This is a genomic window from Streptomyces sp. NPDC045695 (assembly GCF_056432025.1).
Genome location: NZ_JBWKJU010000035.1, coordinates 1 through 42,834 on the forward strand (window position 1 = coordinate 1; position 42,834 = coordinate 42,834).

General features: G+C 69.3%; 39 protein-coding genes and 4 pseudogenes. 30 read left to right on the forward strand and 13 right to left on the reverse strand.

Annotated features, from left to right (window positions below):
- Positions 1-387: 387 nt before the first annotated feature.
- The 5 genes from AC07DU_RS32895 (at position 388) to AC07DU_RS32915 (ending at position 7,254) form a co-directional block, all read left to right on the forward strand.
- Positions 388-1,296: a LysR family transcriptional regulator gene (locus AC07DU_RS32895; RefSeq protein WP_360896755.1), complete on the forward strand. Its 909-nt coding sequence runs from the start codon at positions 388-390 to the stop codon at positions 1,294-1,296.
- Between the two features lie 1,056 nt (positions 1,297-2,352).
- Positions 2,353-2,763: an acyl-CoA thioesterase gene (locus AC07DU_RS32900; protein ID WP_453370023.1), complete on the forward strand. Its 411-nt coding sequence runs from the start codon at positions 2,353-2,355 to the stop codon at positions 2,761-2,763.
- Positions 2,764-3,043: 280 nt separating this feature from the next.
- Positions 3,044-3,523 carry a hypothetical protein gene (locus AC07DU_RS32905; RefSeq protein ID WP_479115526.1) on the forward strand — a complete coding sequence of 160 codons (480 nt, stop codon included), beginning with the start codon at positions 3,044-3,046 and terminating at the stop codon, positions 3,521-3,523.
- A 912-nt stretch (positions 3,524-4,435) separates the two neighbouring features.
- Positions 4,436-5,482: a histidinol-phosphate transaminase gene (locus AC07DU_RS32910; RefSeq protein ID WP_479115528.1), complete on the forward strand. Its 1,047-nt coding sequence runs from the start codon at positions 4,436-4,438 to the stop codon at positions 5,480-5,482.
- Positions 5,470-7,254, forward strand: coding sequence for an aldehyde dehydrogenase family protein (locus tag AC07DU_RS32915; RefSeq protein WP_479115578.1), 1,785 nt, complete (start codon positions 5,470-5,472; stop codon positions 7,252-7,254). Before AC07DU_RS32910 ends, AC07DU_RS32915 begins: the two co-directional genes overlap by 13 nt.
- A 12-nt stretch (positions 7,255-7,266) precedes the next feature.
- On the opposite strand, the gene AC07DU_RS32920 is transcribed toward AC07DU_RS32915, so the two are convergent.
- On the reverse strand, positions 7,267-7,737 hold the full coding sequence (locus AC07DU_RS32920) for an Lrp/AsnC family transcriptional regulator (RefSeq protein ID WP_468629621.1): 471 nt from the start codon (positions 7,735-7,737) through the stop codon (positions 7,267-7,269).
- A 150-nt stretch (positions 7,738-7,887) separates the two neighbouring features.
- Between AC07DU_RS32920 and pdhA the strand changes: the two genes are divergently transcribed.
- The 20 genes and pseudogenes from pdhA to AC07DU_RS33020 form a co-directional block, all read left to right on the forward strand.
- On the forward strand, positions 7,888-9,024 hold the full coding sequence (gene pdhA / locus AC07DU_RS32925; protein WP_479115530.1) for a pyruvate dehydrogenase (acetyl-transferring) E1 component subunit alpha: 1,137 nt from the start codon (positions 7,888-7,890) through the stop codon (positions 9,022-9,024).
- Positions 9,025-9,029: 5 nt separating this feature from the next.
- Positions 9,030-10,049, forward strand: a complete 1,020-nt coding sequence (locus AC07DU_RS32930) for an alpha-ketoacid dehydrogenase subunit beta (RefSeq protein WP_360896775.1) — start codon at positions 9,030-9,032, stop codon at positions 10,047-10,049.
- The gene (locus AC07DU_RS32935) at positions 10,046-11,455 is read left to right on the forward strand and encodes a dihydrolipoamide acetyltransferase family protein (RefSeq protein WP_479115532.1); all 1,410 of its coding nucleotides are present in this window, start codon (positions 10,046-10,048) and stop codon (positions 11,453-11,455) included. Before AC07DU_RS32930 ends, AC07DU_RS32935 begins: the two co-directional genes overlap by 4 nt.
- A 77-nt stretch (positions 11,456-11,532) precedes the next feature.
- On the forward strand, positions 11,533-13,239 hold the full coding sequence (gene paaN / locus AC07DU_RS32940) for a phenylacetic acid degradation protein PaaN (RefSeq protein ID WP_479115534.1): 1,707 nt from the start codon (positions 11,533-11,535) through the stop codon (positions 13,237-13,239).
- Positions 13,232-14,413 carry a thiolase family protein gene (locus AC07DU_RS32945; protein ID WP_479115536.1) on the forward strand — a complete coding sequence of 394 codons (1,182 nt, stop codon included), beginning with the start codon at positions 13,232-13,234 and terminating at the stop codon, positions 14,411-14,413. The genes paaN and AC07DU_RS32945 overlap by 8 nt, the downstream gene beginning before the upstream one ends.
- On the forward strand, positions 14,410-15,189 hold the full coding sequence (locus AC07DU_RS32950; protein WP_479115538.1) for an enoyl-CoA hydratase/isomerase family protein: 780 nt from the start codon (positions 14,410-14,412) through the stop codon (positions 15,187-15,189). Before AC07DU_RS32945 ends, AC07DU_RS32950 begins: the two co-directional genes overlap by 4 nt.
- Positions 15,186-16,052, forward strand: coding sequence for a 3-hydroxyacyl-CoA dehydrogenase family protein (locus tag AC07DU_RS32955; protein WP_479115540.1), 867 nt, complete (start codon positions 15,186-15,188; stop codon positions 16,050-16,052). The genes AC07DU_RS32950 and AC07DU_RS32955 overlap by 4 nt, the downstream gene beginning before the upstream one ends.
- Positions 16,043-16,888, forward strand: coding sequence for an enoyl-CoA hydratase/isomerase family protein (locus tag AC07DU_RS32960; RefSeq protein ID WP_479115542.1), 846 nt, complete (start codon positions 16,043-16,045; stop codon positions 16,886-16,888). The genes AC07DU_RS32955 and AC07DU_RS32960 overlap by 10 nt, the downstream gene beginning before the upstream one ends.
- A gap of 35 nt (positions 16,889-16,923) precedes the next feature.
- A complete protein-coding gene (gene paaA, locus AC07DU_RS32965) occupies positions 16,924-17,898 on the forward strand; it encodes a 1,2-phenylacetyl-CoA epoxidase subunit PaaA (RefSeq protein ID WP_479038652.1) in 975 nt (324 codons plus the stop codon).
- Entirely contained in the window at positions 17,895-18,221 is a 327-nt protein-coding gene (gene paaB, locus AC07DU_RS32970) for a 1,2-phenylacetyl-CoA epoxidase subunit PaaB (RefSeq protein WP_360896798.1), read from the forward strand. The genes paaA and paaB overlap by 4 nt, the downstream gene beginning before the upstream one ends.
- 12 nt (positions 18,222-18,233) lie before the next feature.
- Positions 18,234-19,100 carry a 1,2-phenylacetyl-CoA epoxidase subunit PaaC gene (gene paaC / locus AC07DU_RS32975; protein WP_479115545.1) on the forward strand — a complete coding sequence of 289 codons (867 nt, stop codon included), beginning with the start codon at positions 18,234-18,236 and terminating at the stop codon, positions 19,098-19,100.
- Complete coding sequence (gene paaD, locus AC07DU_RS32980; protein WP_468629598.1) at positions 19,094-19,630, forward strand: 1,2-phenylacetyl-CoA epoxidase subunit PaaD; 537 nt, start codon at positions 19,094-19,096, stop codon at positions 19,628-19,630. Before paaC ends, paaD begins: the two co-directional genes overlap by 7 nt.
- Positions 19,630-20,766, forward strand: coding sequence for a 1,2-phenylacetyl-CoA epoxidase subunit PaaE (gene paaE / locus AC07DU_RS32985; RefSeq protein WP_453370006.1), 1,137 nt, complete (start codon positions 19,630-19,632; stop codon positions 20,764-20,766). Before paaD ends, paaE begins: the two co-directional genes overlap by 1 nt.
- A gap of 305 nt (positions 20,767-21,071) precedes the next feature.
- Positions 21,072-22,535: an amino acid permease gene (locus AC07DU_RS32990; protein ID WP_479115548.1), complete on the forward strand. Its 1,464-nt coding sequence runs from the start codon at positions 21,072-21,074 to the stop codon at positions 22,533-22,535.
- Between the two features lie 343 nt (positions 22,536-22,878).
- On the forward strand, positions 22,879-23,784 hold the full coding sequence (locus AC07DU_RS32995) for a LysR substrate-binding domain-containing protein (protein WP_468629592.1): 906 nt from the start codon (positions 22,879-22,881) through the stop codon (positions 23,782-23,784).
- A gap of 260 nt (positions 23,785-24,044) precedes the next feature.
- Entirely contained in the window at positions 24,045-24,908 is an 864-nt protein-coding gene (locus tag AC07DU_RS33000; protein ID WP_479115550.1) for a PhzF family phenazine biosynthesis protein, read from the forward strand.
- A 204-nt stretch (positions 24,909-25,112) separates the two neighbouring features.
- Positions 25,113-25,544, forward strand: coding sequence for a GNAT family N-acetyltransferase (locus tag AC07DU_RS33005; RefSeq protein ID WP_360896818.1), 432 nt, complete (start codon positions 25,113-25,115; stop codon positions 25,542-25,544).
- Positions 25,545-25,810: 266 nt separating this feature from the next.
- Positions 25,811-26,368: a 2'-5' RNA ligase family protein gene (locus tag AC07DU_RS33010; protein WP_479115552.1), complete on the forward strand. Its 558-nt coding sequence runs from the start codon at positions 25,811-25,813 to the stop codon at positions 26,366-26,368.
- A 495-nt stretch (positions 26,369-26,863) separates the two neighbouring features.
- Positions 26,864-27,502: a hypothetical protein gene (locus AC07DU_RS33015; RefSeq protein WP_479115554.1), complete on the forward strand. Its 639-nt coding sequence runs from the start codon at positions 26,864-26,866 to the stop codon at positions 27,500-27,502.
- A 617-nt stretch (positions 27,503-28,119) separates the two neighbouring features.
- A pseudogene (locus AC07DU_RS33020) lies at positions 28,120-28,324 on the forward strand (transposase); the annotation flags it as partial.
- Between the two features lie 697 nt (positions 28,325-29,021).
- Here the strand turns inward: AC07DU_RS33020 and AC07DU_RS33025 are convergent.
- The 3 genes from AC07DU_RS33025 to AC07DU_RS33035 form a co-directional block, all read right to left on the reverse strand.
- Positions 29,022-29,735, reverse strand: a complete 714-nt coding sequence (locus AC07DU_RS33025) for a DUF3060 domain-containing protein (protein ID WP_479115556.1) — start codon at positions 29,733-29,735, stop codon at positions 29,022-29,024.
- Entirely contained in the window at positions 29,732-30,364 is a 633-nt protein-coding gene (locus AC07DU_RS33030) for a hypothetical protein (protein WP_479115558.1), read from the reverse strand. Before AC07DU_RS33030 ends, AC07DU_RS33025 begins: the two co-directional genes overlap by 4 nt.
- A gap of 565 nt (positions 30,365-30,929) precedes the next feature.
- Entirely contained in the window at positions 30,930-31,433 is a 504-nt protein-coding gene (locus tag AC07DU_RS33035; protein WP_479115560.1) for a hypothetical protein, read from the reverse strand.
- A gap of 257 nt (positions 31,434-31,690) precedes the next feature.
- Here AC07DU_RS33035 and AC07DU_RS33040 point away from each other — a divergent pair.
- Positions 31,691-31,940: pseudogene (locus AC07DU_RS33040) on the forward strand (hypothetical protein); the annotation flags it as partial.
- 127 nt (positions 31,941-32,067) lie between these two features.
- Here AC07DU_RS33040 and AC07DU_RS33045 read toward each other — a convergent pair.
- Positions 32,068-32,670: an HAD family hydrolase gene (locus AC07DU_RS33045; RefSeq protein WP_479115562.1), complete on the reverse strand. Its 603-nt coding sequence runs from the start codon at positions 32,668-32,670 to the stop codon at positions 32,068-32,070.
- Between the two features lie 70 nt (positions 32,671-32,740).
- Positions 32,741-33,967 (reverse strand): MFS transporter, encoded by a 1,227-nt coding sequence (locus AC07DU_RS33050; protein WP_479115564.1) that lies wholly within the window; start codon positions 33,965-33,967, stop codon positions 32,741-32,743.
- 171 nt (positions 33,968-34,138) lie between these two features.
- On the opposite strand from AC07DU_RS33050, the gene AC07DU_RS33055 reads away from it, so the two are divergent.
- Positions 34,139-34,906: a DeoR/GlpR family DNA-binding transcription regulator gene (locus AC07DU_RS33055; RefSeq protein WP_479038688.1), complete on the forward strand. Its 768-nt coding sequence runs from the start codon at positions 34,139-34,141 to the stop codon at positions 34,904-34,906.
- Positions 34,907-35,043: 137 nt separating this feature from the next.
- Positions 35,044-35,493 (forward strand): hypothetical protein, encoded by a 450-nt coding sequence (locus tag AC07DU_RS33060; protein ID WP_479115566.1) that lies wholly within the window; start codon positions 35,044-35,046, stop codon positions 35,491-35,493.
- Positions 35,494-35,738: 245 nt separating this feature from the next.
- Here the strand turns inward: AC07DU_RS33060 and AC07DU_RS33065 are convergent, their stop codons facing one another.
- From AC07DU_RS33065 to AC07DU_RS33085, 5 genes are all read right to left on the reverse strand, one after another.
- Positions 35,739-37,028: a hypothetical protein gene (locus tag AC07DU_RS33065; protein WP_479115568.1), complete on the reverse strand. Its 1,290-nt coding sequence runs from the start codon at positions 37,026-37,028 to the stop codon at positions 35,739-35,741.
- 255 nt (positions 37,029-37,283) lie between these two features.
- Complete coding sequence (locus AC07DU_RS33070; RefSeq protein WP_479115570.1) at positions 37,284-37,535, reverse strand: hypothetical protein; 252 nt, start codon at positions 37,533-37,535, stop codon at positions 37,284-37,286.
- On the reverse strand, positions 37,532-37,876 hold the full coding sequence (locus tag AC07DU_RS33075) for a hypothetical protein (RefSeq protein ID WP_479115572.1): 345 nt from the start codon (positions 37,874-37,876) through the stop codon (positions 37,532-37,534). Before AC07DU_RS33075 ends, AC07DU_RS33070 begins: the two co-directional genes overlap by 4 nt.
- Before the next feature lie 529 nt (positions 37,877-38,405).
- Complete coding sequence (locus tag AC07DU_RS33080; RefSeq protein WP_479038703.1) at positions 38,406-39,512, reverse strand: glutamate--cysteine ligase; 1,107 nt, start codon at positions 39,510-39,512, stop codon at positions 38,406-38,408.
- Positions 39,513-39,535: 23 nt separating this feature from the next.
- Positions 39,536-39,862: a hypothetical protein gene (locus AC07DU_RS33085; RefSeq protein WP_479115574.1), complete on the reverse strand. Its 327-nt coding sequence runs from the start codon at positions 39,860-39,862 to the stop codon at positions 39,536-39,538.
- Positions 39,863-39,970: 108 nt separating this feature from the next.
- Here AC07DU_RS33085 and AC07DU_RS33090 point away from each other — a divergent pair.
- Together AC07DU_RS33090 and AC07DU_RS33095 are read left to right on the forward strand one after the other, a co-directional pair.
- Positions 39,971-40,162: pseudogene (locus tag AC07DU_RS33090) on the forward strand (hypothetical protein); the annotation flags it as partial.
- 62 nt (positions 40,163-40,224) lie between these two features.
- Positions 40,225-40,347: a hypothetical protein gene (locus AC07DU_RS33095; RefSeq protein WP_479115580.1), complete on the forward strand. Its 123-nt coding sequence runs from the start codon at positions 40,225-40,227 to the stop codon at positions 40,345-40,347.
- Positions 40,348-41,134: 787 nt separating this feature from the next.
- Here the strand turns inward: AC07DU_RS33095 and AC07DU_RS33100 are convergent.
- Together AC07DU_RS33100 and AC07DU_RS33105 are read right to left on the reverse strand one after the other, a co-directional pair.
- Positions 41,135-41,881 (reverse strand): annotated as a pseudogene (locus AC07DU_RS33100) (PIG-L deacetylase family protein); the annotation flags it as partial.
- 49 nt (positions 41,882-41,930) lie between these two features.
- A complete protein-coding gene (locus AC07DU_RS33105) occupies positions 41,931-42,524 on the reverse strand; it encodes an NUDIX domain-containing protein (RefSeq protein WP_479115576.1) in 594 nt (197 codons plus the stop codon).
- Positions 42,525-42,834 lie beyond the last annotated feature (310 nt).

Below are 42,834 nucleotides of genomic sequence, written 5' to 3' on the forward strand. Positions count from 1 at the left end.
CTACGAGCGCAAGGCTGAACACTTCCTCGCCTTCGTCGGCATAGCCGCAGCCCTCATCTGCCATCGCCGACTCGCCAAATGAAACGGCGTCTAAGTGGCTCGCGCACGCAGCGCCCCTTTCACCTGCAGCAGTCAAATCCAGTCAGATGACTGACCGTCCCTTGAAACCCCGGCCCGGCGACGGTTGCGGGCAACGCTGCACGGTGGGGCGGCAGGGCTCAGTTGCACGGACGGCGGTGCACGGGTGCACCTCGCGGCATGGGTAAGGGGACGGCCAGGGCCGGAGCGAGACGGGTCACGCCCCTTGCCTGGTAGCAGAATCCTGCTGGCGTTCCTCCTTAAGCACAAGAAATGACATCTTTGTGTGAGGTAAGTCAGGCTTAACCCATGCAGATGCCAGATCCCCGCTTGCTCGCCACCTTGGAGTCCGTGGTGCGCCACGGCTCGTTCGCTGCCGCCGCCGGCGAACTCGGTTACAGCGCCCCCGCCGTCTCTCAGCAGATCGCCGAACTCGAACGCCGCGCAGGCCTTCGAGTCTTGGAGCGCCGCCCCGTGCGTCCCACGCCCGCCGGCCAGGTCCTCCTCGATGCCGAACAAGGGGTACGCTCCGCGCTGGCCGCAGCTGCCCTGGAACTCGACGCCCTGCGGGCCGGCACGTCCGGGCGGATCCGGCTCGGCGCTTTCGCCTCGGCCGCCACGAGCATCGTCCCGAAGGCTCTCGCACAGTTGCAAACGTCGTACCCCGACGTCCGGGTCAGCCTCTCGCAGCTGGACCCCGAGGCCGGCTACGGCCGGATCAAACGGGGAGACGCCGACCTTGCCCTGACTTATGACTACGACTTCATTCCCCAGCCGCCGCCGCGCACACTGCGCCGGACCCTGGTTGCACGGGACCCCGTCGTGGCGGTGCTTCCCGCGGGCCACGAGCTGGCCAGCCGGGAGGTCATCGACCTGGCGAGCCTGGCCGGCGAGACGTGGGTCGCCGCGCCCGAGGCCGCGCTGCGGCTGGAGCTGCTCGCCCAGATGGCCAAGACATCAGGCTTCGAGGCCCGACTGGAGTACGAGGGCGACGACTTCAACACCATCTTGGGCTTCGTCGCCGCGGGCCTGTGTGTCGCGGTACTGCCCCGCTTGGCCCTGCCCCGTGGTGTGGCCAATGTCGTCGCGAGACCGCTGGCCAACCCGGAGCTGACACGGTTCATCTACACCGTACGCCTCGACACCCGCCACGCCCCCGAAGCGCTGCTGGCGCTCGAGCGAATGCTGACAACACAGGTCCGGGCAGTCATTGCCTGAGCCCCCGCCCAGCCGTTCGGCGGTGCACTGACACAGTCGGTCATGTGTGAATACATACGTCGTGGCGCCCGTCCCAGGTCGGGTGCTGCCAAACAATCGCCCGCGGGAGGCTCCTGGGGAGCTGACCGCTGTCGTGTAGTGACGTGACGCGGAAACCTCTTTCCGTATGAGCGCTGCCGTGATTCGACGTGGCGACATCGTGGCGCTGACTGATCACCGGTCTCGTGGCCGCGAACATGGCAGCCTGGCGTGGGCATGAGCGTCACCCCCCGACATGGACGCCTCGGCGGTGGAGGAACACCGTCGACAGCCGATCACGCCGGGGGGCGGTCGACCTGGACTGGACGACGTGACCGATCAGGACTGGCGATGGGCACAACGAGACGCCCTCCGGATGAACCGCTCCATTGCAGGTACGACACGTGACGGACACCTCTAGGACCTCTCCGCAGTCGTGCCGAAACACGATCGGCGGACCATCCGGAGTGCGCGGGACACGCCAAGGTCGCGGGCCAGCTCCTGGAATTGCCATCATCCACGGGCGCGAGATCCCGCACTTCGCGTGCGACCGATGGTTTGCCCTGAGCTGCATCGGGCGGCAGCTGCCTCGTGGCGTGATAGCCCTTTCGTCGAGGGCGAGGCCGGCGCCCATGGCGGGGATGCCAATCGTCCTCCCCGCGCCCACGACCAGTCCGCGAATACTGTGCCGCCCGACTCGTGTGGTGATCAAGTGGGAATTTCCGAGTAATACCGTTGGAAAAAAATGACTGTTTATGACCGTGTTATGTTTGCCGGGCTTTAGCGGCTGTGGGCCGCGGGTCGGCACCAGGGGTTCGCCCTTGACGGAGCTGCAGCGGGTGGGTGAGAACCGTGCGCGCGCCTCACTCCACCGCACTGCTGTGGACCGGTACGAAGCAGGCTCCGCGGGGATTTATCCGTCACGGAAACCAGCAAGCGGCACGACCGCCGACTATGCCCCGAGTAGGCCGCTGAGGCAATGTCCGTCGCCCTGCCCAGATTCCGGGCCGGTGATAATGACGAAATGAAATGAGTGGAATGACTCGCCATCAATACCGCTGCTCAGTCCGTTGGTCGGACATGGACGTCTACGGGCACGTCAACAACGCCGTATTCCTCACCTACCTGGAGGAAGCGCGCAGCGACATACTCGGTGGCCAGGCCGCAATAGCCGGTGTGGACACCTTCGCAGCGGGCTGCGTGAGCGCGAAGCACGAGATCGAGTACAAGGCCCCCCTGGAGTGGCGCGAAACTCCAGTCACCGTCGAGGTCTGGGTTACCGGCCTCAGGGCGGTGTCATTCAACCTCGCCTACGAGGTGAAGGACGAAGGGACTCTGTACGCGAGGGCAGCCTCCACGATGGTTCCCTACGACCTGGAGGGCAAGCGCCCGCGGCGCCTCACCGAGGCTGAACGCGCTTACCTCACAGGATTTCTGACGCAGCAGTGACCGCTTGACCGGGCCGGCCCGAGTCACCCCCGCAGGGGCGACGGCCGCTGTCATGGGTGACGACCGTCTACCACGCCCGAGTGGGCCTTTCGCCGTCTCAATCCGTCTCCGCCCGCGGCTCATCGTCGTGTTGCGGGATGAGTAGGTCACAACCTCTGATGAGGCAGGAAGTCTGACCCGCCTCACTCGCATAGGAAAGAAACAAGTGAAGAATCGCTTTGTCCCCTTCTTTGTTGTGTGTCTGTTGAGTCTGAGTGCGTGTTCCGCAAATGGTCAGGGAATGCAACCCACCGAGACGTCGTCGAGCACAACTCAGGCGACGCTGTACCCGAACACGGATGCAGGTTTCCGGAAGCTGATCATGGCTGTACGTTTTGACGAGGATGTGGTGGCTTCACTGGAGCCGAACTCCGCTGACTATGCAGCGGTCTTCGAGCCGGAGTTCGCGGCCAAAGCCGAGAAGATGTACGAAAAGTGGATCTGGTCCAAGCCCCCCGCCTCGCTTGACGTCGCCCCTGAAAAGACCGAAATCGAGGTGGCGAAGGCTACCACGGACGACCTCAGGAATTGGGCGAATCAGCCTAGTGAAGAATTCCCCCTTGGATATGAGAAGGTGGCCCCTTACTTCAAACCCGGAACGACGATCTACCGGTGGGAGTATCTGGAGCCAGGCGAAGTTCTCGGTGACGCGTACGACGGAATGGCCTACGTCAATGGGCGCTGGGTGTGGTTCCCGAAGCTGTGGCGCGTCCTCGACTAGCGCTGACCCAAGACCGTGTTCCCGTGGTGAGGCGGTATTGGCCTCGGGCCTCTCGCGGGGACGTCCTGCGCGCCGGTCAGTGGTTACGCCTGGCGGCCGCCCGGTGCCGCCGGCCTCTGCGATCATCAGTCCGCCCGGGGCGGCTCTGGGCGCCCGATGTCACCTGCGGGGGCGGGAGACGGGTGGTCTACCGCTGCGGGAAGTAAGCATGGCTTATCCCACACAAAGGTGTCTTTACTTGCGCTTACTTCTGTGCGATTGCAGGATTCTGCCGCGAGCAGGAGCGGAATCGTATGTGCCACCTGCCGCAAACCTCTTCGTCGAGCAGCGCACGTGGTTCCCGTGTGTGATGCCTGCTCCCGAGTCCGGATATGCCTCCTCGCAGGCCGAGGTGCGACCGACATCCCGGGCGGGGGGCGGAGCAGACAGAGAGCAGCGGCGGGCGCCCTGCGTGCAAGAAGGGACAACGAGTGCACCCACCACCACGGTCGGCCGTTCCCGTACGGTCGGCCGTCAGCCCGCGGAGGAGTCGCCGCCAGTGACGGCAACTACCGTGGGGGACTGACGACTTGGGCTTGGTTCTCTTCGTCGGAGCGGACCGGTGCAGGCACCTCGTGAGTGCATGGGGACCAGGTCTGACGGACAGTGTCGGCGGCGGGCGTCGGGGCCAGTGAGTCCTGCCTGCAGCCGAGAGCAGTCATCGACGCCTGGTGAGCTGCGCTCCGTCCGTCTCGTGGCGAGGGGCCGAACCGGCAGGCGAGGAGACGGCTTGCCGTGCCGGCTGCCGGATTGATGCGATCTGTCGCCGAATTCTCCAAACAGTTGAGCGTTTGACTTCTGCTGTTCACGCTTTACCTGTCAAGTGCCCGGAGGCACGGCCTCGGGCCCCACCGATTCAGAAGCGAGTCGAGCATGGTGCGTGTCCGTTCATCGTTGGCCCAGTTGCCCGCCTATGTCCCGGGCCGCAAAGTGCCCGGCGCGGTAGTGCTGGCCAGCAACGAATCCCCGTACGGGCTGTTGCCCGGTGTAGCCGCAACGCTTACGGAGCTGACCGGCGGCATTTCGCGCTACCCCGACCTGAGCGCCACCGCACTGGTGCAGGCGATAGCCGGGCACCACGACGTCGAGCCGGAGCGGATCGCGGTGGGCGCCGGATCCTCGGAGGTCTGCGGACAGCTGCTGCACTCGGTAGTCGGCTTCGGCGACGAGGTCGTCTTCGGATGGCGGTCCTTCGAGGCGTACCCGATTCTCACTGCGGTCGCAGGCGGTGTCGCGGTGCGGGTCCCACTGCTCGACCATGTGCTGGACCTCGACGCCATGGCCGCGGCGATCACCGACCGGACCCGGCTGGTCTTCGTCTGCAACCCGAACAACCCCACCTCGACCGCAGTCGGAGAGCGGGCGCTGCTCGACTTCGCGGACCGTGTCCCGGAAGACGTGCTGATCGTCGTCGACGAGGCCTATCGTGAGTACGCGGATCCGGCGCTGGTCCCCGATGCCCTGGCCCTGCTCGGCGACCGTCCGAACGTGGTGGTTCTGCGGACGTTCTCCAAGGCCTACGGGCTGGCGGGACTGCGCGTCGGCTACTGCGTGGCGCCGCCGTGGATCGCCGCTCATGTGCGCAAGACGCAGGTACCGTTCAGCGTCAGCGCCCTCGCCCAGCAGGCCGCCGTCGTCGCCCTCGACGAGCGCGCGGAAGTCGCCCGGCGGGCCGCCCTCACGGTCGTCGAACGGGAGCGCGTGACCCAGACGTTGCACGCGCTGGGTTTCGGAGTCCCCCAATCCCAGGCCAACTTCGTGTGGCTACCGCTCGCGGACGCGAGCGCTGACTTCGCCGTCCACTGCCTTGGCGGGCGCGTCGTGGTCCGCCCGTTTCCCGGGGAGGGCGTCCGGGTGACGATCGGACTGCCGGAGGAGAACGAGGCTTTCCTCGATCTCGCCGCGACCTGGAGAGGCTGAAGGCCGTGCGCCCCAGTCCTTATGAGCGGCATCGCGAACTGCTTCAGCAAGCCGTGCGGGCCCTCGCCGCCGGTGAATTCCGGCGGCCCTTCACGGAGGCGACCGGACAGGATGCCGCCGACGCGGGCATGAGATCGGTCCGAACAGCTGTGAAGGTCTTCGGCTCCCTGCTGGGACGGCCCTTCGAGCTCGACCAGCCCGGCGAGCTCGGCCGGGTGTGCACCGAGTCCTCGCCCTATGGGATCGGCATGGGCATCGGTTACCCGCGATGCGACCCCGCGGCTCTGGTGGCGGCTGCCGCCCAGGCGACGGCCGGGTGGCGCGTCGCCGGCCCCCACCGACGCGCCGGGCTGGCCGTGGAGATACTGCGCCGCCTGAACACCCGCAGCCATGAGCTGGCCCTTGCGGTGCATCACACCACGGGGCAGCCGCCGCAGGCGGCGTTCCGGTCCGCGGGACCGCGCGCCCAGGACCGTGCGCTGGAGGCCGTGGCCCTTGCCTTCGCGGAGTCCGAGCGCGTTCCAGCGGACCTGAACTGGGAGAGCGGTCACGGGACCCAAGGGAGCGGCCAACCGTCGCCGATGCGGGGCACCAGCACCCTGGTGCCCCGCGGAGTGTCGCTGCTCATCGGTTGCCCCGACTATCCGCTCTGGAACGGCTACCCGGGCCTGTTCGCCAGCCTGGTGACCGGCAATCCGGTGATCGTCGCCCCGCATCCGCGTTCCGTGCTGCCGCTGGCCATCACCGTGCGCGTTGCCCGGCAGGTGCTGGCGGAGGCCGGCCACTCACCGGACATCGTGACCCTCGCGGTGGCTGAACCAGCGGAACGGCTGCACGAGAGGCTGGCCACGGACCCGGCGGTGCGAATCGTCGACTTCACCGGATCGGCGCAGTTCGCCGGCTGGCTCAGGGAACACGCCCGCCAAGCCGCCACGTTCGTCGACCGGACGGGCCTGAACACGGTGATCGTCGACTCCACCGGTGACTACCGGGATCTCGTGCGCGGCCTGGCCCACTCCTTGTGCCGGTGCAGCGGCACGGTCCGCACCACACCGCAGAACATCCTCGTGCCGACGACGGGCATCGCGACCGATGAGGGGCGCAAGAGTCTGGGGGACTTCGGGGCCGACCTGGGCGAGGCCGTGGACCGGCTGCTCGGGCATCCCGCACGTGTGGCGAGGCTGCTGGGCGCGATCGCCAGCGATACGGTGCGGGCGGGGCTGGCGGAGGCCACGCGGTACGGCACCGTGCTCCATGCCTCCGGAGCGCTGCGCCATCCGCATCATCCGGCCGCCGATGTGCGCAGTCCCCTGCTCGTCCGGCTGGCGGCGCAGGACGAACGGATCTACGCCAGGGAGTGGCCGGGGCCCGTCTCATTCCTTGTCGGTACCGACTCGACGTCGCACAGTCTGGCTCTCTTCCGCCGCACGGTCGGCCGCCACGGGGCGTCGTACGCCACGGTGCACTCGACCGACCCGCTGGTGCTGGCGGTCGCCGAGACGGCAGCACTGGACGCCGGGGTGCACCTCGTGCAGAACCTCGCAGACGACTTCCCCGCGGACCCCTCCTCGGCAGGCGCGGATTTGCCCTCCGAGGGCGCCCACTTCGTCACCGGGCGGTTCAGGGTGGTGCGGTCTCGGCAGAATGCGGCCAGGACGGCCCCGGCGCCTGCCGTGGAGGGGGCCCCGAGACCGACCCCCATCGGGGCTGCCAAGTCGCCTCGGGCTCCGGCGCCGGACTCGGGTTCCGCTGCCGCGCTGGTCGACGTCTGAGTCACCGCGCAGTCAGGCAGTCCAGTGCGTCCCGCGTCCCCGCACCTCGTCGAAGACCAGCCAGGTGCGGGTCGAGCGCACCCCCGGTACTGCCTGGATGCGCTCCAGCACGACCTGGCGCAGCACGGAGTTGTCCGGAGTGCGTACTAGCACCAGGACGTCGAAGTCACCAGCGACGAGGGTGACGTGCTCGACGTAGGGGATCTCGCGCAGTTCCCGGGAAATATCCCGCCACGCGTTCTGGTCGATCGTCAACGTCACGTACGCACTCGTGCCGAGGCCGGCCCGCTGCGGATTCAGCCGCGTGCTGAAGCCCGTGATGACCTCCTCGGCCATGAGCCTGTTGATGCGCGTGTACGCGTTGGCGCGCGAGATGTGCAGCTTGTCCGCGAGTGCCTTGATCGACACCCGGCCGTCGTCGATGAGCCCCGCCAGGATGTGCCGGTCGGTGTCGTCGAGTCGAACGGCAGTTCGTCCGGTCATCGACTCCGAGGGTGAGTTTTGCTCGGACACTTTGGCCTCCCAGAGCGCTTGGTTCGGCAGTCCGTCGCTGGTTCGCCGGAAACCTTGAACACATATTCAGCATTGGTGACGATACTCGCGTCAAGTGTCCAGAGAAAGTGAGTGCCCTCCATGTCTGTGAAGAGCCTCCGCCAGACGGTCCAGGGCCTCCTGCCGTCCCTCGTGCCGGTGCGGTTCGTGGCCGAGGACGGCACCCCGGTGGCCAAGCCCGCAACCGACTACACCGAGCCTCCGCCCGAGGTTCTCCGCGAGGCGTACCGGCGGATGGTCGTGGGGCGCCGGTTCGACACTCAGGCCACCGCGCTCACCAAGCAGGGGCGGCTCGCGGTCTACCCGTCCAGCCGGGGCCAGGAGGCCTGCCAGATCGGAGCCGTACTCGCGCTGCGGCCGGACGACTGGTTGTTTCCCACCTACCGCGACTCTGTGGCCCTGGTCGCCCGCGGCATCGACCCGCTAGAGGTGCTGACGCTGCTGCGCGGCGACTGGCACTGCGGATACGACCCGGTCGCCACCCGCGTCGCCCCCCAGTGCACCCCGCTGGCCACCCAGGTGCTGCACGCCACCGGCATGGCGGAGTCGTTGCGCCGCACGGGCGGGGACGGTGTGGCGATGGCCCTCGTCGGAGACGGCGCCACCAGTGAGGGGGACTTCCACGAGGCGCTGAACTTCGCGGCTGTGTTCCGCGCGCCGGTCGTTTTCTTCGTCCAGAACAACAAGTACGCGATCTCCGTGCCGCTGGCCCGGCAGTCCGCGGCGCCCGCCCTCGCGTACAAGGGCATCGGACACGGGGTGCGTTCCGAACAGGTCGACGGCAATGATCTGGTCGCCGTGCTGGCCGTCCTGACCGCGGCGGTCGAGCATGCCCGGACCGGGCACGGACCGGTCCTGGTCGAGGCGCACACCTACCGCATGGACGCGCACACCAATGCCGACGACGCGACCCGCTACCGGGACGCGGCGGAGGTCGAACGGTGGAGCGCCGCCGACCCGGTCAGCCGTCTGGAGACGTATCTGAGGGCCTGCGGCGCCCTCACCGACGAGGACGTGGCGGCGGTGCGGGAGGAGGCGGAGACGCTGGCCACCGAGCTGCGCGCGGGCATGAACGTGGAGTCCGAGCCCGATCTGCTGGAGCTTTTCGACCACGTCTACGCCGAGCCGACATCCCAACTGCGCGAACAGCGTGCCCTGCTCGCGGCCGAGCTGGCCGAAGACGCCGCTTCCCCCGCACTCGACACCCAGGAGAACTGACGGCCATGGCCAAGGTCACGATGGCGCAGGCGCTGAACGCCGCACTGCGCGACGCACTGCGCGAGGACGAGCGCGTGCTCGTCTTCGGCGAAGACGTCGGTCCGCTCGGCGGCGTCTTCCGGATCACCGACGGGCTGACCCGCGACTTCGGTGAGCAGCGATGCTTCGACACCCCGCTGGCCGAGGCCGGCATCGTAGGACTGGCCGTCGGCATGGCGATGGGCGGCTTCCGGCCCGTGGTGGAGATGCAGTTCGACGCCTTCGCCTATCCGGCGTTCGAACAGATCGCCTCACACGTCGCCAAGCTCCGCAACCGGACCCGGGGGCGGCTCGCGCTGCCGATGGTGATCCGAATCCCCTACGCGGGCGGCATCGGGGGAGTCGAGCACCACTGCGACTCAAGCGAGGCGTACTACGCGCACACCCCGGGCCTGAAAGTCGTCACCCCGGCGACGCCCGAGGACGCGTACTGGCTGCTGCGGGACTCCATCGCCGACCCCGACCCCGTGGTCTTCCTGGAGCCGAAGAAGCTGTACTGGTCGAAGGAGGAAACCGACCTGGAGCGCCGCGGAGCGCTGCCGTTCGGGCAGGCGGCGATCCGACGGGAGGGCCGCGACGCCACGGTCGTCGCGTACGGGCCCTCGGTTCCGGTGGCCCTGGCCGCAGCCGAAGCGGCGGCAGCCGACGGCATCGACCTGGAGGTCGTGGACCTGCGCACGCTGGTGCCCTTCGACGACGAGACGGTCACCGCATCGGTACGCCGGACCGGACGCTGCCTGGTCGTCCAGGAGGCCCAGGGCTTCGCCGGCGTCGGGGCGGAGATCGCCGCACGTGTGCAGGAGCGCTGTTTCCACTCGCTGGCCGCGCCGGTCTTGAGGGTGGCCGGCTTCGACATCCCGTATCCGCCGCCGAAGCTGGAGCACGCGCATCTGCCGGGCGTCGACCGGATCCTCGACGCCGTCGACCGTCTCCAGCTCGGCGACGAGCCGGACACCCTGCACCTGCTGAAGGGAACGGCCGTATGAGCACCGCAGCGCTTCATGAGCAGCTCTTCCGGCTGCCGGATCTCGGCGAAGGGCTGACCGAGGCCGAGATCATCGAGTGGAAGGTCGCCGTCGGCGACACGGTGACGATCGACCAGATAGTCATCGAGGTCGAGACCGCCAAGGCCGCAGTCGAGGTGCCGGTCCCCTACGCGGGCACCGTGCTGCGACTGCACGCGGAGGCGGGTACGGCGCTGGAGGTGGGGAAGCCGCTGATCACGGTGGGTACGCCGACTTCCGGCCGACCCGACGGCACGGGGGAGGGCCCGGGCGCCCAGCCTTCTGTCGATTCGACGTCGGCCGACCCTGCGGCTGAGCGATACCGGGAGGAGGAGCAGGCCGGGTCCGGCAACGTCCTGATCGGCTACGGCACCGGCCACGGCCCGGCACCGCGTCGCCGCCGCCGACGCGGGGGCGCCGCGACGGGAGGCGGCACTGCTGCCGAGGCGGCGCCGTCCGGAGAGCTGCACGCTCCCCGGGTCATATCCCCCCTCGTACGCAGGATGGCGCGGGAACACGGGATCGACCTCGCCGCGTTGGCGCCATCGGGTCCCGCAGGGGTCGTGCTCAGACGAGATGTCGAGCAGGCCGTTGGGCGGGCCGGCCAGCTGGCGACGGACCCCGATGCCGCACCGGTCACTCCGGATCGTCGGCCCCCGGCGGACCGTGCACCGCACGCCCGGCCGGCGCCGGACGGTCCCGAGCGCATCCCGCTGCGCGGGGTCCGCCGCGCGGTCGCGGACAAGCTCTCCCGCAGCCGCACCGAGATCCCCGACGCCACCACCTGGGTCGACGTGGACGCGACGGCCCTGCTCCAGGCCCGGAAGGCCATGCAGGCCGCAGAGCCCGGCCGCCCCATCGGACTGCTGGCCCTGCTCGCCCGTATCTGCGTCGCCGGACTGCACCGCTTCCCGGAGCTGAACTCCACCGTCGACACCGAACGGCGGGAGATCGTCCGCTTCAGCGAGGTACACCTCGGCTTCGCCGCCCAGACCGAACGCGGTCTGGTGGTCCCCGTCGTCCGCGACGCACAGCGCATGACGACCGCACAACTGGCCGCCGAGCTCGCCCGGTTGACCGGGCTGGCCCGCGACGGGGCCCTGCCGCCCGACCGTCTGACCGGCGGGACCTTCACCCTCAACAACTACGGCGTGTTCGGCGTCGACGGATCCACGCCCATCATCAACCACCCCGAAGCCGCTCTGCTCGGCGCGGGCCGCATCGTGGACAAACCGTGGGTGGTGGACGGCGAACTGGCCGTCCGCAAGGTCATGCAGCTCTCCCTCAGCTTCGACCACCGGGTCTGTGACGGCGGTGTGGCCGGCGGGTTCCTGCGCTTCGTGGCCGACTGCGTGGAACGCCCGGCGATCCTGCTCGCCGACGTCTGAACCACCCCCGCTTCCCCCGCGTCCGCCCAGGCGACTCACACCCATCAACCTACCGAACGTTCGGCCAGGAGCTCTCAGTGACCACCGACCAGCATCCCGACTTCTTCGTCCGCCATACGGCGCTGCTCGACCAGGCGGTGGAGTGTGCCGCCGACCGCACCTACTGGACGCCGTACCCGGAAACCCCCAGTACCTCTGCGTACGGGGCCGAGGCATCCGGGCTGGGCGAGGCCGCCTTCCAAGGCCTCCTCGGCCGCTCCTTCCGCATCGAAGGACATCCGAGCACCGGCACCGTCCCGGCCTCCGAAGTCTCGCCCTACGGCTTCCCGCTGGGCATCAGTTACCCGTACCTGCCGCCCGAGGTGGCCGTCGCGACGGCCAAGTCAGCCGCGGTGACATGGCGCGCCGCGAGCCCGGACACCCGGGCCGGCGTCGCCGCCGAGATCCTCGCCCGGCTGAACGAGGCGAGCTTCGAGATCGCGCACGCCGTCCAGCACACCACCGGCCAGCCCTTCATGATGGCGTTCCAGGCCGGTGGTCCGCACGCCCAGGACCGAGGCCTCGAAGCGGTCGCCCACGCATGGAACGAGCAGACCCGCCATCCGGTCGCGGCCCGCTGGAGCAAGCCGCAGCGCAAGGGCGGCCCACTCGTCATGGACAAGACCTTCACCACCGTGGGACGCGGTGTGGCAGTACTGATCGCCTGCAACACCTTCCCCACCTGGAACGGCTATCCGGGACTGTTCGCGAGTCTGGTCACCGGCAACCCGGTGGTCGTCAAGCCTCATCGACGGGCCGTGCTGCCGCTGGCGATCACCGTGCGGATCGCCCGTGAGGTGCTGGCGGAGGCCGGCTTCGATCCCGATGTGGTACTGCTCGCCGCCGCGAAGCCCGACGAGCGCACCGCTCCCGCCCTGGCCACCCACCCCGACGTGCGCATCGTGGACTTCACCGGCTCCAGCGAGTTCGGTGACTGGCTGGAGACCAACGCCCGCCAGGCCGTCGTCCACACCGAGAAGTCCGGACTCAACACCGTCGTCGTGGACTCCACGGACGACTACGCGGGGCTGCTGCGCAACCTTGCCTTCTCCCTGTCGCTCTACAGCGGCCAGATGTGTACCACCCCGCAGAACTTCCTCGTCCCCCGCGACGGCTTCCCGACCGACCAGGGGTGGCGTACGGCCGACGAGTTCGCCGCCGACCTGGGCGCCGCCGTGGACAGGCTGCTCGGCGACCCGGCCCGTGCGGCCGCCACCCTCGGCGCGATCGTGAACGACGGTGTGCTGAACCGCGTGGCGGAGGCGGAGGAACTCGACCGTGTCGCCCATCCCTCGAGGCGACTCGCCCACCCGGACTTCCCGGATGCGGCCGTCCGTTCCCCGCTGTTGGTCCGGCTCGAGGCCGAGGCCGACGAAGAGACCTACACCAGCGAGTGGTTCGGTCCGGTCTCCTTCGTCATCGGTACCGACTCCACCGCGCACGGCCTGCGTCTCCTGCACGACACCGTACGGCGCCACGGCGCGCTGACCGCCTCCGTGTACGCCACCGACGAGGGTGTGCTGGAGGCGGCACGGGCAACCGCGCTGGAGGCGGGCGTACACCTGTCGGAGAACCTGACCGGCGCGGTCTTCGTCAACCAGTCCGCCGCGTTCAGCGACTTCCACGGCACCGCGGCCAACCCCGCGGCCAATGCCGCCCTCACCGACCCGGCGTTCGTCACCGGACGCTTCTCGGTCGTCCAGTCCCGGCGCCACGCACCCGCAGAGGAGCACCTCGATGCGTGACGAGGTCTATCTGATCGACGGGGCCCGCACTCCCCTCGGTCGCCACCGAGGCGCCCTGGCCTCCGTACGTCCCGACGACCTGGCCGCCCTCGTGGTGGGCGAGGCGGTACGGCGCTCGGGCGTCCGGGCCGACACCGTGGACGAGGTGATCCTCGGCGCCGCGAACCAGGCGGGCGAGGACAACCGGGACGTTGCCCGGATGGCGGTCCTGCTGGCCGGACTGCCGGACACCGTGCCCGGATACACCGTCAACCGGCTGTGCGCGTCCGGGCTGACGGCCGTCGCCTCGGCCGCCCAGGCGATTCGTGCGGGGGAGGCCGACCTGGTCGTCGCGGGCGGAGTGGAGTCCATGACCCGTGCCCCCTGGGTGATGGCCAAGCCCGGCACGCCCTGGGCCCGGCCCGGCGAGTTTCACGACACCTCCCTCGGCTGGCGCTTCACCAACTCGCGCTTCCCCGCCGCGACCACCCTGTCCATGGGCGAGACCGCCGAGGAGGTCGCCGCCCTGGACGGCATCACCCGCATTGAGGCGGACACCTTCGCGCTGCGCAGCCACCGCCGGGCGGAGGCCGCCCAGAGCGCGGGCCGCTTCAAGGAGGAGATCGTCCCCGTTCCGGTGGCGGACGGCGAGGTGACCCAGGACGAGGGGCCTCGGCCGTCCACCTCGCTGGAGAAGCTCGGCGGACTGCGCACATCCTTCCGCAGCGGCGGAATCGTCACCGCGGGTAACTCCTCGCCGCTGTCCGACGGGGCCGCGGCCCTGGTGGTCGCGAGTGGCGCGGCGGTCGAACGATACGGGCTCACTCCCCGGGCCCGCGTCGTCACCGCCGCCTCGGCGGGGGTCGAGCCCCGCCTGATGGGGCTCGGGCCCGTGCCGGCCACCTTGAGGGCGCTGGACCGGGCGGGCTGGCGGGCCGACGACCTGGACGCCGTCGAGGTGAACGAGGCCTTCGCCGCCCAAGCGCTGGCGGTCGTCCGCCGCCTGCAGCTCGACGAGGACCGCGTCAACGCCGACGGCGGCGCCATCGCCCTCGGACACCCACTCGGCTGCTCCGGCGCCCGCATCCTGCTCACCCTGCTCGGACGCATGGAACGCGAGGACGCTCGACGGGGACTGGCGACCATGTGTGTGGGGGTCGGCCAGGGCGTGGCGATGCTCGTGGAGCGCGTATGAGCACGCGAGAGGACACGGCGTACGAGACCCTGCAGGTCGAGGAGCGCGCGGACCGGGTCGTCGTGACCCTGCACCGGCCCGAGGCGCGCAACGCCATCAGCAGCGACATGCTCGCCGAACTGCACCGCGTGTGCGAGGACCTGGAGCGCGAGCCGAGACTGCTGCTGCTCACCGGGCACGGCGGGGTCTTCGCCGGCGGCGCCGACATCGCCGAACTGCGGCGGCGTGGCCGGGAGGAGGCGCTGCAGGGAATCAACAGCCGTCTGTTCGAGCGGGTGCGCAGGCTGCCCATGCCCACCGTGGCCGCGGTGGACGGCTGGGCGCTGGGCGGCGGCGCCGAGCTGGCGTACGCCTGCGACATCCGGATCGCCGGACCGAACGCCGTCTTCGGCAACCCCGAACCGGGCCTGGGCATCCTCGCCGCCGCCGGGGCCTGCTGGCGGCTGCGGGAGCTGCTCGGCGAGTCGGTGGCCAAACAGGTACTGCTCGCCGGGCGGAACCTCGACGCACCTGCCGCGCTCGCCTATGGGCTGGTCATGGACGTCGTACCGGCCGAGCGGCTGATCGCCGAGGCACACACCCTGCTCGACCGTATGGCCCGCTCCTCGGCGCTCGCCCTGCGGCTCACCAAGCTCGTCACGGACGCCCCGGGTGCCCATCCGGTGGCTGACGACCTCGCCCAGGCCGTGCTGTTCGAGGGCCGCGACAAGGAGGAGCGCATGACGCGATTCCTGGAGAAGAACGAGAAGAACGAGAAGAACGGAGGCCGGGAATGACCTCGGCAGCAGCACCGCCCGCCGTCGTGGGGGTGATCGGCGGCGGCCGGATGGGGACCGGTATCGCCCAGTCCTTCGCGGCCGCAGGGTCGTCCGTGGTCGTCGTGGAACACGACGAAGCGGCCGCGACCGTCGCGCTGAACCGCATCGCCGACGGGCTGCGGCGGGCCGCCGAGCGCGGGGGGCCCGGCGGATCCGCCACCGGTCACGTACCCGACCGGGTCACCGCCGTCACCTCGATCGCCGAACTACCGGCCGACGCCGATCTCGTCGTCGAGGCGGTACCGGAGGACGCCGCGCTCAAGGCCCGGCTGCTCGCCGCCGCCGAGCAGGCCGTGGGGGAGCGGTGCGTACTCGCCACCAACACCAGTTCCCTGCCGGTCACCGAACTCGCGGCGGCCCTGAAGCGGCCGGGACGCTTCCTGGGCATGCACTTCTTCAACCCGGTGCCCGTCTCCGCGCTCGTCGAACTGGTCCTCACTCCCGACACCTCCGGGGAGACTCTCACGGCGGCGGTCGGCTGGACACGCGCCCTGGGCAAGCAGAAGGTCGTCGTCCAGGACTCGCCGGGATTCGCCAGCAGCCGTCTCGGCCTGGCCCTCGGTCTGGAGGCTGTCCGCATGGTCGAGGAGGGCGTCGCCGAGCCTGAGGCCATCGACACGGCCATGCGCCTGGGATACCGGCACCCGATGGGGCCGCTGCGCCTCACCGACGTGGTGGGTCTCGACGTACGGCTGGCCATCGCCGACCACCTGCACAGGACGCTCGGCGAGCGGTTCGCCCCGCCGGCATTGCTGCGGGAGAAGGTCGCCCGCGGCGAGCTGGGCCGCAAGACAGGTCAGGGGTTCTACTCATGGCCGTGACCGACGGTACTCCCACCGACGCCCCGGAGCCGGGCCGCCCTGCCCGTCACGGGGTCGCCTACGACGTCACCGACGCCGTGGCCGTCATCGAGCTGCGCGGTCCCGGGAGCGGGAACGCGCTCGACACACACATGCGCAGCGCGCTCCTCATGGCGGCACGCCGCCTGACCACGGACACCGCACGCGGGGTACGGGCGGCCCTGATCACCGCCCGTGGAAGCCACTTCTGCGTCGGCCAGGACCTCAAGGAGCACGCCCGGCTGCTGAACACCACGCCCGAGGCGGCCTTCGCGAACCTTCCCAACGACTACAACCCGCTGATGAAGGAGCTGCATGGGCTGCCGGTCCCGCTCGTCGTGGCCGTCGAGGGCGCGTGCGTCGGGGCCGGGCTCGGCATCGCGCTCTGCGCCGATGTACGTGTCGCCGCCGAAGGAGCCCGCTTCGCGACCGCCTTCACCGGCCTCGGCCTGGCCTCCGACTCGGGGGTCGCCCGCGGCCTCGTCCGCCAGCTCGGCCCTTCGCGGACCGCCGGACTCATGCTCCTCGGAGACCGCTTCTCCGCACAGGACGCCGAACGCTGGGGCCTGGTCCACCGCGTCGTGGCAGACGGCTCGGCCACGGCCGAAGGGCTGGCCGTCGCCCGCTCCCTCGCAGATGGCCCCACCGCCGCCCACCGAGAGATCAAAGCACTGCTGCGGTCCGCGGCCGCCCCCACCCTGCCGGCCGCGCTGGAGCGCGAAGCCGTGATCCAGCGCCGGCTCGGCGCCACCGAGGACCACCGCGAAGCCGTCACGGCCTTCCTCGAACGCCGCAGCCCCGCCTTCCGCGGCCAATGACCCACCCACCGAGTACGACGGGACACGCACACCCCATGAACACCCCCACCCTCACACCATCCGGGCCCCGGGGCCCCGAGGCCATCTTCGAGGACACCATCGCCCGCGACCAGCGCATCGAACCCCGGGACTGGATGCCCGACGGCTACCGCACCACGCTGATCCGGCAGATCGCCCAGCATGCCCACTCCGAGATCATCGGCATGCAGCCGGAGGGCGAGTGGATCACTCGGGCGCCCTCGCTGCGCCGCAAGGCCATCCTCTTCGCCAAGGTGCAGGACGAGGCCGGGCACGGACTGTACCTCTACTCCGCGGCCGAGACCCTCGGGGCGGACCGCACGGACATGACGACGCGTCTGATCGACGGCCGCCAGAAGTACTCGTCCATCTTCAACTACCCGACCCACACCTTCGCCGACGTCGGCGTGATCGGCTGGTTCGTGGACGGCGCGGCGATCTGCAACCAGGTGCCCCTGTGCCGTACGTCGTACGGCCCGTACGGGCGCGCCATGGTCCGCGTGTGCAAGGAGGAGTCCTTCCACCAGCGGCAGGGGTACGAACTCCTGCTGACGATGATGCGCGGCACCGACGAGCAGCGGGAGATGGTGCAGGACGCGGTGAACCGCTGGTGGTGGCCGTCGCTGATGATGTTCGGCCCGCCGGACACCGACTCGCCCAACTCCGCCCGGTCCATGGCCTGGAAGATCAAACGGCACTCCAACGACGAACTGCGACAGCGGTTCGTCGACATGACCGTGCCGCAGGCCCAGAAGCTCGGCGTCACCCTGCCCGACCCCGGTCTGCGGTGGAACGAGGAACGCGGGCACCACGACTTCGGCACCCCCGACTGGGACGAGCTGAAGCGCGTGGTCTCCGGCGACGGGCCCTGCAACGCCGAGCGGATCGCCCGGCGCCGGGCCGCCCACGAAGAGGGCGCCTGGGTACGGGAGGCGGCCTCGGCCCATGCCGCCAAGCAGGCGACCCGGGTGCGGGAAGGAGCGGCGGCATGAGCGGCACCGACCGGAATTCCGCCGGCGGACCCGTCCGCATACGGGACGAGTGGCCGCTGTACGAGGTGTTCGTCCGCGGCAAGCGCGGACTGAACCATGTCCACGTGGGCTCCCTGCGCGCGCCCGACGACGCGATGGCCCTTGTCCACGCCCGCGACCTCTACACCCGGCGCAACGAGGGCGTGAGCATCTGGGCCGTGCGATCCGACTCCATCGCCGCCACCACCCCCGCCGAGAAGGACCCCTTCTTCACGCCCAGCGGCGACAAGGTCTACCGGCACCCCACCTTCTACGACATCCCCCATGACGTACCCCACATCTAGGAGCAGCCGCCCATGAGTGACGAGGACCTGTACGTCGACCACGACAACGCGCAGTGGGCGTTCGGCACCGGTTTCACCGACCCCCTGCACGGCATCGACCAGAGGGTGCCGGACGGCGTCGACGCCGAAGACCTGGCCGCCTGCTGCCTGGCTCTGGGCGACGACGCCCTGGTGTCCGCCCAGCGGCTCGCCGAGTGGTGCACACGCGCCCCGGAACTGGAGGAGGAGCTCGCCCTGGCCAACATCGGCCTCGACCTGCTCGGCCAGGCCCGGCTGCTGTACGCCAGAACGGGACGAGCCGACGGTACGGGCCGCGGCGAGGACGCGTACGCCTACTTCCGTGATCCAGACGACTTCCGCAACCTACGGCTGGCCGAACTGCCCGGCGGAGACTTCGCCTTCACGATCACACGACTGCTCGTGCTGTCCGCCTGGCGGCTGGCCGTCTTCGAGGAGCTCACCAGCGCTCCTGATCCGGTGCTCGCCGCCATCGCCGCCAAGAGCGTGAAGGAGCTCTCCTACCATTGCCACTACGCCGCCGTGTGGACCGTGCGCTTCGGCGACGGGACTCCCGAGTCCCGTGACCGCCTCAGAACGGCCCTGCTCGACATCGCGCCCTGGCTGGCAGAACCACTGACCGACCGGACCGCAGCTGGTCTGGGTGCCGAGTCCGCGGTGGTCGCCGACCGGACACTGCGGCGCCTCGCGGACGTCCTGGTGCGAGCGGGCTTCGACCCCTCCGAGGTCCTGCCTCTCGGCCCGGCGTCCGCCCCCGCCCTACCCGGCTCCGGCCGCGACGGTGACCGTACGGAGCACCTGGCGCCGCTCCTCACCGAACTCCAGAGCATCGCCCGCGCACACCCGCAGGCGCAATGGTGACGCTCGCGGATGCCGGCGAGCGCCGTCAAGAGGCGGCGCACCGCGCCTGGAGCACCGTCCGCGAGATCCCCGATCCCGAACTGCCCATGCTGACCCTCGCCGACCTCGGAGTGCTCCGCGGCGTCGAGGTGGAGCAGGACGGTACGGTCGTCGTGCGGCTCACCCCGACCTACTCCGGCTGTCCCGCCGTGGCCGAGATGCGGGCTGAAGCCGCCAACCGGCTGCAGGCGGCCGGCTTTCCCGCCGTCCGGGTCGTCACCGTGCTCGACCCGCCCTGGACTACCGACTGGATCACCTCCCAGGGCCGCCACAAGCTCGCCGAACACGGCATCGCACCACCGGGGCCTCGGCGCCGCAGCGAATCCGGGCCGGTGTGGCTGTCCCTCGGGCCCGCCCCGTCAGATGTGCCCTGCCCGCGCTGCGCCTCGGCCGACACCGAGGAGATCTCACGGTTCGCCGCAACGGCCTGCCTGGCGCTCCGCCGCTGCGGCACCTGCCTGGAGCCCTTCGAGCACCTCAAGGACCTTTGATGACGACCCCTTCCCGTCCCCCCGGCACAGCGCGGACCCGTCTGCGTCCCGCCTTCCACGCCCTGCGCGTCGCAGCGGTCGAGGGGCTGTGCTCCGACGCCGCCGCGCTCACCCTCGCGGTACCGGAGCGCCTGGCCGAGGAGTTCGCGTTTCTCCCCGGCCAGTGCCTCACCGTGCGCCGGGAGATCGACGGCCGCGACGAGCGCCGCTCCTACTCCATCTGCTCCCCCGTCGGGGAGCCACTGCGCATCGGCATCCGCGTCGTACCCGGCGGCCTGTTCTCTTCCTGGCTCGTCCACGGTGTGCGCCCGGGAGACACCCTTGAGGTGATGGGGCCGGCCGGTGCTTTCACCCCCGACCTCACCGCAGCCGGACAACCCGGTGATTCCGGTCAACCCGGCGGCCTCGGCCACTACGTGCTCATCGCCGCCGGATCCGGCATCACACCGATGCTGTCGATCGCCGCCTCCGTACTCGGCGCCGACGGCTCATCCCGCATCACCCTCCTCTACGGCAACCGGCGCACCGATACGGTGATGTTCGCGGACGAACTGGCAGACCTGAAAGACAAGTACCCGGCCCGCTTTCAGCTCGTTCACGTGTTGTCCCGCGAGCCGCGCCAGGCCGAAATGCTCACCGGCCGCCTCGATGCGGCGCGGCTCACCGCCCTGCTCGATGCCCTGGTCGACACCGACGGCGTCGACCAGTGGTGGCTCTGCGGTCCGCACGGCATGGTCCGTGACTCCGGCGCCATCCTGGCCGGGCTCGGTGTCCCGGCCGACCGCATCCACCAGGAACTGTTCCACGCCGATGAAGAGCCGCCCGCCGCCCGCCACGAGGTCTCGGCGATCGGTCTCCCCACGAGCGAAGTCACCGTCGTCCTGGATGGCAGGGCCACCACGTTCCCGGCCCCACCGGACCGGACCGTCCTCGACGCTGCCCAACAGTTTCGCCCCGACCTGCCGTTCGCCTGCAGAGGCGGCGTCTGCGGAACGTGCCGCGCCCTGGTGACCCAGGGCCGGGGCGACATGCGCCGCAACTACGCCCTGGAGCCCGCGGAGGTGGCCGCCGGATACGTCTTGACCTGCCAGACCCGCCCCGCATCGGAAGAGCTCACCGTGGATTTCGACATGTGAGCGCGAACGTATCGACAACGTTCGGTTTTCTCGACGATGAACGATCGGAAACCTGCGCTGGAAAAGGTACATGCCGTTCGGCACAGTGAGCCCCGGTCGATCAATTGCTCTTCCTGAACGGACGTTCGGTAGAGCGGGGTGAAAGTCTGATTGCCGCCTTGGCCCCCCAACGCGGGAGACCGCGCGAACCCGGGCCGCCTGCAACGTTCGTTGACCGACGGCGACGGCGTGCGCCTATCGAAATCTTGAGCGGACCGGCAGTAACGGACCGCACTGCATCAACTTATGGAAAGTGAGAGCCAGGCGTGAGTGAGAAGCCGCTCGTAAAGCCCGGAGCGCCATCCAGACCGGCCCGGCCCAATATCGACGCCGGAGACGCCGGTTACAGCAAGTCGTTGAAGTCCCGGCACGTCAGCATGATCGCCATCGGCGGTGCCATCGGCACCGGCCTCTTCCTCGGTGCCGGCGGCCGCCTCGCCGAGGCCGGCCCGTCGTTGTTCGTCGCGTACGCGGTCTGCGGCGTCTTCGCCTTCCTCGTCGTCCGCGCGCTCGGCGAACTCGTCCTGTACCGGCCCTCGTCGGGCGCCTTCGTGTCGTACGCCCGGGAGTTCCTCGGCGAGAAGGGCGCCTACACCGCAGGCTGGATGTACTTCCTGAACTGGGCCACGACCGGTATCGCCGACATCACCGCGGTGGCCACCTACACCCACTACTGGGGCATGTTCTCCGACATACCCCAATGGGTGATCGCGCTGATCGCCCTGGCGGTCGTCCTCGCGGTCAACCTGATCTCGGTGCGGATCTTCGGCGAGCTGGAGTTCTGGTTCGCGATCATCAAGGTCGGCGCCCTCCTCGTCTTCATGTGTATCGGCATCTTCCTGCTGGTGACCCAACACCCCGTCGACGGTCACAACCCCGGTCTGTCCGTGATCAGCCAGAACGGAGGCGTCTTCCCCAACGGTCTGCTGCCCATGCTCCTGATCACCCAGGGCGTCATCTTCGCCTACGCCGCAGTCGAGCTGGTCGGCGTTACCGCGGGTGAGACCGAGAACCCCGAGAAGATCATGCCCAAGGCGATCAACTCGATCATGTGGCGCGTGGGGCTGTTCTACGTCGGCTCGGTCATCCTGCTCTCGATGCTGCTTCCGTGGAACAAGTACGTCGCCGGCGAGAGCCCCTTCGTGACGGTGCTGTCCAACATCGGTGTCCCCGCCGCGGGGGGCGTGATGAACCTCGTCGTCCTCACCGCGGCCATGTCCTCGCTCAACTCCGGCCTCTACTCGACCGGTCGCATCCTGCGCTCCATGGCGATGTCCGGCTCGGCGCCGAGGTTCACGAGTGCGATGAGCCGCAGCCAGGTTCCCTACGGTGGCATCCTGCTCACCACCGGTATCTGTGTGCTCGGCGTCGGCCTCAACTTCGTCGTACCGGCGGAGGCGTTCGAGATCGTCCTGAACTTCGCGGCCATCGGCATCCTGGCCACGTGGGGCATGATCATGATCTGCCACCTGCTCTTCTGGCGGAAGGCGCAGCAGGGCGAGCTGACGCGTCCGGGCTACCGGCTGCCCGGCTCGCCGTGGACCGAGATCGTGACCCTCGGCTTCCTGGCCTCCGTCCTGGTGCTGATGTATGCCGACGGCGGCGCCGCACGCACCACCGTGCTGTGTCTTCCGCTGATCGTGGGGGCCCTCGTCGCCGGGTGGTTCGGCGTGCGCGGCCGGGTGGCCGACATGCGCAGGGCAGCCGAGGAGGCCCAAGCCAGGCCATGACCTCGACGGCGACACATCCGGGCGGCTCGCCCAGGCATCAGTGGCGTGACATCACCTGCCTGATCCAGGCCGTGCCGCCAACCGGCCCAGGGCGCGTCCAAGCGTGACCTCGCAGCGCTTTTCAACGGCTCGCCCGGTGGTCGCCTTACGATCCGACCGCGCACCAGGGATTCCTGGCCACCGCGCACCCCTCGATACGGCACCCAGCCCTAGAACCGGCGGCGCTGGTCCTTGTAATCCGCCGCCGTCAGCCCGAGTCAACCGCGAGGCGTAGCGTGACATCACACTCTGCGCGTCCGGAACAAGCTCTCCCACGAGAAAGCCAGCTGTTTCAGGCGCTGTCATGTTCGATCTTCACCGGCTCAGACTTCTCAGGGAGCTCAAGCACCGCGGCACGCTGGCCGCCGTTGCCGCTGCCTTGTCCTACAGTCCATCGACCATTTCTCAGCAGTTGTCGCTACTGGAATCCGAGGTCGGCGTCCGGCTACTGGAACACGTCGGTCGGCGGGTACGCCTCACCCAACAGGCGGAGATCCTCGTTGCCCACACCGAGGCTGTCCTGGAGCGGCTGGAACGCGCAGAGACCGACATCGCGACATCCTTGACCGATTTGACCGGAACACTCCGCATCGCTTCCTTTCAGAGTGCGGCGCTTGCGTTGGTCCCCACCGCGCTGAACCTGCTGCATGCCGCTCATCCGCTGCTGCGGGTCCATCTCACTCAGATGGAGCGGGAGAGTGCCATTTCTGCTCTGCTGGCGCGTGACTTCGACCTGATCATCGATGTGGAGTACCCCGGTATTCCCGGTCCTCGGCCCGCGGAGGTGGAGCAGGAGGAGTTGTGTGAGGACACCCTGCATCTGGCTCATCCGGCCATCGGAGCCGTGGCCGACCCCATGGAGGCGCTCCTCAGCCTGGCAGAACAGCCGTGGATCATGGAGCCCGAGGGAACCATCGCTCGCCGCTGGTCGATGGGACTGTGCCGCGAAGCAGGCTTCGAACCCGACATCCGCTACGAGTCCACCGATCACTTCCTGCATCTGCGGCTCGCCGAACAGGGGCATGCGGCCGCACTGCTTCCGGGTTTGGCATGGCACGGCCGTCCCCCGACCGTCCCCCTCCACCCACTGCCACGGGCTCATCACAGGCGCAGACTGCTCACAGCCGTGCGTCGCGGAGGCGGCCAGCACCCCACCATCAAAGCCGCCCGGCAGGCACTGCTCCAGGCTGCTGAGCAGCTGGTGCTGTGACCCCATGAGCCGCGGGGGCCGGCGGTGCCGGGCTCCACGCAGGCGGGCAGGGGAGCCGCAAGCCGAGGCCGGCCCGGTCGGCGGCTTTCCGGCTGGCTGTACCCGAGCGCGGCTGCGGCCCGACTGATGCTGCCGAGGCGGGCGCAGCTGACGAGCATCCGCAGCAACGACGTCTCCAGATCGCTGAAGGTAACCGCACGTTATACGGCCCCCCGTTCGTTGGGTTCCATCTGAAGGAGCGAATCATTAGCGTCAGTCCCATGCACTACTTCCACGTCGATGTGTTCAGCTCTCGGCCCTTCAGCGGCAACAGCCTCACCGTCTTCCCCGATGCCGCCCAGCTCAGCAGCGGCCAGATGGCGGCCATCACGCGGGAAATGCGCCACTTCGAATCGATCTTCCTGACAGGTGAGGACGCGGGAGACGGAGCTTGGCGGGCCCGCGTCTTCGACCTCGTCGAGGAACTCGACTTCGCCGGCCACCCTGTCATCGGGGCCGCCTGTGTCCTGCACGCGCTGCACGGCAGCGGTGACAGCGAGACGTGGAAGATGAAATTGAAATCCCGCACGGTGGAGATCACCACACAACGGCGTGGTCCTGGGCGGTACGCGAGCGTGCTGGATCAGGGCGCACCCTCTTTCCTCGGCCGGCCGGACCGCAAGGACCTGGCGTCTTGGTTTTCGCTGAATGAAGAAGACCTGGATGCGGATCTCCCGCCCGAGGTGGTCTCCACCGGTCTGCGCTACCTGGTGCTGCCGGTACGCAGCGGCGCACTTGAACGGGCCCAGATCGCTTTCGATCTCGACACGCCGCTTTCCAGTCTCGGCGCACAGTTCGCCTATCTCCTCGATGCCGACACCTTGGAGTCACGGCACTGGAACAACGACGGCATCCTCGAGGACGTGGCGACCGGAAGCGGAGCGGGATGTGCCGCCGCCTATCTTCGCCGCCACGGCCGCATCCGCGACGGGGAAAAGGTGGTCCTCAGGCAGGGCCGGTTCACTGGCCGTCCCAGCCAGATGACGATCAGCGCGCAGGGCCCAAGTGGGGACGTCCGCTCGGTACAGGTCGGCGGCGAAGTCTCGTTCGTCGCGAACGGACGTCTGGAGGAGCTGCCGGCATGAGGGGTTGCTGGAATACTTCGGGTCCGACGGCCGTCGTCTGGTCCCTGTCGGGTGAACCAATCCGGGGGAGCGGGTGAGATTCGACAAAGCGCTCTGCCTCCACCAGCACATAGGAAAGTGTGTTCAGGCAGGACAACAGGGGCCGGACTCGGATGCCGAATTCCGCGCCGGTTGGTCGGTTGCACAGACTGGATCAATACACTCATGAACGCTGAACTTCCCACGGGATATGAGATATCCACAGACCCCGCCCGCCTCGATCCTGCGCTGATCCACCAGTGGCTGTCACAGGACTCCTACTGGGCCGTTGGTCGATCCAGGGAAAAGCAGGACACGGCGATCGCCTGTTCCCTCAACTTCGGCGTCTACGACAGCGTCTCAGGCGCCCAGGTCGGTTATGCCCGTGTTGTCACGGACTCGGCCACCTTCGCCTGGCTGTGTGACGTCTACATCGCACGCGACGCACGTGGAAAGGGCCTGGGAACCGCTCTGGCCACTGCGGTCCGGAACCATCTTTCTCCTTACGGCCTGCGTCGAATTCTGCTGGCCACGGCGGACGCGCACGCGGTATACGCCAAGGTGGGCTTCGCATCACTGGAGAAACCGGAGAAGTGGATGACTCTAGGGGAGCAGTGAACCCCCAAGCGCCTCGGCGAAACGGGCCTCCAGCCGCGATACGGGGAACGCGAGACCGGACCGACGCAGGCGGTACGGGTCGCCGCAATGCGGTGCGCGGGGGGAAGCCGCCCATCTGCCGCGTCAACAGCCTTGCGGCCAATCCACCTAGCGCCTCGCCGTAGTTGCGGCTCGACGGTCCGGAACACGCTGCGCGACTCGTCCCACCATGCTGCGACGCTCTTCGGAATGCGGTCCTTTGAGACGGGCCGGGATAAGGGAGAGACATGCCGGAAGATCAGTCAGGCCTGTATCAGGCAGGCGAAACGGTGCTGCTGGTCACGGTGCCCGAAGCCGAGCCGCTCGTGGGCGGATGGCGCCAGCGGTTCGACTCCTCGGCCGGAGCCAGGCTTCCGGCGCACGTGACGGTGCTCTATCCATTTCTGGACCATGGCCGCATTGATGCCGACGTGCTCGGCACGCTCGAATGGCTCGTTGGTGCCCACTGCGCCTTCGACGTTCGGTTCGAGGACTTCGGGCGGTTCCCCGACGTGCTCTTCCTGGTGCCCACGCCGGGGGGTCCGCTGCGGGCTCTTACTCAAGCCGTCTGCGAACGATGGCCGGAGGTCCCGCCCTATGGGGGCCGGTTCGCCGAAGTCGTCCCGCACCTGACGGTGGCCCATGGTCAGGAGCGGAGAGCATTCGACGAGGCCGAGGCCGCCCTCACCGGCCGTCTGCCGGTCATCGCCCGCGTTTCGGCGGTTCGGCTTTTCGCTTGCGACGGTGAGTCCTGGCATGAACAGGCGGCCTTTCCCCTGCGCGGCCGAGGTGAATCATGTCGATGAGGTCGTCGCCCGGCGGCCATATCGACTCCGGGCAGGGCGGGGTACTGGTGGCGGCTGCGACCACCGCCAGGTCTAACCCGGACCGGTGCAACCGGGACTGTCCAGGCCGCCAGGGCATCCTCGAAGACCTGCCGGCGGAGCCGAGCGAGTTGAGGCCGTCCTGCCTCAATGAGCACGCTCCGTCGCCCCCGCCGCTGGGCGGGGGCGACACAGCACCTGCTCCCTGCCAAGGCTTGCTCCTGCCGCACACCGCCTGCGGTGCACCCCTCGGTGCACCCCACCACATCGCCGAGCCAACGTCAGCACACTTGCGACCCTGTTCGCACTCAGCCGACCAGGCCGCCCCCTCCGGCCTCAGACCGCAGCCACCCGTGCGGCGCCGTAAGCCGCCTGGGCCGCCCGTCCGTGTTGCTGGGCTAACCCATCCGGCCGCGACCGTTCACCCACCGCCCGGCACCAGCGCGGCCACCACCCGCACGAAAGGCAACCCGTCACGTGAGCACACCGCCGCCCGACACGTACCCCGGCTGCACCTGGGCCGACCAGCCCATCACCTCACCCGACACCGGGCCGCTCGACTGCATCGGCAGCGCCGCCACCACCGAACCCTCCACCGGCCTCACCACCCGCTACAGCGTCAGCGCCTACGACCCCACCACACGTACCGTCCGCCTCATCCCCGAGTTGAAAGAGGACCGCGCCGGCGTGGTGCGCGCCTTCCCTCCCGAGCTGCGCACCCATAGCCAGACCGTCTCGGTCGATGACTTGGACGATCTACGGCTCATGCACCGGCGCAGCACCCGCGACGACCTCACCGCCCCGCACAGCACCTGGTGCCGACACGTCGTCAAGGTCGCGTTCACCGCCGGGGGAGACCACAACGTGCCCCGGCACCGCCGCGTCTACCGGTTCTGGATGGAGACCACCGAAGGCAACGCCTATCGGTTCCTGGTCCGCGCCCCCTCTCAGGAAGAGGCTGACGACCTCGCCCGCCGCTGGTGGGAGGGCATCCCGACCGCCGACGGTGGGAAGGGCAGTCTCCTGCCCGACGGCGAGCGGATCCACGTCCTGTCGTGCGAGGGCGCCTGCGACATGCACTGGCCCTACACCGACCCGATCGCAGACCCCGTCTGACCCTCGCACTCGCCGCCCGGCCCGGTCCCCGCTCCCGCGGGCGCCCGGCGGGTCATCCTCGGGGTCGTGCCACCCCGCTGCCCCGGTACCGCATTCGCGGTGCCGGGGCCGTCCCCTGTGTCCCACGTCCGTGCTCCGCCTCTGTGCCCTGGCGCCAGCCGCCCGGCCAGCGTCTGCGCCCAAGGACCCGCCCCGCGCATGGGTGCCGCGCGGCTCCGTTCGAGGTCGACGCCCCGCTCCACCTGATGCGCCTGTTCGGCATCTCCTCGCAGACCGCCATGCGGTACCTCACCGCGGCTCACCCTGAACGCACCGCGAAGCTCCCCCGGTAGGCGGTGCCTACGCGAGACCTGCTGTCAGGAATCGAGACGACGGCGACTACCTCGCGCGCGCCAACTGCACGGCGCCCGCATCGCGCCCATCGCACACGCCCACCCCTACCGCTGTCCCCGTCCGGCCCGCCCCGCATTCCCCGGGGGCGGGCCGTCGTCATGCCCGCTCGACCCCCGCCGCAACACCCGCGTGGCGGCCCAGACCGCCGCCCGGCCACCACGTGTCCGGCTAGGAGTTGTCCGGCCGACATGTGACGGCTTCCCGCCCAGGTCGTTGATGTGGTCATGGGGCGGGGTGATCTGAGTGATTGCCGCGTGGGAACGGCTGCGGCCGTTCCTGCCGGTCAGCAACAGGCGTAGGGGCAGGTGATCAACGGGATTCTGCACCGGGTCCGGACCGGTGTTCACTGGCGTGACCTGCCCGAACGGTTCGGGCCGTGGAAGACCGTCTACGAACGGCACCGGCTGTGGTCGGCTGACGGGACGTGGGAGCGTCTGCTGCAGCAGGTCCAGGCCGCGGCGGATGCGGGCTGGTGAGATCGACTGGGATGTCTCAGTCGACTCCACCATCGTGCGGGCGCATCAGCACCCTGCGGGTGCCCGCACTGACTCACCGCCGGCCCTCGCCTCAAAGGGGGCCGAATCAGAAGAACACCAGCACCTGTATCGACACCCACATCGCCCCCGCACTCGCGTACACCGCCGCTGTCTACATGAACACCGCCCACCACAGCTTCGACGGTTATGTCCCGGCCCGGGGGCCGACCGCGCCCGCAGTCCTCGCACCCGCCGCCGCGCCCGGACTCCGCGCAGCGCCCAGTACGGCGGAGAATAACCGCCACAGATGTTCCTGGTCCTGGAGACGCGGGACGGTGCGGAGGAGGTGCGGCCGGCGGCGACCAGAGGCTGCACCTGGGCTTCGCGCTCGGGCGGTATCGGCGTGCGACCGCTGTGATCCGGCTCCGGGTCGTGAGGGTTCTGGGTACAGGCTCGGGGCCCGGACGGCATCCGGGCGTGGCCGTGGTCGATGCGGAGCGGACCGGCACGCACGCCAGGAGTCAGCCGTGGCGACGATAGGACTGTCCTGGATCACCGAGGACTCGGTGTACGCCGCTCACCGTCCCCGGCGCCGCACACCTCACCTTCATGGACGGCCGCAAGTCGATGTGTTCGGTTTCTCCCTGCTACTACAGCTCCTGGTCTTCCGTGAGTGCGTCGTTGTACTGCTGCTCACTGACGCGGGTGACTCTGTTGGTGGCACCCCCTGCCGTCACCTCGGGGTGGTCTCCGTTGGAGGCCTGTACCCAGGCCACCGTGTTGTTGAGGCCTTCGACTCTGAGGGTACTGACGGTCTTCACTGCCACCCCATTGACGTTCCCGCGGACCGTCAGGATGTCGGCGGACTCCACGTAGATCGAGTTATTGCTGCCGCTGACGGTGACGGTCCCGCAATCCCCTTCGATGAAGAAACTGCTGGAGTCAGCGTCGATGGTCGTGTCGCGTCCCCTGCAGTCGGCGGACTGCACATTGTTAGTGCCGGTGAGCTGAAGCGGCTTGGCTGTGCTGGACGAAGGCGAACCGGAAGCCCCGCCGGCACTGCTGTCGGCGGCGGCACCTGTGCTGGGGGCTCCGGTGGTCTGCAACGACGACGACGCCTCCTTGGCCGGCGTCGTGACGTCGGCGGCGCAACCGGTCACGACCGAGAGTGCAAGGGTCATGACAGCAGTGGGCAGCAGTTTCGAGACATGCATGGCGATGTGTTCCTTGTGGTGGTAACTGTGCGGGCCCGGAATGCCGAGCGCGCCGACGCCGAGGGCTGGGACCGCTGGTTCGACACGCAGCCCGGGGACAGCGTCACGCTCCCCCCGGTACTCATCGGCAGCATGTCCGTGCAAGGTCACCCTGGCGATGTTTCGCCCGGCACCGCCGGGCGCCTGCGGCCGATGAAGAGAACCACTGCTCCTGCGGTCAGTGCTGAAGCTGAGGCAAGGCCCAACCACAACCTGGTCGGCCGCTGGACCTCGAGCACAACCGATTTGTTGCGCACCCAGGATTCCGCAATCCACGCTTCGTCCCGAAGCTCCCATTTGCGTTGCACGTTCGCAGCCTGATCCGCCTCGCGCAACCTGCGATCCGCCAACGCGCGATTTATGTTCCCGTACTTCTCGGTCTCGTTGGCCCGTGTGTGGACCTGCATGGCCAGGGCGCCGACAAGACCGCCGACGACCAGTAGCGCCGCACCGATCAATATCGCCGAGGTTTTGCTTGGCACCACTGGGCGTCGGCGACCGAGCATGAGGATTACGGCGCCTGCGATCAGTGCCGAAGCCGCGATCGCGCCGAACCACAACCTGCTCTGCTTCTGGTCGTCCGATACAGCCAGTTCATACTCGGACCACCCAGTCAACAATCGAGCCTCCTCAAGCAAGTGATGCCGATGAGGGTCGACGGCCTCGTTCGCCTCGCGCACGTAGCGGTCCGCCAGGTAGAGATTGCGGTCCGCGCGGGCTGCGGCTTCCTGGACGTGCATGTCAACGTATTGGCCTCAGGAGAGACTGCTCACTCACGCCGGCTCTCACTTTCCATGGGTACTGTGGTGCGGTCCGTACTGCCGTCTGGCAGGTCAACGGCATTGCACGCGGACAGGGTTGGTGTCACGCGATCGCTCGCGTTGCGGACCGGGGCGCAATCAGACTCCGCAAGAAGTGATTGATCGACTCGGAGCTACTGTGCCGATCGGCCAGCACTTTTTCTAGTGCAAGTTTCCGATCATTCATCGTCGAGAGAATCGAACGTTAGCCTCAAGTCAGGTTCAGACGCTGACGATTTCCGTGAGCGGCCCGTCACGGCCGCCACGTTACTCACGTTGATCCACAGCTTCGAAGAGTTCCACGGATGCCACGGAGGTGGGCACGACTGCGGTCGTCACCCCGGCGACGCCACCGACCGTGACGAGTGGGTCCGCCACGCCTGAGCCCGCGCCGGATCAATGCACTCTGCCACAAGAGAGTCAGCTTCGGCCCTGGCCTGCGGGCAGGTGTATCCCGTTGATGCGGCTGCCGTGATACGTCGATGGTGGGCGGTCGAGAGGCAGGTCATGCGGGATCACGTGCGGACGTACTGAGGATGTCCTGGTAAAGCTCGATGAGTTTGACCGTGGCGAAGGCTGTGGCCCCGATGCGCAGAGCGTTGACCCCGAACCAGGCCCAGGCAAGTGTGTCGACGCGCGCCGGGTCGTTGATCGGAGGCCCGAAATACAGCGTACTGTTGATTTGCGTGACGGCGACGAGGGTGAGCGCGGCCATGGCGAGATGACCGCAGGTGGCGAGTCGCAGGCGAGTCTGGTTCGCGGGCGACAGCCCGGCCCGCTTCAGCCAGAGAAAGGCCAGCGAGCCCAGGGCCGGGACAGCCACGATCGCATAGTAGAAGACCGGGTTGGTGACCGAATGGTACGGGTCCCACAAAGACTGGGCTTCCACAGCATGTGCGCCCAGCATCATGTTAGGGACATCGACGATCTCCTCATAGAGGAAACCGAAGAAGAACCACGCGTGGCACAGAACCGCTGTGCCCGCAGCGGGGCCTACACGGGCATGCAAGGGGGACGCCTCCTGGATGGAAGAATAGAGCCGACCCCCATCAAATACTCAAACTCTTTACGTAACAACTTGCTTGAAGACTCGCGCGTAGGGGGCGACCTCCCTCGCCTGCAGACGGGGGAACTGACCGACCTCAGGAAGGCGATCGACTTGATAGGCAGCGCTGCGGCAAGCCGGACGGTATCAACCAGATACAACTAATTTGCTTGGAACGGCTGGAGGCGGGGGTATGCGCGTCGTGAAATGGATCCAACGACAGACGTAGGGTGCTGCTGCCCGCCGTCTCGGTGCTGGCCCGGCAGGTGTCGGAGGCCCGCACGGGGGCCGAGTGGCGTCTGTACGAGGCAGTGGCCCGCCGCGCGCCGGGCCGATGCTGCGCTCGCGCCGGCGCTGGCTGAGCTTGCTGGTGGTGCCGGAGAACAAGCGGGTCTCGGAGCTGGAGCGGCGACTGCGTATGCCGCCGACGAAGTCGCCGAGGACCGCGAGGTGCGGGCGATGGAGCGGGTGGGAGGACCCCGTGCGCCTTCGACCAGCAGCGCACCCACCAGGCCCCGGCCGGCCCCGGTGGCCCGGCGCGGTGGCGGGAAGCAGCCGTCCACGGTGGCGCACAGGGCGTAGAGGTGCGTTGTCGCCGTCACGGCGACGGGGCCTCCAGTACGGCGCGTAGCCCCTCCGGCGAGGTGAACACGTGCCCCTGCATGCCGAGTTCGCGGGCCGCCCACACATTGTCGGCCCGATCGTCGACGAACAGGACGTCCTCGGGGGGCAGCCCGAGGGCGCCGAGGCACCACTGGTAGGCGGCGGCCTCGGGTTTGGCGCTGCCGATGCGGCAGGAGAGGCCGCGGACCGCGAACCCCTCCATCCAGGGCTGGGTGGCTTCGAACAGCGCGGCCAGTTCCTCGGGGATGTTGGAGAGCAGCCCGAGCACGAGCCCCCGGTCGTCGAGCAGGCCGAGCAGCTCCACCATCCGCGGGTCGATCTCGCTCCAGCTGGCGAGGTCGGCTGCGATCAGGTCCTCGGTGAGGCGGGCGTCGAGCGGGCGGCCCGACTGCGCGCAGACCTTCTGCCAGTAGGCGGGACCGGCCAGTTCGCCGCGGTCGTAGGGCGGGCGCTGTGACCAGTACGCCTCCCAGAACCGGTCCGGGTCACCGCCGGCCGTGCGCTCCAGGACGCCCTGCGACTCGGCCGACTGGACCCGGGCGATGACGCCGAACAGGTCGAAGAGAACGGCTTTCATGCGTGCGACTTCCTCATGTTTCCTCGTGTTCCTCGTCTTCTCACAGGCAAGGGGATGCGGCGGTTCGCGGTCACAAGGCGGGGACGGCGTCGGTGCGGCCGCTCTCGCTGGGGCGGTCCACCCCGTCGGGGTCGGGGGCGTTGCGCCGCAGCCACAGGCTGAAGACGCCGCAGAGCACGGCGAGCGCGAACATCACCAGCGGCACCGTCTTCACGTCCATCGTGTCGATGACACCGCCCAGCAGTGGCGGGAAGGCCACGCCGCCGATCATCGAGGCGGCGATGACGTAGGCGCCGGCCGCGGCCACGCCGGGAACGGCGCGGTTCAGCCAGGGCAGGCACGTCGGGAAGATCGGCGCGATCATCAGGCCGACGCCGAAGTAGGCGTACGGGGCGAGGGCCGGCACCGTCGCCAGGAGCAGGAAGCCGGCCATGCCCGCGCTGCAGACCGTCAGGATCGAGGGCGCCGACCAGCGCAGGCTGAGGGGGGCGACCACGAACCGGCCGATGGTCATGGCCGCCCAGTAGGCGGAGGTCGCGGTGGCGGCGGTGGCGGCGCCGTACCCGACGGCTTCGAGGTGGGTGGGCTCCCAGCCGCCGACGCCGGTCTCGATGGCGACGTGCAGGACGTAGATGCCGATGAACACCGCGATGATCAGGAGCACCCGGGCGCCGCCCGCCGAGGTGCCCTCGGCGGAGGTCGGGTGCGGCTCACGGGCGGCCACGCCGCCCAGGGTCAGGAGGATCAGCAGGCTGATGACGCCGATGCCGAGGAAGATCTCCGGGTAGTGGTCCGCGCCGAGCCAGCCGATGAGGGCCGGGCCGGCGATGGCGCCGACGCCGAAGTGGCCGTTCAGCAGGTTGAGCATGGCGGTGCTGCGCCGGCCGAAGCCGACGGCGAAGAGCTGGTTGAGGCCGTAGTCGATGCCGCCGAAGCCGAGGCCGATGACGAACGTGCCGGCGAGGGCCAGGGCCCAGTCGGGCGAGAAGGCGAAGACGGCTGCACCGGCGGCCATCAGCACGTACGAGCCGCCGAGGAGCACCCGGTTGTTCAGTCGGCCCCGCAGCAGGTGGTAGACCAGGACCCCCGCCAGGGCCCCGACGAAGTGGGCGCTGAGGCTGAGCCCGGCGACGGCGGGGCTGAGGCCGTACTCCTCCCGCAAGGCCGGGATCGCCGGGCCGTAGAGCGCCTGTAGGGCGCCGATCACCACGAACGCCAGGCACGAGGCGATGATCGCGACGGTGGTGAGGAGGGGCCTTCGCACCTCCGGCAGGTCGGCCTCACTGGTGGCGGACATCGCACTCCTCATCGTTCGCAGTCGAATGAACGTCTCACTCGTTCACAGCAGCATGAAGTTCACACCGCCTCGTTCACGCTACTCATTAAGAATGTTCGTTTCAACAGATTCACTGAGCGAAATAAACATCGCGGCGCTCACGTGTCCCCGGTCTGTGCTAAAAGCAGACACATGAACGTGATGGAGAGGCACAAGTTCGTTGTGGGGCTGCTCATGCAGCAGAACCGCGCGACCGTGGCCGAGCTGGCTCAGGCCACCGGGACGTCGGAGATGACCATCCGGCGCGACCTTGAGGTACTGGAGTCCCGCGGGGCCCTGCGTCGGGTGCGCGGCGGGGCCGTCAGCAGCCTGCCCGGTGGCGTCGAGCCGCCTTACGCCGTACGGGCCATGTCGGGGGCGCAGGCCAAGGAGCGGCTGGCCCGCGCCGTGGTGGATCTGCTCACCGACGGTGAGACCGTTGCTCTGGACACCGGCACCACCGCGGTGGCCGTCGCCAAGGCCATGGCCGGCCGCCAGTTCACGGTCACCCCCCTCTCCCTGCACGCCGCCTTCGCCCTCTCCGCGCAATCCGGCATCCACCTGGTGATGCCCGGAGGGCAGGTGAGGCCCGAGGAGCTGTCGTTCTACGGCGAGGCCCCCGTGCACGCCTTCAAGGACCTGTGCTTCGACACGTTCGTCCTGGGCTGCTGCGGCGTCGACCCGATCCAGGGAGCCACCGCCTACAACCTCGACGACGTCCACGTGAAGCGTGCGGCGGTGGCCGCGGCACAGCGGGTGATCCTGGTGGCCACCGCGGACAAGATCGGCCGTACCGCGCTGGGCCGCATCTGCTCGATGGAGGAGATCGCCCTCGTCGTCACGGACGCCCCCGCCGACTCCCCTGCGGTCGAGGCGCTGCGTGACCGGGGGGTCGAGGTGGTCCACCCGGCGGACGGCTGAGCCGCGCGGCCGTGACGGATCGGGCCGGTCGGCGTCTTCGTGTCACGTCCCGCGTCCTTCCATGCCTGGGTCCTCCCGTCGCGGCGGGCCTCGTTCAGCAGGTCGGAACCGACCGCTTCGCGGCTGCCAATCCCACCGTGGCCCGCGGCGTCCGCGTCCGTACGCTCTACCAGCACTGGGCCCGCTTCGACCCGGCGACCGTGCGATACGAGGCGGAGGCGGCGGATCTGGGAGCCGAGGCCCGGGCCGTCTCCGGCGGCCTGATCCGCAGCCTCGTCTTCGACCGCGCCCTGCTCGTCCTCCCGCTCCAGGATGTGCCGGAGGGGGCGCTGCTCGTACGCAGCCCCGACCTGGTCGCATTCGGCGCAGGGATGATCGAACTCCTCTGGGCCGTCGGCGAAACCCTCAACAAGCCCCGCGAGAAAGCCTTCGAGCCGCCAGTGCAGGTACCGCTTGCCGGGAAAGCAAGGGCAGGCGTCGGCCGAGCTGCGCGATGCCGGAGTGTCGGCGTTCGGAGGCCCGTTCGGATCCTGCGCGGGCGGTGGTCGCGGGGCTCGCGTGGCGGAGGCGGCGGCCCCGACGGATAAGAGCGCCTGCGTCCTCGGGCGGTTCGACGGCCCGAGCGGACCGCTCGGCTTCGGCTGCGACAGGGGCACGATCGTTTCGTAGAGCGCGTTCCTTCACCACTGCGGCGGTGGCCTGGGCCCGGGCGTCGCACGGACCGGATCGGCGGCATCAGCCGCGTGCCCGTGCGGCAGCTGATGCAGTCGGCGGCTCGCCGCGTTGCGGACCGGCGGGTTCGTCCGCGAGGGGGCTGCCCTGGGACGGGAGCTCAGTCGCCCCCGCAGCTCGATGCGCAACTGGAACCGCAGCCGCCCCCGTTGTGCCGGTTGCCGGACCCGCTCCCGCGCCTTCGGGTCGACGAGCCGCGCTGTGGGTGCCTGCGGCGCTCATCCGCCCTGCGCTGGTCCTCCCGGTAGCGCTCCGCTCCCTCCCGGGCCTCGCGGAGCCGCTCGCGCTGTCGGGCAGGGCCGTCCGCCGGTTCCCACGGGCCCAGTCCGTGGCGGCGGTCCGGGCGGAGCGGGGTAGTGGTGACGGTCGCGTACACCCGCCCCATCTCCCGGTGGTGGTATTCGGCACAGGCGTATTCGAGGGCGACTTCGTCGCCCTCCGCGAGGGTGCCGTACAGGACCGCTTCGAAGGGCTCGTGCTGCGGATCGATGTCGTGGTGCCCGTTGCCCACTCCGTACACCGAGCCGCTGCCCAGGAGCCGTGTCCTGGCTCGGGTGTCGTTCTTGCCGGGAAGGTAGGCAACTAGGGGGGCTGCCGAGCGGGTGCGGGCGTCCGCGCACACCCAGTGACGCCCGTTCGCCTCGACGCGCACGCCCACGATCAGGGCCGGCTGGGGCTCCTCGTGCAACCGCAAGGCCGCCCGGTAGGCGAGCTGGCCCCGGCCGTAGAAGGTCGTACCGGCCACCAGGAGCACCAGAGCGACGCCCTGCTGCCCGACGGCGTCGTAGGCAACGCCGGACGCGGTCGGTTCCCCGAACAGGCCGTCGGCGAGGATGGCTGCGGCGACCAGGCACAGCGCCAGCCCGAGGTAGACGTGCTGGTGTCCGCGGTGGCCGTCCGATTCAGGGGTGCCTTCGGGCAGCGGGAAGCGGCGCCTTCCCGCAGCCGCGAGGGCCAGGGCCCGCTGTCGACGTCGGGCCCGCAGCCGCAGACAGCCTCCGGCGAGCGCGACGGCGCCAGCGGCGAGGATGACCAGCCATCCGGCCCTCGCCGGATGGTCCACGTGACCGGGCCGGGCCAGAGTCAGAACCGCCTCCACAGCGACGAACACAGCCGCCGGTATGGTCGCGATCGGAACGTACCGGTACCAGAACGGCAGGGCGGTCAGCGGGATCAGACCCGGATACCTCAGCCAGTCCGTCCCCTCCGCGGGCCAGGTGTGCCAGGCCGCGGACGCGGACGAGAGCCCGAACAGCAGGACGTACGCCACCGCCACCAGAGCGGCCAGGACCCAGCCGCCGACGGCCGGGGCGAGAACGGCCGGGACCGCCGCCTTCCGCCACCGCTCGGCGTCGGCCACAGCCCAGGTGGCGACGCCGCGTCCGGACACAGACCGGGAAACGACACCGTCCCCCGTCACGGACCAGGTGCCGACACCCTCTCTCCGCAGAGTCCCGGTCGGCAGAGTCCCGGGCGGCAGATACTTGATGTGATACGCCGTCACCGAACCACCGCCACGCGCCCCCGTATGCCCATCCCCAAGCCCCCCGCTCGCTCACCCGTGCATTCCCCGGCCAGTCTGCCCGTCACGCTCCTCGGCGCAGGGCGCTTTCCAGCCGAGCCTTCCGGTCAAACTCGTCCGTACTCAGAGGGCAGGGCACAAACCGTCCCGTCTCATGGAGCACGGCGATGGTGATGCCGCCTGAGCAGGAAGCTCACCGCGGCCGGTCGACCAAACGATCTCGAACTCATCGGCCGACAACGCCTGCGGGTCGTACCCTTCCCACTCGGAGACGGGTGGTTCGGCGGTCAGACCGATGACATAGCCATGGGGGTCCAGCTCGAAGGAGAACCGGACCGCTTCCTCGTCCCAGAAGCAGCGAACCCAGACCGTCACGGGTTCACCGTGTCGAAGGGTTCGTCGTGCCAGCGCCAGCCGGCGGTGCCGTCGTCGTGGATGTGCAGCATGAACTCGGCGACCGGGCTGCCGTCGGGAAACGTCAGGGTGAGCGCACTGCGGATCTGCGTGTAGCAGGCGTCGGCCCGCTCCCAGTCCTCCTTGTCGACTGCCCGCTCTTGGTCACTGAAGAGGGCACGGAACTCTTCAAAACCAGGAAGTGTCTCGACTTCGGCATGTGTCCAGGGCATGTCGGTGCCGGTCACGGCCAGCCGGGCAATCTCCTGGTCACCCTGGTGGAGCCGCCAGATACTGCCCGTGGTCAGGTTCGGGTTGGTCATGTCCCCCATGATGACGATCGACACTGACAAGCGGGGAGCGAGATTATCGTCCCTTCAGATGGGGATGGTCTCGCCAGTATGCCGAGGCCAACAGGCTGCTGGGCACGACGGCTTCGGGGTAGGTGACCAGCTCGATCCGGGCCTCGGAGGGGCGGCGGGGATCACCGAACGGGTCCTCGCCCAGCACGCCGGGGCGGCCTTCGGCGTGTCCACTTCTCCGGCCGCCAGGAGGCCCTGTGCCCCATCCCCTGATCCGACCCTCCATCGGCCGCACCAACGGTGTCGCCCACTCCGGCGCGCTATTAGCAATCCGCGAGCCCCTGACGGCGTGCGCCACGTACTCGCCCGGCCTCACCGCCGGTGCGGCCCCCCGGTCGGCCGGTCTTCCGAACCCGGCCGACCGGTGGTCCGCGTCGCGTCTCGGGGGCCGCGTCGCCTGTCGGGGTCCGCGTGCCTCGTCGGGGTCCGCCTCGTGCCTCGGGACCCGAGCCGCCTCGGGACCCGAGCCGCCTCCGACCCGAGCCGCGTCTCAGGGTTTGATCGTCAACTCCGCGCACCGGGTGGCGACCGCCGCGAGCGTCTCCCCGCTGTCGTGCAGCCGGCGCTGGACGCGGGCGCCGTTGCCCCGTTCGTGCAGGTGGGCGATGGCCTCCCGGACCCGCTCGTCGTCGCCGTGGTCCACGAGGGCCTCTCGCACGTGCTGGTACAGGGCCTCGACGGCGTGCACGGCCGACGTCTCCCGCATGGTCTCGGGATGCAGCAGCGGGCCGTCCAGGCCCGAACGGCCCGCCCGCCAGTTGGCCAGGCGCAGCAGGCTCGTGCCGATCCTGGCAGGGGGCTCGCCGTCGCGCCACGCGCGCGCCGCCGTCTCGACCAGGCCGCGTGTGAGAGCGGCGAGCAGGACCGGGGTGGAGGCGTCCAGGCAGACGTCGGCCACCCTGACCTCCACCGTCGGGTAGTTGGCCGACAGCCGGGCATCGAAGTAGATCATGCCCACGTCCCGGAGCACCCCGGTGTCGATCATCGCCTGGACCTGCTCGTGGTACCGGTCCGCGGACCCGAAGACGTCGACCGGGCCGGCGGACGGCCAGCGGTTCCACACCCGGCTGCGGTAGCTGCCGTATCCGCTGTCCTCACCCTGCCAAAAGGGTGAGTTCGCGCTGATGGCGGTCAGGACGGCCAGCCACGGTCGGATGCGGTCCAGGACCGCCACGCCTTCTTCGTCCGATTCGACCGAGACGTGCACGTGGCAGCCGCATGTCAGCTGCTCCTGCGCCGTCAGGCCGAACTGCTCTCCCAGCCACCGGTAGCGCGACCCCGCGCTCAGTGAGGGCCGTACCGGCAGCGGCGAGGTCGCGACGGCCGCCACCACGGCGCCCGCACTCGCCGCGTGGTGCGCGGCCTCCCCGCGGATGCGGACGATCTCGTCGTGCAGCTCGCCCATGTGGGTCACCGGTTTGGTGGCGAACTCCAGCTGTTCCTTGTGTAGTTCCTTCTCGAACGCGTGGTCCTCCCCGCCCGGGCGCTGCCAGGCCAGGCGGTCCGCCGCCGCCAGAACCGCTCCCGAGACGGCCAGCGGTTCACCGCTGCGCTCGTCCACCAACAGCAGTTCCTCTTCCACACCCACACTTCTCATACCGCCACCCGGGGATTGCGCTTTCAGATGGTCGTCGCCTGCCCTGTCTTCCGGCGACCATGCCACCGCCGGCCCGGCGGGCCGCCGGCCCGCTGCCAACCCGGCCTCCACCCCCGGTGCGGTGTCTGCCGGTCCGCGATGGTGGCGTCTTCGATCTCGACCTTCCTCTTGGGCTTCCCGCCACCCGCGGGGCTGTAGCCGTCGTCGCCGGTCTTCCCGACCTTCTCCAGCAGGTCGATGCCATGGGTGATGTCGCCGAACGCGGTGTAGTCGGAAGGCAGCCGGGAGTCACCGAAGAGCCGGGCGGTGAGACCAGTACGGGTCGCGACTCGCAGCGTGGTCGAGAACATGCAGGTCCGTTTCGCAGACAGACGCTGGGGGCTTGATCTTGATATCGGCCTCCGGCGAGGACGCCGAGAGACATGCCCTGACTGTGCCCATATGAGGGATGACATCCGGTGGCTGCGTCCGCCGTTCCAAGACCCATCGCCAGCCGGTCAGGCCCGGTTCCCACGCCACCAGGAGGCGGGAACCGCGAAGCACAGGTCACCGACGCGTCCCTGGCCCCGGTCGCCGCCGCAGCCACCGACACCCTGCCGCGCACCACGGAACTCAAAGAGACGCTTCGGTCGGTCGGCACCGCACTCCTCCGCCGTGCTCGCGACGCCGGAGCGGTCCGGCGTGACCTGGCCGCCGCTGACCTCTCCCGCTCATGTGCGGCATCGCCTACGCCGTTGACGTCCACGGCGGCACACCCGCCGACCGGTTCGACACCGCACACCGCTACTTGGCCACACTCCTCGAAGGACTGCACGCCACGCCACAGCACGCGTGAGCACACCGCCCGCGCACCAACCGGGGTGATCCGCACCTGCCGCCACGACCTGTATGGCGCACCGGGCCGCGATCGCCGTCCCCTTGGGGAATCTGACCACGAGGGGGGAATCCCGTGACGCGGACACGGTCGAAGGTGGGGCATCCCGTGACCGCTGACACCACGGTCTCCCCGTCGGCGGTGGTCGGTTTCACGGGGCCGCGGCGGCGGGTGAACCTTTGCTGAGCGGCTGCGCGGTGACCAGCTCCAGTTCGTCGGCCAGGTGGCGCAAGTCCACGGCAGCAGGTACGGAACCGGCCATGCACCGTGCATGACCGTAGGAAGGGTTCAGGCCCGCCCGCCCCGGGGCTGCGGCGCGGGCGGAGCTGCGGTGGATCCGCGTCCAGAACTGATCCACCCCACCGTCGCTCTGGCCTCATGAATCTCCGCATCGCAGCTCCGTGAACCGTGCGGACTTCTGGGCGAGTACGTCGGCGAGGAACCCGGGTGCCTGGGCGCCGAGCATCCGGTACAGCGTGACCATGCTGGTGATCGCGGTGTCCGCGACTTCCTCCTGGACATGCAGCCAGGAACCCTGCGCCTTTCGCGGGTTCGTCCCCCAGGCGCCGACCACGGCCTGCGCGGATTCGCCGACCTCTTCGGTGAGCTTGAGGACCTGTAGCGTCCACTGCTGCTCCGGAGTCATCCCGCGCTCGGTGTCCAGGCCGGTGAACAGTTCGCCGAGCATGCCGATCGTGTCCCACACGGCCGGGTACGGCGGTTGCGGTGTGAGGGAGCCCTGCACGGGGCCGGCCAGGGGACTGGTGTCCAGGCGGATGTACCACTCGGTGGCCAGGATCCGGTGCCGGACGTCGTCCAGCACGCCCGACAGAAGAGCGGGCAGCGCGCGCCGGCCCTCGACTTGGCTCCGGTGTGCGCGGATGGCCTCCCACTTCGTCGCCGCCACGGGCCCCACGTCGACGCTCGCGGTGACCTGGTGGTCGGGGATGCTCCGGACCGTCTTGCCGACGCGCGCGAGAAGCGGGCCGAGGTCGCCGACGCCCGACTGCGGGTGCGTCGCCAGGTACAGGGCGCCTGGCGTCCAGGGTTCGCCTGCCTCGGGGTAGAGGTGGGGGAGACCGGCGGCGTGAACGGCGAGCTGGGTGACGCGGTGGGTGTGCAGGTGGTCGGGGTGGCCGGTCAGCTGGCCGTACTGGTCGTGGGTGATCACGATGTCCGGCCGCAGCTCACGGATGTGGCCTACGAGCAGCCCGACCACCTCATCGAGGGGTGCGTCGCACAGGCGGGGCCGGCCTGGCGCGGACTCGGGAACGCGGGCGTCGGCGTAGCCGAGCATCCGGGGTTTCCCGGCCCCCAGGATCGCGAGGGCATCGGCGAGTTCGGCGGCCCGGTGCGTGTCGGCGGCCCAGGTGGCGGTGACCACGGCGGTCGCCGCGCCCGCGGCGGCGTGCTGTGCGAGGACGCCGCCAGCGAGGAGCGCTTCGTCGTCGGGGTGTGCGAAGACTGCGAGGAGGGAGGGCTTTGGTTGTGTCACGGGTGTCTCCAGACAGAGGAGTCGGTGTGCGGGGACGGGTGGTTGGCGGTCAGGCGCGTGGTACCGAGCCCTTGTCGGTGGCTGCGGCGGGCGGGGCAGCGGACCGGGCGGTGGTGCGCTGCGCGGTCAGCAAGATCGCCGCGAGGGTGCCGGCCTCGGTGATCCGGCCGTCACCGCACATCGCCACCGCTTCGTCCAAGGTGACCCAGCGCAGCTCCATGTCGGCCTCGCTCGGATCCCGGTGGTGCTCGCCGATGCTCAGGCCTCGGGCGAGGTACAGGTGCTCGCGGGTACGCGCGCCGGCAGGCATCCGCCACATCATCGTCAGCAGCTCGACCTCGCAGGCGCGGATCCCGGCTTCCTCAGCGAGTTCTCGGCGTGCGGCCGACAGGGGATCTTCGCCGGGCTGGCATCCGCCGCCGGGGCACATCAGTAGCCGTTGTCCGCAGACGTAGACGTTCTCCTCCACCAGGGCGATCCGATTGCGGTCGTCAAGGGCCACGACGCGAACGCCGTCGGCGGAGTCGGTGTACTCGTACGTCCCGATGCTCTGGTCGGTGCGCCGGACGGAGTCCCGGCGCACCACCACCCGGACTCCCGTGTATTGGACGGTCGATGAGACCGTGGTCCAGCCGTCGATCATGCCGACTCCTTCGTCTGGGACTGCTCCACCGGCTGGAGGGCCAAGGCTGCTCGGCGGGCGACCCGCCAGCCCGGCGAAGCACGGTGGATGCGTGGCGGATTGGCATGGAACGTGTACGAGGGCATGGCGCTCCCAAGGTGGTGAGGGTGGTCTTGCGGGTCCCGAAGCCCCAACGCTCATGCGGGCTCCGGAAGAGACGGCCTAGTGACCTGGTTCGGAGATCCTGTCGCAGTAGCGGCAGATCCGGTCGATGATCTGGTCGGCGGTCTTGGTCCACTTGAACGGCCGGGCTTCGTTGTTCCAGACCTTG

Coding starts and splice junctions, on each gene's coding strand:
- AC07DU_RS32995 (WP_468629592.1), top strand. CDS start 22,879: ATGTTCGATCTTCACCGGCTCAGACTTCTCAGGGAGCTCAAGCACCGC.
- AC07DU_RS33050 (WP_479115564.1), bottom strand. CDS start 33,967: ATGTCCGCCACCAGTGAGGCCGACCTGCCGGAGGTGCGAAGGCCCCTC.
- paaD (WP_468629598.1), top strand. CDS start 19,094: ATGGTGACGCTCGCGGATGCCGGCGAGCGCCGTCAAGAGGCGGCGCAC.
- AC07DU_RS33075 (WP_479115572.1), bottom strand. CDS start 37,876: ATGACCAACCCGAACCTGACCACGGGCAGTATCTGGCGGCTCCACCAG.
- AC07DU_RS33045 (WP_479115562.1), bottom strand. CDS start 32,670: ATGAAAGCCGTTCTCTTCGACCTGTTCGGCGTCATCGCCCGGGTCCAG.
- AC07DU_RS33085 (WP_479115574.1), bottom strand. CDS start 39,862: ATGTTCTCGACCACGCTGCGAGTCGCGACCCGTACTGGTCTCACCGCC.
- pdhA (WP_479115530.1), top strand. CDS start 7,888: ATGTCTGTGAAGAGCCTCCGCCAGACGGTCCAGGGCCTCCTGCCGTCC.
- AC07DU_RS33030 (WP_479115558.1), bottom strand. CDS start 30,364: ATGCACGTCCAGGAAGCCGCAGCCCGCGCGGACCGCAATCTCTACCTG.
- AC07DU_RS33055 (WP_479038688.1), top strand. CDS start 34,139: ATGAACGTGATGGAGAGGCACAAGTTCGTTGTGGGGCTGCTCATGCAG.
- AC07DU_RS32955 (WP_479115540.1), top strand. CDS start 15,186: ATGACCTCGGCAGCAGCACCGCCCGCCGTCGTGGGGGTGATCGGCGGC.
- paaB (WP_360896798.1), top strand. CDS start 17,895: ATGAGCGGCACCGACCGGAATTCCGCCGGCGGACCCGTCCGCATACGG.
- AC07DU_RS32920 (WP_468629621.1), bottom strand. CDS start 7,737: ATGACCGGACGAACTGCCGTTCGACTCGACGACACCGACCGGCACATC.
- AC07DU_RS32945 (WP_479115536.1), top strand. CDS start 13,232: ATGCGTGACGAGGTCTATCTGATCGACGGGGCCCGCACTCCCCTCGGT.
- AC07DU_RS32930 (WP_360896775.1), top strand. CDS start 9,030: ATGGCCAAGGTCACGATGGCGCAGGCGCTGAACGCCGCACTGCGCGAC.
- AC07DU_RS32895 (WP_360896755.1), top strand. CDS start 388: ATGCAGATGCCAGATCCCCGCTTGCTCGCCACCTTGGAGTCCGTGGTG.
- AC07DU_RS33005 (WP_360896818.1), top strand. CDS start 25,113: ATGAACGCTGAACTTCCCACGGGATATGAGATATCCACAGACCCCGCC.
- AC07DU_RS32960 (WP_479115542.1), top strand. CDS start 16,043: ATGGCCGTGACCGACGGTACTCCCACCGACGCCCCGGAGCCGGGCCGC.
- AC07DU_RS33010 (WP_479115552.1), top strand. CDS start 25,811: ATGCCGGAAGATCAGTCAGGCCTGTATCAGGCAGGCGAAACGGTGCTG.
- AC07DU_RS33000 (WP_479115550.1), top strand. CDS start 24,045: ATGCACTACTTCCACGTCGATGTGTTCAGCTCTCGGCCCTTCAGCGGC.
- AC07DU_RS32905 (WP_479115526.1), top strand. CDS start 3,044: ATGCAACCCACCGAGACGTCGTCGAGCACAACTCAGGCGACGCTGTAC.
- AC07DU_RS32935 (WP_479115532.1), top strand. CDS start 10,046: ATGAGCACCGCAGCGCTTCATGAGCAGCTCTTCCGGCTGCCGGATCTC.
- AC07DU_RS33080 (WP_479038703.1), bottom strand. CDS start 39,512: ATGAGAAGTGTGGGTGTGGAAGAGGAACTGCTGTTGGTGGACGAGCGC.
- AC07DU_RS32950 (WP_479115538.1), top strand. CDS start 14,410: ATGAGCACGCGAGAGGACACGGCGTACGAGACCCTGCAGGTCGAGGAG.
- AC07DU_RS32900 (WP_453370023.1), top strand. CDS start 2,353: ATGACTCGCCATCAATACCGCTGCTCAGTCCGTTGGTCGGACATGGAC.
- paaA (WP_479038652.1), top strand. CDS start 16,924: ATGAACACCCCCACCCTCACACCATCCGGGCCCCGGGGCCCCGAGGCC.
- AC07DU_RS33105 (WP_479115576.1), bottom strand. CDS start 42,524: ATGATCGACGGCTGGACCACGGTCTCATCGACCGTCCAATACACGGGA.
- paaC (WP_479115545.1), top strand. CDS start 18,234: ATGAGTGACGAGGACCTGTACGTCGACCACGACAACGCGCAGTGGGCG.
- AC07DU_RS32910 (WP_479115528.1), top strand. CDS start 4,436: ATGGTGCGTGTCCGTTCATCGTTGGCCCAGTTGCCCGCCTATGTCCCG.
- paaE (WP_453370006.1), top strand. CDS start 19,630: ATGACGACCCCTTCCCGTCCCCCCGGCACAGCGCGGACCCGTCTGCGT.
- AC07DU_RS33095 (WP_479115580.1), top strand. CDS start 40,225: ATGTGCGGCATCGCCTACGCCGTTGACGTCCACGGCGGCACACCCGCC.